Genomic DNA, 51830 nt, shown 5'->3' on the forward strand with positions numbered 1-51830 from the left:
GGATGTTTCTTTCCCAACATCATTGACAAAGAGCCCTGAAATCGATAGTTACTTACACGGCTTTTCTTACACTCCCACTTCAACTAAAACCTAAATTTTATTTTTTATCTATAGTTTCTAACTTAGACCTTTCGCAAAAAGTTATTATCTATATTTTTTCTTTTTATAAGCCAAGATAACAAACATACCTAATAAGACAAGAATACCAATAATAATCAATGCATCATTATTTTTTTCTCCCGTTTTAGGTAAACTAGTATTTGAATTTGATAAATTTTTATTACTCGAAGAACGAACTCGATTAGCTGGTTCACTCATATCTTTTTCTTTCGGCACCGCCGGTGTCACTACAACCGTCTGTGCTTTATCTCCAGGATTTTTATGCTCTACTACATGCTTTTCTTCTGGAGTATTATCTTTATTCTTATCTACTAAGTCTTCTTTTGAAGTTGCTGTTTCATACACTACATACGTTTTACCTGCTTCTAAACCAGTTACTTGACCAAATGCTAACTGCCATTCCCCTTTGCCTTCTTTTGACACAGTGAATTCTTTTGTTGCTGTTGCTTTGGCAGTTCCTACTACTTGATCCTCTTTCACCTCATACAGCTCACCGGTCACACTGTATACTTTTTCTGGGACTAATCCTTCATAAATAATTGTATCGATTACTTCTATACCAGCTACCGCTCTCCCTGCAGTCACTTCTGCCGCTTTTGTTGTACTAGCAGTTATATTGTCTGCTTTAACAGTTGTACGTAACGTTCCTGTCGGATTGACATATTCTGTTTCATCCGTTACTGTCAATTGATTATTGGCTGCTGCTACTTTATTTCCATTTGCATCTTTTACTGTTACTGTTCCATCTGTATTTACTGTAAATGTAATATCCGTTACCACTACGTAGCCTTTTGGTGCAGCTTCTTCATGAAATACATAATCTCCTGGTAACAGGCTTAATTCGTGATTTTTCCCTGCTTCTGATGTCCAACTTGCTACTTCTTTGTTACCTTGATTGATTTGGATCTTAGCACCAGCAATCTCTTCTCCACCAAGATTTACTTTACTGATTACTATATCTTTTTCTTTCAAGACATCTGGTTGATCTATGTCGATATGAATTACATTCTGAGTAGGGGTTGCTCTTCCACGAATATATTTAAAAATCCTAACATGAACTTGTGCTAATTGATCAGAATTCAGTGGGTTAGCTATTGCTTTTTGATAAAGATATTTGCCTTCTTCTGATTTTTTATTTCCAGCATAGAAACTAGCGTTGCTATATAAACCATTCGTGAATTCCCAAATTGCATCCTGTATTTGCTTATAAGTGTACCCTTCTATTATTCCATAATAGTACACTCCCTTAATATAATTAAAAATCTCTCCAGGTGTCTTATACGGTAATCTATTAAGTTTTGCTTCACTTAATACTATAAGGTCAAAAAGATTTTGTGAATTATCACGTTGTAACTCCTCATACTTCAATGCATTATTTTCTGAATTCGCTCCGCTTATTACTTTATCTAAATCTATACAAAATCCATCGATTATTTCTCCCCCATTGATTGGTTTCACTACAATTTGATTGTTGGAATCCATCCACACATTATGAGTAATATTCTCTGCCGCATAAGCTGCTATAGGACAGATTGCAGAAAAAATGATATTAGCAATCACTATAGCACACATTATAAATCTAGATAATACTCGATTTACTATCTCCATTCATTCTCCTCCTCATAAATATAAATAGTAACCATAAACATTTTTATATTTTACATACGACCACCTCCTTTAAAAACACGTATTTTTAAAATCAAAAAAACAAGCAAAATCTGTCTCGTTCATAAAGACAGATTTTGCTTGTTTTACGTACACTAAATAAACGCTATAAATAGCGTCTGCTCTGCTCTGCTCTGCTCTGCTCTGCTCTGCTCTGCTCTGCTCTGCTCTGCTCTGCTCTGCTCTGCTCTGCTCTGCTCTGCTCTCAGCATAATACCCTCCTTAACTTTGTCAAGTTAATTATAAAATATTATTTTTATTTTTTCCAGAAAAACATTTTTATTACATCGAATATCTACTGCCCACCTATGACTAAAACATAGGGTTCTAAGGATCTTACAAACCTATTTACGTACGCTACTTTGATACATATCGGCGTGCCCAGTTTGTCTCTACCGTATAGCTCATTTAAGACCACAATACTACGTCATTTTCTGTCATGATTTGCGCCCCAAGTAAGAAGGTCCTACGCCTTTTATCGCCATAACTACAGGATAATCTGGCAATTGCGCAGCTGGGTGATTCATCTACAAGCGTAACTGCTCAATAATCCTAGAAAGAGTGTTTAACAATTCGATTGTTTGCATCATCAAATTTTTGGTCATTTTGTCTTTAGGGAAAAAGAGCGATCATTTTTTTAGAGCATTCAAAATTAATGTGAGTTTATCTTGAGAAAGTCGTAATCTTTACACACAGCGCAAAAGTACATTGCCGATTCAATTTGCTGTAGTGTGACACGAACGTACTGAAAAACAGCAGTTCAACCTGCATAAAACAAACGCTGTAGATGAGCAGTTGGTTGGTAGACTAAATATGGCGCGAAAGTTCAAAAAAGGAGTACCTAACCAAGAGTGTCATATAAACCGTGTAAGGAACCATCAGTCCAAAGCAAGTGGTTGCTTAACGGTTTTTCTTAATAACTTTGAGGCTGAGAGAAAAGTGTTTAGCCCCAAGAAATAAGAAAGAATTTCCGAAGGAACTGCTTTTGTCACACCTCATTTCCAAAGTCATTAAACAAAAGAACAAACAAGACTAGAATGAATTGTTTGCTCTAAATAAATCATTTTACTTTTTATTCCAGATCAATTATTTACAATACTTTCTGCTGATTACTTAAATACATAAATCGTTGGTAAGGTGCTTGATAGCATTTTGCAAGATCTCAAGGGTGATAAATAGCTTTAACTTGATTCGTTTTTCTCTAATTATTTAATAGTTTAAGATCATTTCTCCCAGCTATTACACGGAACATTGCACCATATACTGGGTGGGCCCTTACCAAAATTGAGTACTTCAATTTCAATTTGAAAAACATCCGCAAACAATTGTAGCCAAAAAGGATTTTTTGTTATACCGCCTGTAATGCGAAAAGTTTCAATCGATTTCGATTGTTTATCATCCATATTTTCATAAACATTTTTTAGTGAAAAAACAATGCCTTTCATAATTGAGCGAACAATATCATCACGATTATGATAGGCGCGTAAACCAATTAACGATTCACTCAGCGTTGGATCAAAATAAGGATTTCTTTCTTCAAATAAATATGGTAAAAAATTAATACCTCTACTACCAACTGGACTTTGCTCAGCCAATTCAGTAAATGTTTCAAATGATTCTTCTGGTGCAACGATTCTTTTAAAACACTCCAATGAATATTCAGCAGCAAGCGTTACATCCATTTTATAATTCACATTCGATATAATAGAATTAAAATGATGGTATTTACCTAATTCAGTTAGATTTTTGTCCGTTTCATAGATCAAGACTACTCCTGAAGTTCCTACAGGAATTAATCTTTGTAAATCTTGATCAGAAATATTTGCATAAGCACCGCAAACATTGTTTGCTCCACCTAAAACAAGTTCTACTTTACTTGTTAAATAGACAAGACGATAGAATAGGACTTTCTATGTTGTTAGGTATAATGTGAGAATTATTTCAATATGACATAATTGAGATTTCTCAAAAGCAACTTAAAATTATTTAGAGAAAGGAGAAATTATGAAAAGAATAATTAAAATATTTTTGTTTTTCAGGCGTTTTATTAATAGGTTTAGGTACTTTTTTAGTGCTGGAGCAAGTGTATATGCCTATGATTTAGAAGATCAGTTACTATTTGAATCTGATGTTACTACAACAAGTGAAGATCAATCACAATTGAGATTATTGCTAAGCGATGTAGAAAAATATATAGACTTCAATGGAGATAAATTTTTAATGTTGAGAATGCTCTTGCCAACAATGTAAGTCAATAAGTGATTGCTATTGGAGAAACTTATAATGATATGCTTAATGACGAATGTCAAGGAAACATAGGGAATATTAACAGAAAAAACGTGCTATAATTAATGGTTTGTCTCATTATGGAAATTGGTGTGGTAAAGGAAATAATAGTAAGAAACCTATAGATGTATTAGATGGACAATGTAAAAAGCATGCTAAGTGTTGTGAATCTAATGGTCAATGGAATTCTGAATGTGACAAACAGTTAGTTTGGAATATTGCAAAAAGCTTTGGTGCTATAAATAAAATTGATTGGCATGCTAGAACCTATGCTGTGGCTGCAAAAGTATTGTTTGCGGAAAAAGTTGGAGGAACAACATTGTTAAAACACCAATTCCTGCATTGGCACCATTTTTACCATAGGAGAGTATCTAATGATTAGTAATTGGAAAAGTAGTGATTTACTAACGAAAGTCGGACTAGCTATTGCGGGGTATGTTTTCTATTATCTAAAAAATGGAAGTATGCTGTGATTTTTACATTTGACTGTATTGTCCTATTCACTATAACCTTAGGATTATCTGAAGCACTTTGGTATTACTTAGATAAATATTTTAATATTGATATTTCTAACAGATAAAATATTGTTGAAGAAAATAGTTGTTATGCAATTTATAAAATGATTATGTATCTAAAGGTTGATTATTGCTTATGTTGTCGCTTCTTTGATTTTTGAGGTGATACATATAGTTTTTAGAATGTTGAAAAAAATATATTTATTTATTCGTTTGTTAATGTTTTTTATCAACGTTAATTAGTATAGCACAAAAAATCATCAGATTTCAGCAAACATTGGTGGATTGTATTGCAATAGCACATATTGCTGCAAAAGTAATCAAGAGAGAGCCCTTGTTTTTAGAACCTTTCGTCATCTTCATATGCGAGGTCTGATTCAACAGAATCTTTGCGACCCCATTTGAGCGAAGAAAAACAAAAAGAAAAAAAGAAAACGCCGAAGCATTTCCTTTCAGTGATTTAATGGAGACCACGCCATTGACTTAGAGCCTAAATTTTTCAATACTATCTTGATTAAATTTCGCATAGTATGCTATTCTATGCAATAAAAGAGCAGCGGGTTTCCTTGAAAGACTTCCCCAAGCTTCTGGAACCGGCTACTCTTTTTCTGGAGTGATGTTGTTTACAACATCTAATATATTATATGTTACATAGAATCCTTGTTTTTTGCAACTAATTGCTAATCGTTTTTTACTCTTCTTAACGTTACTTATTTTAATCAATATAATTAGTAATCCAGTATTGATTTTTGATAACGTTTTATCCAAAAACCAAAATTCTCGCGACTTTAGTTGCTTAGATGAACCCGCTTGATTGAAGGATAGCTCTGACTTTTCAATCAGCATGTATTAAGCCTATGCATTATGAATCAATTACTCTTCCGTGATTAAGTTTCACAATACGATCACCTTCCTTAGCAACTGTCTCATCATGTGTCACTACAATAATGGTCGAGCCTTGGTTATGTGCTTTACGTAGTAAGCTTAAGACATTTTTTTCATTTTCTTCATCCAAATTACCAGTTGGCTCATCCGCCAAAATTAGACGCGGAGAATTAATAATTGCGCGAGCAAAACAAACCCTTTGCTGCTCACCACCAGATAATTGTTTTGGAAAATGGTACATGCGATTCTCTAATCCAACAGATTTCATGGTTTCAATAACCTCTTTTTTATCAACAATGCTATGATAGTATTGAGCGAGCATCACATTCTCAAGAGCATTTAAATAGGGAACCAAATGAAATTGTTGAAAAACAAAACCAATCTTATCCCGACGAATAGCAGTTAATTCTTTAGGCTTTAATTGGGTTATTTCTTGATTGTCAAAAATAATCGTTCCTTCACTGGCATTGCTGATACAACCAATTATGTTTAACAACGTACTTTTCCCTGATCCAGAGGACCCTACAATAGACACCCACTCCTTCTCGTAAACATCAAAATTAATTTTTGATAACGCATAAACATCTTTATATATTTTAGATACGTTCTTCATTTCCAGAATCTTTTTCACTATTATTCCCCCTTTAATATCTGCTCAATAGTTATTTTTTTTATCTTTCTTAGAGGAATTAATGTAGAAAAAAAGCTAATACACATCATTACACCTAGGACTAATAAAAAAACCCACCAATACAAGTGACTTTCTCTTAGAAAAAATGTTGCTGACACCCATTTTGTTCCCAAAATCCCACCAATAAGCCCTAGTACATAGCCAATGCATGAAATTAATAGATTCTCACGCATAAACTCTTGGTAAATCATTGTTTCAAAAGCCCCTAGTGTTTTTTTCAAACTGATTTCTTTCCAACGCTCAGAAATCATTGCATAAGATGTGGTGAATAAAATTAATGACACTAATAAAGCCACAAAAATCACAATAACTAAAAACAAACGCGCAATTTTTTTAAACACTTTATCTTGCGCCTCACTAATTCGACTTGCTAAACGCGCTTCAATAGTGCCAAATTTTTTATTGATTGTTTGACTTAACTGAATGAGCTCATCTTTGTTTCCTTCTAAGTTTGCCTCAACCACATCCACTTCTCCCACCTGACCAAATAACTGATTACCACCAGACCAGTTCATAAAAAGGCTGTTTTCTTCGTTTCCTCCAGTAGTAACAATCCCACTTACAACGAAATTATCTGACTTTAATCGGGAATCCATATCTGTTTTATCTAAAATAGTCTGTAATTTAATAATGCTACCTACCTTAATTTCACTAAACTCAGCAATTTCTTTACCAATTAACAAATCATGGCTGGCTTTAGGCCACTTTCCCTCTACCCTCCAAGAAGTATTGTTCGCTTTTACTTGATTTATATCTGTTAAACTTAGTAAATAAGGCTGTTGGTTTAACGTAACTGTTTCATAATGGTACGGTGCCAAACCAACCAATTTCTCATCACCAATGGTTTTTAACAAACTATCGACATCTTTTAAAGTCAAGGGACGTTTTGCGTCTTTTGATACAAAAATCATATTAGCACCATACGATCGAAAGGCACCAGAAAATTGATTAGGAATATCAAAATATAATGTTAGCAAGCTGAAAATAATTGCTGTTCCAATAATCAAAGATAACAAAGAAACTAAAAAACGTCCTCTTCGATTAAAAATAGCCTTAACAAGCAACTTTCTCCTCATGTTCATTGAACTTAGCTCCTTCCATGTAGCACATCTGCTGGGTTAAAAGTCCGTAAATAATGAATCGTTGGAATACTACCAATCACAGAAATAAACAAAATTAGCCCAATCGTTAAAGGAACCGAATAAATTGAAAACGGAACTCCCGAACCAAAGACAATATGCCCAATAATTTGTGTTACGCCTTGCCCTAAAATAAAACCAATCACACCTGCCACACAATTGATCAAAAAAATACTTGAAAGTAATTCCCAACAAAGCATGCCCATTGTAATACCAAGAGCTTCCTTCAGACCAACTTCAATATTTCGTGACATTAATGTAACGGATACTAGATTAGCCGCCCCAACTGCTGCACCTAGAACACTAATAATTGAAACGAAAATCAGAAGTAGCTTATTTTTCTCTAAAACTTTTCCTTCTGACTCAGCAATTCTTCTGACGGGTTTTGCAACCACATCTGGCATCACTTCTTGGATTTGATACGCAATGGAGCTAGCGTAAGCTGTGCAATACCAAATTTCCCTTTCCTTCACTGTTAATTGATTAGGATTAATTGCCGCTTTTTTGGCCAATTCATTATCTGGTGTCGTTAATGCGCTTACATCAAATTTAGAAACTTTGCCTGTATTACCAGACAATTGCTGAGCAACCCTTAAATTGACAAAAAGGCGTTGGTCATCCCCCTCACCAGAATGAAAAATCCCCTTGATTTCGAGCTTTTTTTCAGTTCCTATACCTTTCAAAACAATTATATCGCCAATTTGCCAATTTTTATTTTTAGCTATACCTTCACCAACTAGGAGTCCTGTAAGATCGTTATCTTTTAACCAGGTTCCTTCTATCGCCCACCATTTTTTTATTTTTGGAAGGCCTGTTACCATCGTATCATTATTGGTAAGCGTCAATTTTTTATTAAACCAAGTACCAACCATTTCTACCGGTTGATGAGTTTGATCTATTTGTACTGAGGTTATTAAGTAAGGAGCAATATCCAAAATATTAAATCCCCAAAACATAGATTTTACCTTTATAATATCTTTTTCATTAATAAAACTGTCCCTTTGTTTCATATGTTTCTTGGTTCCATATAAATCGCTAATAATTTCTGTAGTTTTTGGTGTTACCTCGATGTTAGCCCCATAACTTTTTAATTCCAAATTTATTTTCTCTTGAATACCAAGCATGGTTGACAGCATAGAGACCGATAGAGTGATACCAATAATGGTAGTCACACCTATCAGCAAGGAATGTCTCTTATTTCTGAAAATAGAGTGTATCATTATTTTTATTAAGAACATCTCCTTGCCTCCTTTCAATAAATATATTCTAAAATGATTATCTTTCTTGCTTGCTCTTATTAAAAGCAATAAGTAACAAAATTCTTTGCAGAATACGTTTCAATATTCGTGATTTCTCATTTTTAATAGAGCAAAAAAAGAACTGGCAACGAGAACCTTCTAGCCACACCTATGACATCCATGTAAAAAACTAGCACCCAAGAGATTATTAATACTCCTAACGTGCTAGTTGTTTCGATTATGATACGATTTTGGATACTGTAAAATATAGGTGCCATCTTTCCAAAATCAGTCATCCTATGCTTCAAGATTTTCACTTAAAATATAAAGAGGAAACCAAAACAACAACACAAATATCTATCTTAACTATGAGAAGCTTTCCGCAATTAATGATAAACTACCATGAAACTCACCAGCCTAATCAGACACAACATTAAAATTGTTTACAGGAGGGAGCTGCAATACTGTTAACATGAATCTTTTTTGAAATTGGTCATTGTCAGATTTTGTTCAGTCCCCCCTCAAAGTTTACCAATTAATGTTATTAGGCTATTTAAAAGTTGTTTCATGTTTGCTCAAATCATTCTCATGAACAATTATTTTTTGTTTATTTATGTCATACGCCAAAGGAATTGGATTACACCCTCCCTTAAAACCAATCGTGGCTTTGTTCATAACTACATCACAAAGTTTACAAACAATTGTATCCCCTCGTTGAATATATCCACTAGCTCCACAAATTTCACACGCATCTAGTCCCACACCGTAAGCTCCTTCGCTTTTTTGTATCACAATAAATCTAATTGGAATTCCGCTTTCTGTAATATACTCATAACGATGTAAATCCCCATCTGAAACTTTAGATAAAGGAATAATAATATCACTACCTTCGATTTCATAAGGTTCTGGTTCTGATAAAGTTTCTTCCTGTGTTGTCGCTCTTTTTAAAATTGTTGTACTTAGCAAAACTAAAAACATCATCATAACCAAAAAAATTAGAGCTCGTCGGTTTTTTCGATCCAAAGCGATGACTTTCCTTCTTTCTGCAGCAGTCATATTGTCTACATACAGTGGCTGCGTTCTCTTCTTTTTATTTAAACTTATGCAAAAGAAAGATATCACTATCAACAAAGCATAAACCGACCACAATTGCTGATTTATTAACAAAGAAATTACTTGAAAAATGTATGGGCTCCCGTCGAGCAGTATAGTTTTTTGATACAACCAAAGCATCCCTAGTCCAAATTGTTGAAATAAAAAGACTATCAATATTAAATTTGAAAAAAATTTTTTTTCTTTATCCAACATAGTTGATACACTTTTTTTTAAACCAATTACCCAAAGCAAAATGAATAAAACTCCTAATAAATTGCCTGAGATTTCTAGCACTGAACTCTTTTCGAAAAGTTTGTGCTCATAAACCGAAATCTTTGAGACTGTGTCATATAGCTTTAGACTAGCTTGAACAATTGTTAACACTAAAATTCCAATTAAACTATATTTTTTTATTTGGTTGGACCTATTTTGCAATAGAAAACTTAAATAGAAAAGACATATGAGCAGGATTAACACCAAAGATAACAATTTTAAAAATTCGGATTTATTAAAAAAATTCGGAATACGAACAAACAAAATAACTAGAGAAGATAGTAATAACGCAGAAATTGTTGTCTGTTTTTTCAGTTTCTTTGATTGAATTAACTGATAAAAACAAAAAAGTACAGAGCTCAGCACCAAAAATGTTTGGATATATAGAATAAAGCTCTTAAACACTTCACTTCCTCCTTATAAACTTTAGCATAATAATAAAAATGACTTACGATTTTACTTCAATTAGGTATATGGAAATGTCAGAAATCAAAACATTATCAAGTATTAAACATGCTCTGCAAAGAATGCTTTAACAATGCAATAGAGCATTCCTTATTGACCGTAATTTTATCCTGATAGATAAATAATTACCTTTCTTAATTAAGAAGTATTACCACTTGGGGCCCTCCCAATCAAAGAGCCATTCTGTTTCAATAGGAGTTGTCCAAAATTTACCATTTACACCAGTTTCTTTATCTACATGAAGTAAGTATTCATTCCCTGGAGCACTGATTACAAATTTCACTTTATACGTACCTAACCCCTCCTCAAATTTAACATTCGATCCATAGTGAGGGCCATCAGAAGCATTCATTGGCATAAAAGCTACTTCCTGAACTACATCACTACCTTCTTTTTGAATAATTGCTTTGACACCTAATCCAGGAACAAATTCATCTTTTCCGTAACCTAGCATCTCAGCACCTTCTTGCGTAGCAGTAATATCCGCCTCAATATGCGCATCAGCATCAGCTTTGGCAAGACTATTCCCTTCTGGTTCCATATCTACTGGCTGAAAATACACAGCTGCAATATGCAATGGTCCTTTTTCAACAGAATCACCAATATCAAATTCTTCAAATCCAGCTACATCTTTAGGTGATGCCACTTCAGAATCATCACTCTTTAAATCATGTTCTTCCGTAGTACTTTCATTTACTATAGTCATCTTCTCCTCACTCATATTTGTTACTTTCTCTACTGTTTTACAACCACTCAGAGTGAAAAATAATAGCAACATACATGCGGTTAAATAAAAATAATTTTTTCTATAATCTTTCATTTTTTCCCCCACCTTTAGTAGATTTAATAAACATCATTATAGTAATAACCAGCAAAATAAGTTGTGGTATAAGCGACTCATACATATCATAGATTCCCAAAAAATCAACACTAAATCCATTCATCCATGGAACAAACGTTTGCGTGACCACGTCAGCCTCTTGCAATTCCGATACCCCCTTCCCTAAAAATGAAAAACACATAATAAACATCAAAATGCTAGTTCCATAAAAAAATGGTTTTACTGGCAGTCTTACACTGAATTTTGTAACTAAAACAAACACAAAAAGCAGAATGAGAACTGCTAAACCTAACCCATACCAAATATACTGCCTATTCTCTCTTACAGTAGTTTGAAGTCCCTGAAAGAATAAAATTAACTCTGCCCCTTCTCTTGCCACGGCTAAAAATGCTGAAAATATTAACGCTCCTTGTGAACCCGTTGAAACAGAGATTTGTGCCTTTTGAGAAACATATTTATTCCAATTTTCAATTGATGATTTCGACAACATCCAATTGCTCATATAAAACAAAACAGCTACGGCTAAAAACATAGTGATACCTTCAAATAATTCTTGTGCCCTTCCACTTACTACATCTCCTAAAATTTGTGCAGTATAGGTGAAAATAATTGCTAAAATAACACTAAAAACAACGCCTAATCCTGTTCCTACATAAACTTTCTTCACTAATTCTCCATTATTAGTTTTTACTAGATAGGCAATAATTGCAGAAATGACTAGAATCGCTTCCAATCCTTCTCTTAGCGTTAGTCCAAACGAAGAAATAAAAACAACAGAGCTATTATTAACATTTTTCCTTGCTTGAGTTGAAGTTTTTTCTCCGTTGGAATTGTCTAACTTAGTGGCATCTTCCAAAAGATTAATTTTTAACTCTTTGATCGTATCGCTTAACTCTTCCTCGTTTCCTCGTTCCACACTCAAGCGTTTAGACAAATGAAACAAAGCTTCAATATTTTTTACCCTCCTTCCAGAGATATGTGTTTTAACGGTTTTTTCGAACCCCAACTTCTCATAAAACTTGAAATAAGCAGTGTTAATATCTTCTTTAGCTTGGACCATATCTCCGGAAAAGTAACTTTTCACAGCTTTATCCAAATAAATATTCATTTCCGTGGCAACTTCAGTCCAATTTTCATAAGATTCTGCAAAAACTTGCTGATTAAATGTAAGCGATGACAACAAAAGCAAACACAAAACTATCTTTTTCATGTGTCTCTTTCCTCCTCGTATATTAACTCCCACCCTGTAGGATGATTTTACACGTATGCAAACAATATAAATTAGCAATCTTGTTAATGAAAATTCTCTTGAGCATGGACACTGAAAACGCTATTCTTACTTCAAAATAGATACAGTAAATTCAAAAGTTCTAAAGATTCAACCAATCTGATGATGTAAGTCTTATTATATTGGCATTAAACACATAAATCCACATATTCGGGAAAATATGAAATGCTCCAGATTCAAAACACTATCTCCTCATTATGTCCGAAAAAGTAACCATAATATGTATTGGCATGATTTAACAACTTTAGACCCTAAACAATTGAGAATTATTCTCAATGCTAATAATACTATAACATTTAATTTTTTTCTACCTAGTATTTCTATTACAAGATGGTTAAATGCATTTACTGTTCAACTTCTTTACTAATCAGCTTTTCAGAATTATAATATTCTAGTATAGAGATTCTGTTGTTCAGCTATCTATTCCTATCTGTTGCTACATAATAATTAACTGAGGTGTGAGAGATTAATGGACAAGAAAAAAAGGAAACAGTGGCAAAAAGAAATTAGGATAAAAATAATGAATTTAATGGATGCTAATCCAGATTGGATGACGCGCAGTAGTGATGATTGTGTTGTACAGAGAATTAAAGAACTTCGTATAGCACTTGAATGTGTAGGGAAACTATACTCACGCTCTATGGATAAGTAAATTGATGGATTTTATTTAATAATTAACTGTTTTAAACATATCAATTGAACTCATTATATAAGATAGGGGTGATAATCATGGAAAACACTCTTATTATTGCTTTCTCGCTTATTCCTGTAACTATATTTATATATTTCTTAATTAAGGATTTAAACCTCTTGGGTGATAATCATAAAAATCGTAAGAAAAAGTGATGCTAAAACTTAGGTTTATAAAAATGACTGCTTTTCTTAACAAAAGACATCAATTAGGTCAGACTGATATTGTAATAATCCAAAACAGCAGCCTCTGCAGAAATGAATTTATCATTTATTTCTTAATCACTCCCCAATGAAATATTCCAAACTTTTATGTCTGATTTTATGAACACTTCATTTGGAAAAAAGAACTAAGAAATCACTCAATTGCGAACTAAGAAATCACTCAATTGTTTTGAGTATTTTTTAGCTCTTAAAGATTAATAGTTGGTGTAGTTGCCAAAAACCTTATCCATCATCGTTTCTATACTAGCGTTTGTCATCAAAAGATTACAACGGATACAACAGAATTTAAATATTTCGAAGTAAACACTATCATTCGTCAGAAAAAACTTTATTTAGATCCATTTATGGATCTATTCAACAGTAAAATCCTCTCGTATAGAATCTCTGAAAAACCAATGCGGTAGCTGTCATGGAAGATTTAGAAGAAGTGATCGAATTTTGTGAACTACTCACCACTGTACTTCAAAGCATTAGCATAAGCTAAGGTTTGACTAGGTTTCTCTGCCAAAATAACTATACTTATTTGTATATTCACCTCACTTGGCCCTGCCATCTTTCCTGAAAGTAACTTTTTCTTCCGTTTTTTGGATTTCTACAAATATTTTCGAATGGTATTCATCCAATTTGATGTAGCAGAAAGTAACCGTAAAACATCTACTTTTTTTCATTATCTTGGACATCATAAAATAGAGTATAATCATCTTCCATTAGATACCTAATATTTGTGCTCACATCTAAACGATAAGATAAACTTGTTCCAATTAGTGGACTGTTTTCCAATTTGTCATACATCAATGTATCCAAATTCATAATAAATTTTTCAATATTTTTAGGATATATGCCTAATTCTCGCTTATAAAAAACAGCTTCTTCTACATCTCTAAGCACTTGCCGTGCAACATTCACAGTATAACTCATCATCAAATACCTAAATTACTTTTAAATTCTTCACGAGAAACAGATTTTTCATTCCGTAAAGACTGATAGCCTTTCTGAAGCTCCTCAAATAATCATAATGTTGCTTGTGTTTTTCTCCATTCCTCAATATCTACCACCGCATAAACAGCCGTTCTATTACGTGTTAAGATAACTTGTGAACCAACACTAACATCACTCAAATTTTGATTATAATAGCGCATATCCGATACAGGCATAATGTTTTCCATAAAGAACACTTCTTACTTAAAATTTTACTTAATTATACCGTGATTGACTTTTTTCTTTAAGTTTACATACTGCCTTCCGTAATTAAATCATGATTACCACTTTATTTTTTCTATAAATATTGTATCTCTGACGGTAGAATCTAACAGTTCATCAATTGATTCCAGTTTTTTCAACTTCTTTATCAGAAAAACCATTCAAAAATAAATCAAGGGCATATTTTAAACGTGGATCATCTTGTTTAAATTTGTATTGCCGGCCTTTGAATTTTCCTTTTTTCTTAGCTATTCAATACCTTGAGCTTGTCGTTCTTTAATACGTTTAATACGTTTACGTTCAGATCCAGCTTAATACACTTATATAATTCAATCACTAAATTATTAATCAATCGCCTAAAATTTTCATCTTCAATCCTACTCACTCATTGAAGGTAAATTTAAAACTTCCAGGGTTGCCCCATACATTCGAATTTGATTCATATGTTCTGTTAATTCTTTGTTGTTTCGTCCTAATCGATCTAATTCAGTAACAACAACTATATTTCCTTAACGAATATAGTTAAGCATAGCTTGTAATTGAGGACGTTCGACCGACTTACCACTTAATTTGTCTGAAAAGATCTTAGCCCCCTGTAACGCTTCTAATTGTCTATCTAAGTTCTGGTCTTTGCTACTAACTCGCGCATAGCCTATTTTACTCATAATTAGCCTCTGCTATATAATCCTTTCTTAATTTTATTTACTATAGCCATCATTAGTATTCCCATACCCTAACAAGAGGGCAAAAGAGCAAGCATTGGGTATGTGTACACGCTAAAATGCAGTCGCATTTTATTTGTTAGGTTCCGCCTAATACCGACAATAACCAATCAGTCTAGCAGTCTTACCTTTTGGTAATTCGTTCGATTGTGAGTGTTTGATTGTAATCGTAGGACTTCAAAATCAATCCTCCTTCGTAAAAATATTGTGTAATCCACCGAATAAATCATCTTTTTCAGAAGATAAAAGTGAAGAATTAGTTTCTTAATTTGTTCTTCTTTGGTTGGTGCATGTTTATTAAAATCATCTGCTTTTTTATTTCAGGCTTAAAGGAAAATTGATAGCCAACGACAGGCTTTCCACGACTTTTTCCGTATTTCTTTTTGATTGTTAGTCCTTTGAAAATAACAGTTAGCTCTTGTCGAATAGGCCTTATAGCTCTTTTATCAATAGCGGTTACGCTATAACTATTGGGACTAGAAAGTTGATCTCTAAAATCATCGATTGAAATAATAAACTTCCCTATAGTTCTAAATTACTTTAGCAAACGAAACGCTGTTTTTGAATATTTACTGGTTAGTTCGTTATGTTGTTGTAAGCTAAATCTCGTCCAGTTGGTTAAATCATGAAAATATTCTCTAAACTCCGGATTTAAAACAATTTCAACCTCTTGTAAATCTGTAAGAATGGAAAACCGAGTAAACAAAATAAGAAAATCAAATCGCTTTTGAATTTCCCCCACAACCAATTTGCATTAGTTTTTGCATGTTCTACTCACATCACGTAAAAATTCTGCTTGGTGCATAGAATATTTGCTTAATCTTTGTAGGTCACTGAAAGAAATCGAAACTGTATTATCACCATTTTTTACGTAACTCATCACGTCAGTATGTTTTGTTCTACAGCATTCAATTTTCGTAAAGGAATAGTAGTTCACATAGACCTCATATTTTGAGCAAACAATACAAATCGGCCTGTTTCTTCTCACTAGTTTTTTTGCTACCATCTTTTATTCTCAAAAATTTCATGACTAAATAGCGGTTTTTATTTATAACAAAAACATAATGGGCATATTCAACTGCGAACAATGTTTATTAATCTGGAATTTGGAATGAGTATAGTATGGGAATTGCTGATTTCACAAAAAAGCACCTAAAATTTCTGAGATTGTGTTTTTGGGTGCCTAATCCTAATATTATGAAAGGAGACGTTCTTGGGATCTTCTAGGCGCTATAATTCTCGAACTGATAGAAAATCATTCTATTGGTCCTTTTTGAGTATGAAAAAACAAAACATACAGAAGCTCCATTAGAATTGAATCGCCACAACATAATCAGATGAGAACCAGAATTTTCTTAATCAATCATCTGATCACTTATTAAACATAAAAAACATCGGCTCTTTGTCAAGTCGTGCTAACGAAAATCCGATTTTTTTGATCAATTAATTAATCAAAGTAAGATAACAAAAAATCTGAATCAGAATAAGGTTCATTCTGACTCAGATTTGATTTTACGCAACTTATCAGTACTTATTGACAAAGAGCCATTATCTTTTGGATTTTTCTTTACCAACATCATTTGACAACTAGTCATTATAGCCATACAAAAAGAATAACAGATTCCCCCTGAGTTTATAGAACCTATTACTCTTTTTCTGGAGTGATGCTGCTAACAGCATCTATTAAATTTTACACAATATCTTCATTTTTGCAACTATCTTACTTTACACCTTTTTTGATGTAAAAGCATACTTAGTCTGCCGTAATTTTCCAATTCCTAAGCTCTGAGTACGCTTTTACGTAAAACTGTAACCCACTCATGGTATAACCCGATCATTCGTATAAAACAATTCATTACAAACACATCAATTAGATTGCAATGTACCCTGTAGGACTCGAACCTACGACCGGACGGTTATGAGCCATCTGCTCTAACCAACTGAGCTAAGAGCACAAAATAGCTTGGCTGAAAACACATCTCACAAAAACTAGCTCTTTATTCCCAGTTCTTCTTTTAAAACCGTTTGAATAATATTCGAAAAACTAATACTTTGTTTTTCTAAAGCGTCATTTGAAACATATGGAAGCTCCACATTATTTGGATCACCACAAATAATATAACCTCTAAAACATCTTTGGCGTTAATCATAGCCTCTTTTAAACTCTCACCATTTGTATAACAATTATCAAAGTTTATAAAATTCACATAATAAACCCCACACCATCTTCTCCTAGTAAATATATCGTCATAGTCTTCATCTCAATAAAAGAATAAGATATATAGATAATATAGACGATATATTCATAGATATTTATATATATTAATTAACTGTTGTTCCCTATTTATACGTATCATTATACGCGTTAAAAACACGTGTACCAAATTGCAAATCAAAACTAACATCGAAAAGGTTTAACACTCAAAAATTGACAATTAGGCGCGCCTCTCTAGATTTGATGCTTACATTCATGAACACTGCCTCCTAGAGTTGGACTGCCACCATCTTTTCACTTTTCTATGCTACAAGTATACAAAAAGACCGACTAGTATACCATTCTTCTTTTTATGTATAAGATATAAGTTGCAACGGAAAAACTGAGGAGTGTGCATCGATTAAACTAGAGGACAGTTTTGTTTGATTCCTCCATCTTTCGCGATACTATTATAACACATGATTTCGATAAAAAAGTATACGTTAATTCTTTTCCCTACTTTTTTAGTCAATAAAACCACACCATGCTTATTCCTCTACATTGCCTTTTACGGTTCGCAATGTTGACTTCTAAGCGATAACGCTACTAAATCACGTAAAAAGGCGTCTCTGTTCATTTCCACGTGAATACATTCCAATATACCATCTTCAGTTTTGTTTACGCGGCCACACCTCACGTGCGGGGAAGGTCACTTAAAATCGGAGATTTAATGTCACTCTGGCTGCTTTATCTGCTGTCCGTTCCCATTTGCAATATTATGTTAACTAACACTTTTTGATTTGATATCATATTCTGGAAAAAAGAACATCATGATAAACTTCTTTTCTTGGTTGAAAAATTAAACACTTTTTATCTGCTTGAGCAACCTTTTTCGTACATACGCTTTTTTCAGTGCCGTTTTCAATCATTTTTTAGGTTAAACAACGTTTCTACTTTTTCACTTTTGATTTTCTTTCTCCCATACTTCTTTTTCTACCTTCACTACGGCAAGCTTATCCTTATTATATTGAAACAACGCAATAGCCAATTTCTGCTTTCCGGTAATTTTTTTGAAATACTTATTTCTCTCAAAGTATTGATATACATTTTGAGAATGCCGACTCAACTTTATGTAGTCCCCATCATGCAATTCTACATTATTTATGTCACGCATTCTTCTGCTCCTCCCCACTGTCCTGTTGTCATGCTGATATTCACTAATTGTATCCTCTAGTCTCTAGCCGAACTTTGACCTAGTAAATAACTTAACAATAGTGTCATGGTGAAAAACAGCGCTCCTACAATTATTTTGAGTATCATTATAAACTCTCCTCTTAAACAAAGGCCGCGGGTTCTTCATTGATTGTTGAGTAACGGATTAGATTACACTGATTTTCTGGATTCCCAAAACATTATACCATGAGACAAATAATTATGCTATGTCCCCCCTTGTATATTAGAGTTAGGGTTTTAACCTTCTGGTTTTGATTGGATAACCCTATGAACCATCGTTATTTTAATTTGGTATTAACTCATTTCTTTTGAGATAATATATTTATTGGATTGAGAGGCTAAGCCGTTCTCCCCTTGGGTCATTGAACCCGCACTCGAGAGACTGGCTCCTCTCTCTGATAATTGGATTGCGTATGAGTTAGATGTTGAAAGTCCTTACTTTACTCCGTATCTCGTACAAGGTAGTGACGCTTTTCAGTTGAGTGGATTTCAATCCAAAATTCTTTTTTTGAAAGGTCAGATATACATGTACTTTTTGGGCATTGATATCGGTAAACGCACTCACGTTGCTTCTATCATGAACGAGGAAGGAAAGGTATTACTAAAAGGTTTTTCATTTCCTAACACCACTGAAGGAGCAGAGTCATTAATTGAGCGAATGGTCGACTATTCCGGAGCACCCAGTGACTTTGTTATAGGGATGGAAGCCACGGGGCACTATTGGCTGTCCATCTTTTCATACCTTCACGAATCAGATTATTTGATTCACGTTGTGAATCCCCTTCAAACAGACGGATGGCGTAAAGGTACAGAAATACGGAAACGAAAAAACGATATTATTGATTCTGTTTTGATTGCTGACTTAATGCGCTATGCTCATTTGTCGAAACGGTCTTATCTGATGAAAATGTTTTTTCTTTGAAACAACTTTCTCGTTACCGAACTTATTTAGTAGGTACAGCGAGCGACTTCAAAAGAAAAATTATAGCCGTATTGGATCAAGTCTTTCCAGAATACGCGGCGATTTTTACCAAGCAGAGCGGTTTCGGAAAAGCTTCTAAAGAGTTATTGCTGGCGTTTAGTGCCCCGATTGACTTAGAAAACATTTCCTCAGAAACTTTGGCCCAATACTTAGCTGAGTTAAGCTGGAACCGAATCAAGGCAGAAAAAGCGGACCAATTGAAGCAAGCAGCTTCTAACTCCTTTGGAGTAAAATTTGCTCAAGAAGCGTTCACCTTCCAACTACGTTCAATGATTGAACAATTAAAATTCATTGAAAGCCAAATAAAGGAAACGGAAAGAGAATTCAAGCACATAATGGACACTTTAAATTCTGTTATTCTCACAATTCCTGGAATTGGTCCTATAAACGGTGCGACTATTCTTGGTGAGATCGGAGATATTCAAAAATTTTCTAACCCGAAAAAACTCGTTGCTTACGCTGGGATAGACGCTTCCGTGACACAATCAGGGCAATATGAGGCAACGCATAATGTTATGAGTAAACAAGGGTCTCCATATTTGCGAAAAGCCTTGTTTTCGGCGGCTTTAGTAGCTTCTCAATGTGATCCTGTTTTTAGTGCGTTTTACCAGAAAAAAGTTTCCGAAGGAAAACATCATCTAACTGCCTTAGGTGCGGTTTCTCGTAAGCTTTGTTACGTGATTCATGCTATTTTGACTAAAAACGAGCCTTATATAATTGATTCTGATTAGCTATTGAACATTCAAAAAAACTAATGGTAAGAAGCTTATTTGTTGTACCCTTTTTTCGGAATTATCTGTTATAAAATATTTTTTGATTTGGCTAATTTTTACTTGACTCTATATAGTTAGTCTCTCTAGAATTAATTTTCTAGTACTTCTTTGTGTTCTTTTGTGACATCCTCTAGATCGTCTTCCGCAAATTCTCCGCTTTCTTCATAAACATCCCGAACATTCCCTGTCGTTACATGTGATACATAGAGCCTCAATGATGGTTCCCACGATGCCTATACCACATTTATATCGCTCTTTTTTTGCTAAATATAGATTAAACTTTTTTGAAAAACTAGAATAAGGGTAGTGTCAATAATTTTGTGTAAATAGATATTCTAATAGCTAGTTAACTGGTTTATTCAAACAAGCATGGATTCTAGTGTATCTTGGTCTTGCGAAAAGCCGCAATGACACCAGTCATCATATTTAGTGTTGTATTCTAAAAATTGTGTAACAAGAAAACGATCCAAAGATTCCTTGTTTGAAAATTGTTTTTTCTTGATGGTTCGTTTCAAATGTTTATTGAATCCTTCAATTAAATTTGTTGAGTAAATGCTGCATCGAATACTTGACGGAAACTCTAAAAACGTCAGTAGATTTTCTTGTTCTTTTAACCGCTATGAAAACCGCTAATAAAACGGTTGATGATGAAGAAGCAATCAAAATTTTACAAGAAGTTGAGGGAATCGGAACAGAAGCGACAAGAGCAAGCATTATTGAAGCCTTGAAACAAAAAGAACATATCCAAGTTATTAAAAATAAACTCGTGGTAACTGAAAAAGGGAAATTATTGTGCCAGGCAGTCGAAGCACAGCATTTATTGACAAGTGCTGAAATGACAGCTAAATGGGAAAGCTATCTAAAAAAGATCGGACAAAAGCAAGGATCACAAGACATGTTTCTCAATAATATCAAAAAAATCATTGTTCACTTGCTTGATACGGTGTCAGGTGATATTGAAAAAGTGAACTTTAAAGCGTATGAAGAACAAAAAAACAAGTAGAAGAAAAGAGTATTGTAGGAACGTGTCCGAAATGTGGTGGGAATATCGTCTTAAAAAAATCGTTTTATGGATGTTCTAATTATCCTGAATGCAAGTTCACATTGACTGATAATTTCCGAAAAAAGAAGTTAACTAAAACAAATGTTAAAGACTTGTTGCAAGGAAAAGAAACCTTGGTCAAAAGGATCAAAACAAAAGAAAAGAAAACCTACAATGCAATAGTAAAATTAGGCGAAAAAGGTTACCTTGATTTCATTTCGTTTGCAAAGTAAAGAAAATTTCCGCACAAAAAACGAGGAGAAAGTCTCAGAAACAACTGCCTTTCTCCTCGCTTTTTGTGCGGCTTCATCAGTCTGTTCGATGACAGGAGCAGGGGCTACAAACTTAGTTTGGTTTTTTAGTCTTTGTTTTACTTTCTAGCCACTTACCGCGTTCAACAATTCCCCATGTGCCAAACCCAATTAGCAAAATAGCAAAAATTAATTTTAGCATAAGTACCAACTCCTTTATATTAACCTTGTTAAAAGTTAAATCCAAGAAATATCGTAAAAAGTAGCCCATAGAGACTTGCTAAAATGCCAATTACTCCAAATATTCCCATAAATAAACTGCCTAATCTACTAGTCGTTTTGACCTTGAAACTCACGACAATTAATGCCACGCTAGCAATTAAAAATATAATTATTAGGACTAAAATAGATGCGCGCTCTTGAATAGCGTTTCCCAATTCCAATAGTTAGTCACCTCTTTCAAATTTAATACCGTACCAGCTGTTTGAATGACTACTATAATTATACCATGTTAAGAGTAGTTATATATTTTATAGTCACAAATCACAAGTGATTTGTGATGCTATACTATACATATAAAAAAGCAATGAACGGAGCGTAATTATGGATCAAGAAGAAATCAAGATACTAGAAGAATTGAGAACCATCTTAAACACCAAAAACGAAGCAATTGTTATCCTAAACAATTATTTTAAAGGCGGTGTTGGAAAGTCCAATTGTCTACGATGTTTGCTTACCTAGCCGATAAATTGAATCTGAAAGTTTTGATGATTGATAAGGACTTACAAGCAACATTAACAAAAGACCTAGCAAAAACATTTTCTGTTAGTGAACCAAGAATCAATTTTTATGAAGGTTTGAAAAATGGAAATCTAACTTCTTCTATTGTTCATTTGACCGAAAACCTGGACTTGATACCAGGCACATTTGATCTCATGTTGCTGCCTAAACTCACGCGATCTTGGACGTTTGAACGGGAAAGTATCTTACTTGCTACCTTGTTAGAACCTTTAAAAAGTGAGTATGATCTCATTATTATTGATACTGTCCCAACGCCAAGCGTTTATACAAATAATGCTATTGTTGCAAGTGATTACGTGATGATCCCTTTACAGGCAGAGGAGAAGAAAGCACAAACAACATTCAAAACTATATTTCTTATTTGATTGACTTACAGGAGCAATTTAACCCTGGGCTAGATATGATTGGTTTTGTTCCCTATTTAGTTGATACAGACAGCGCCACGATAAAATCCAACCTGGAAGAACTGTATAAGGAACATAAAGAGGATAACTTGGTTTTCCAAAATATCATTAAACGAAGTAATAAAGTAAGTACCTGGTCGAAGAACGGAATTACAGAGAATAGAGGCTATGATAAAAAAATATTGTCTATGTACGAGAGGGTATTTTTTGAAATGCTTGAGCGGATCATTCAATTAGAAAATGAGAAAGCTAGCTAATAGGAGGATAAAAAAATGGATGAACTATTTTTATCACAACAACAAGAAGATCATTTTTTCAACTGGTACAGGAACTAGATTTTAAGATCATAAAAGACCCTTACTGGCGTTCCCTGATGTATATTGTTTCAGGGAATGAAACACTTTTTGCAAATAGACATTCTTTGATTAATTATAAGGAACGTGAAATAAATTCGGAAGTATGGTTTACTGGTTCGTTTTCTGGAGGAGAGCAGAGATTACTACAACTAGCCTTTAACTTATTTACAAATTTGCCATACTATTTAACTGAAGGAGATCAAAAAGAATATATCTCACCATTGGAAATATTTGCAGGGCTTGATGACTATCATTATCGTTTAGCCAAAAATGCACTTGATGTACGACTACGAGTTTAAACTGAAAAATCACAAATCACATGTGATTTGTGATGATAAACTATACTTAATTAGAAAAGAAAGAAGTGACTTGCCATGGGGAATTTGGGCGCACAAAAAGATAAACGAAATGATACGCCAATCAGTACAAAAAAGCCGAATGTCGAAGATAAAACTGTTCGAGTTCGTGGTGATTTGCACCAAATTATCAAAATTGATACCGCACAAAACGGTGGGAATGTAAAAGAGGTAATGGATCGAGCCTTAGAAGAATATATTCGGAAGTATTTACCAGGGAAATTATAAAAGGGGGCGAATCATTAATGGAAATCTCCTATGAAAAAACGTTTGAAATTGAAATTATCAATGAACTGTCTGCTAGTGTGTATAACCGCGTGTTAAATTATGTTCTAAACCATGAATTAGACACTGACAATACCCAATTATTAGAGGTCAATCTGTTAAACCAGTTGAAGCTAGCAAAGCGTGTCAATCTGTTTGAATACTCGCTAGATGAATTGTAGGCTGTTCATGACTATTGGCGGTCAATGAATCGGTATTCAAAACAAATACTAGCAAAAGAGAAAGTGGCTTAATATGGCGGATATAGTCAGTTTCACAGAAAAACAGTTTGAGGATCGTTTAAAGGACAATTTAGAAGAATTGATTCATGGGAAAAAAGCGGTTGAAACACCGGTCGCTTTTTTTACTTGGGGGACAACCAGGATCAGGAAAAACCAGTTTGCGATCGGCGATTGCCGAAGAAACACAAGGCAATGTCATTGTCATTGATAATGATACGTTCAAACAACAGCACCCTAATTTTGATGAATTAGTGAAACTCTATGAAAAAGATGTGGTAAAACATATTACTCCCTATTCTAATCGTATGACAGAAGCGCTTATAAACCGTTTAAGTGATCAAGGATACAATTTAGTGATTGAAGGCACAGGACGAACAACAGATGTTCCTATTCAAACAGCAACCATGCTTCAATCAAAGGGCTATGAAACAAAAATGTACGTCATGGCAGTACCGAAAATTGAATCCTATTTAGGCACAATTGAACGATACGAAACCATGTATGCAGATGATCCAATGACAGCTAGGGCAACATCAAAACAAGCGCATGATATTGTTGTCAAAAACTTACCGACCAATTTAGAAACCCTTCATAAAACGGGCTTATTTAGCGATATAAGATTGTATGATCGCAAAGGTACAAAACTCTATTCAAGTATTGAAACACCGGCTATCAGCCCAAAACCCACCTTAGAAAGAGAATTGAATCGTAAGGTGTTAGGGAAAGAAATTCAGCCTACTTTACAGCGGATTGAGGGGAAAATGGTTCAAAATCAGCACCAGGGCACACCCGAATTTCAAGCGATCCATCAAAAATTGGAAAGTTTACAGCTACCTCCCCCGCCATCGTCTAATACACCTAAGATACCAGGTCTTTGAAACGGAGATGAATTTATGAAAAATGTAAAAACAGCTGCCATAGTCGCATTTATAGTCGCATTTTTTTATGTGTTAATCACTTTTTTACTAGATATTTTTAATTGGGAAGTGGCTCTTTTTGACATTCCTTTTGTCCATCTATTTACTGGTTATGTCATCAATTTTTTAGCCTATTTATTGGGTGCTTACCTAGTACATGCACTTTTCAAAATAATTCATCGTAAAAAAGTTGGATAGACATCACTTTCACTCAATAAGTTGTATGTCGCTATTTAAGATAGTATAATTAAGAAAAATACAGATAAAAGATAGTAGTGTCGGAACCGGTTTCAATCATTTTAGGAGGGAATATGATGAAAAAGAAGAGAACTGCTGTTCTGTTAGGATTGTCTTTGATATTTTTGGTTTTGTTAGGTGCATGTAACAAAAATGAGCTAGATACTGTAAAAAGTGACGAAATAGATAAAATTGAGGTAACCATTGCTAACGAGAAATCCACAAATGAGCAAGAACGTACGGCTACCGTTAATGATTTACAAGAACAAGAAAGAATCATAACAGATTTAAATGCTGTAATTAGCAACGAAAAACTTAACGTTATAGATACTAATAAGGTTACTCCTAATAGGCATTACACTATCGAAATGTATAAAGACAATAAGGTTATAAAAAAATATACCATTTCTAAAAATACTTTAACAGAAGGAATTGATTCCGATAAAAAATATGACGTACCCAAAAAAGATACTGATAAATTGAATAATTTAAAAAATCACTTAGACAAAATAGCCAAATAAAAGGGAGGAGCATAGCTCCTCCTTTTTATTAGAAGTATACATCTTCATTTCTGAATAAATGTTGATAAAATGAGCTACTTCCTCCAATTGAAAAATTAATACTAGTAGAACCACCCACACCAATTGAAACGCCTCCAGAGGCATTTACTGATCCATTGTGGTGTAAATCGCCATTCAATGTATAGTGTATACGGTTAGGATCTGGCAAAGCATATTGTAATGTTCCTTTAAAAGTTTTATCGCCAGCATTAAAACCTGCATAAACTATTTCCTTAATTGCTCGAAATCCTCCGCCTTCAGTAGTCCTACAATAAAAATAAACTTGTCTTTTATCTCCAAAATAATCTGATATTGTGCGATCTTGCCATGATGATCTTACAACTGCATAATCAGCTTTTTCCGCACTTCTTTTTTCTCTTACGGAACTAGGAAATAATAAATCTTCCGCTTGATTTCTTGTAATATTTGAATTATTTGCTAATTCGAGTATTAACTCTTCTTTTGTTAAATCTTGACTAATCATCACTTCTTCTTTTTCAGTGCCAACAATTCCGCTTGTCTCTTCTGCACTAGCCAATTGACCAAAACCAATGAACGAAGTTAATCCTAGGAGTATCGTTGCAAAAAACATAAGCACACTTCTTTTCTTTAACACAAGAAAACAACTCCTTTCAAATATTAAGTACGGTACTATTTTAGTATGATAGCGTTTTCTTGCCTAAAAATTCCCTTTTAAAAAGTTAAAATATGAATGAAATACTGGTGTAAATTAAAAGTGTCCCCTCTGTGAAAGCTTTCGGCGGTTGCGTTTCTTTTTCGGCACTCTTAACATCAACTTCGGCACGTTCGCTAATGATAACAAGCGGTAACGTTTGAACGTCCTCTTTTTCTTCTTTGGTTTGTTGTTTGAAAAGAATTTTCCAGCCTTCTTGTTTTGGTGTCTTTCCGATCGATTGAAACAGCAAATCAGCTACTTTCGTTTGTATCTTGGTTTCTTCATACAAATAATTAGGTAAAAACATAGCAACGGTTGTTTTAACGACTAAAGCATAAATTTTTCGTTGCAACTCACTCATTTTTTCCAATGCACTGTCAGTAGGAATTTGTTTTGTCGGAATAATGGCGTGGTATTCCTGTACCTTGCTACCGTCCACATACCGTTTTCTAGGGGCTGTTTGAACCATTTCAAGCTCTTGATTCAAATAGTGACTATACTTGTCAAAATTTGCCTTTAAATAAGCAAATTCGCTCTCCGTTATAAATGGGGTATCGGTTCTCGGATAACTTAGCAATTTGGCTTCATATAATCCTTGGACAGCTTTTAATGTCTGATCCGCCGTCGCTTTATACAGCTGATTGACTTTTGATTGCAAACTACTTAATGAAAATAAACTCGGACTGTTGGTTTTCTTCTCTTTGGTTTGAATATCAGCAATCACACCCTCTTGCGTGCCAATTTTCGCCTGTTTAGACCCTACAAAAGTAAAAAAAAGTTCCTCCTGGGTTTTAAAACGCTGTGTGGGGCTTAAAATGCCCTTAAATGACCCGTCATTTACTTTTATACTAGCTTCCACCTCGAAAAAAGGTTCTTTTTTAAAATTCTCTATGGCTTCCTGACGCTGATAAATCATATAGAGCGTTGGCGTTTGAACACGTCCTAATGAGAAAGTACCTTGTACACCTTTTTGCTGTAATTTTAGCGTATACAAAGGACTGGCGTTCATGCCGATCAGCCAATCCGCAATTTGACGCGTTTGAGCTTCCTGGTAAAAAGAATAGTAGTTCAAGCCTGGCTGCAAATGTTGAAACCCACTACGAATGACATCTTTTTTTAAGCTATTGATCCATAGTCTTTTATATGTTTTATCTTTAGAAAAGGCATTTGCTTTATGGATAATCGACCAGGCGATATTCTCGCCTTCTCTGTCGCTATCTGTTGCAACAATGATTGTAGTTGCCTTTTTGAGAAGTTCTGCAACAATTTTAAACTGCTTTCCCTTATCTTTTGCCACTTCAAAATCGTATCGATCAGGAAAAATCGGCAAAGATTCAAGCGCCCAATTTTGCCACTTTTCGTTATAATGACCTGGTTCTGCTAATTCGACTAAATGCCCAAAACCAAAGGTGATAAACGTTTCATCTGTAAATAGTGGGGCTTTGATTTCAAAATAACCGTCTTTTTTCACACTATGCTTCAAAGTATTTGCATAAGCTAACGCTTGACTAGGTTTCTCTGCCAAAATAACTATACTCATTTATGTTCACCTCGCTTCGCTCTACCCTCGTTTCTTTTTTATTTTTAAATTACTGCTTTTGGTTGAGGGTGCTTACTTGTGCACAACCACATTTCATAAGACAAGCTTCTTCCATTTACGAATCTTAGTTCTAAAATTTGTAAATGGTGCTACGCTATTAATATGAATCCACTTATACAAAGGCCATTTGGCTTTCGTCGTTGCCCACTTCCGTTGTTCAGGTTCAAACAGTTCTTTATCACTTAACGTTTCTATCCAAGTACATAATTCAATTACTTTTTTATTTAATTGTGTAATTTGTTCAGCCAAAGTTTTTGTTCCATATGTTTCATAAAACGATTGATAAAGCCCACCTAGATTGTTCCATTTATAACCTTCTGCAGGTGTTTGAACCTCAAATCCTGCCTTCTCTTTTTCTTCCCAACCTAATAATAAGGTTAACCAGCCCAATTGATAAGATAAATTTTCAGAAGGTGTTTTATCAACTTCTTCAATCCTCTTATTTTTCAACTCTTCTGGAATGGTCTCGAATTCAGTAATATATTTTTGGTAACGTTGTTTGACTTCTGTAATCAATTCTTCCTTGCTTGCGTAAGTTCGCATTTACATTCACCTCGCTTGTCCTATCCTCGTTTCTGAAAGTTGTATTTATACTAAAAATTCTACAAATTTTTTAAAATAGCGTTCATCCAATTTGATTTAGCAGGAAGTAGTCTAAGCACTTTTACAGTATCTTTTTCGATTTCATAAAATAAAATATAGTCATGAATCACCGCATACTTAGCATTTGTTTCTACTGTTACCCTTGCTGACAAATTGGCACCTATTTTGGGCGAATTTTCCAAGCTTCTAATAAATTCCACAACCTCTTGCTTGAACTTCAAAATATTCTCTGGGTAAGTTCCCAGCTCTTTCTTGTAGAAAACAGCTTCTTCAATATCCCTAACAGCTTCGCTTGATGTTATCACTCTATAGCTCATTTTAATGCTCCAACCCTAAACGCTCCGCAAGCTCATCTGGAGTATAGCTTTTTTCATTTGCTAACGACTGATAACCTTTATGAAGCTCTTCAAATAATCGTAATGTTGCTTGTATTTTTCGCCATTCCTCAATATCTACAACTGCATAAGCTGCCGTTCCGTTACGAGTTAAGATCACTTGAGAACCAACACTGACATCACTCAATTTTTGATTATAGTAGCGCATATCTGATACAGGCATAATGTTTTCCATAAAAAACGCTCCTTACTTAAAATTTTACTTAATTATACCGTAAATTGTCTTTCCCTTCAAGTTTACGTACGTTTTAAAAGGTAAAAATTAACCTTTTACGAAATGAAAGCCCATAGGAAGTCAGCTATGGGCTTTCATTTACTCATATATTTTTAGGCTATTATCCATTTTGCACTCATCTTCTTCTATTTGCTCTGAAATAGCTCCCTAGCTTCCATTTTTCTTTTTTGTAAACCAATAAACTGCCATGCTTCCTAAAAGAAAAATAGGAATCATAACATACAGAAACCACGGGTCTCCTGTTTTTTGATAGTAGAGTATCGTAAGAATCACTGTAACGATCGCACCAGGTAAAATTTTTTTCCAAAACATTGTTCTCTCTTCTTTCCTTAGTTGACGACATAGTAATAGGTTTTATTAAGAGACATTGACGAACCGTATTCTGTCACAATCTTCACCCTTTTTCCTTGATGATAAGCTTTAGTAATCGCACTCCTAAAGTTTGGATTTTGAAAACCACCTGCACCGATTACAGCTCCAAGAATAGGATTTTTAAGACCAACTAATGTCCCTAATATGTAACTTCCCTTATCAATTGCGTTAAGATTAGAATAAATCTGTCTCACTGCACTATGAGATAAGTATTGAGTAGTCGTTGGAGCAGCTGCTCTAAAAGGACTAACAGTGTCTGCTTCTGATTGCGCAAAAACATCAATTCCAACTAACTCACCCTCGTTTGCAATTGTCATAAACTGTAAATCTTCTCTAGCTTCGTCGATAGAATACCCTTGTTCAACCAACAAATTTTCCGCTCTAACCTGATTAGCCATATAATCATCAGCAGAAGCTATTTTAGTTGCCCCAGCTAAAACTAGAAATCCTGCAAACCAAATCATAAAAAATGTAAATAGCTTTTTCATAAAATTTCTCCTCTCTTTTATAAAAAACAAAAAGACAAGCGAAGAAAATAGCCAATAGAGCCTATATAGACAAACTATCTATGCTACTTTTTTATTTTATTATAACATATTTTCTATCCTTTAGCGTCAACATTTAAACCGTTTTCATTGGTTGAGCCGTAATGATCTATTCCTGTTCTTCTTTTTTTGTAGATATTGTATTTCTGACGATAGCGTCTAAACGTTCGGCGATTAATTCCTGTTTTACCTTCCACTTCTTTATCAGTAGATCCTGCCAAGAACAATTGAAACGCATGTTGCAAACGTGGATCGTTTTCCTTGAATTTGCGTTGACCGCCTTTATACTTTCCTTTGGCTTTTGTCAGCTCTATTCCTTGTCGTTGCGTTTCCCGAATGTAACGACGTTCCTCTTCCGCTTGGTACTTATACAGTTCAATAATCAAGTTGTTCAATAATCGACGTAGATTATCGTCAGTTATACCTGATAACGTTGGCAAATCCAAAACTTCAAGCGTTGCTTTTTTCCACTGAATTTCATTCATGGTGTCCGTTAATTCTTTATTGTTCTGTCCAAGACGTTTTAACCATATTCTCCTCTACTTAAACCGGCAATATGAAAGAAACTATAACTTTTTATTCAATGTGATTGAGCTTCTTTTTCATAGACGAATTTCTCAGATAGTTTAGTTTTCTTTATGAGATTTTTGTATATTTCTGACCTTCGATACAACTCACTATGAGTACCTTGATCAACTACTTTTCCTTGATCCATCACTACAATTTTATTTACCTTTTCAATAGACTTCAAGCGATGCGATATAATTAGTACTGTCTTATCTTGTATTAAACGATTTAAACTTTCCTGAATACGTTTTTCATTTTCCGCATCTAAACTGGCAGTAATTTCATCTAAAATTAAAATTGGCGCATTTTTCAAAAAAGCCCGTGCTATGGATAGGCGTTGTCGCTCTCCTCCAGAAAGTGAACTTCCGTTTTCTCCGACCAATGTATGATAACCGTCAGGTAGTTTTTCAATAAAGTCTTCGCAGTTAGCTAAACAAGCTGCTTTTTTCACTTCCTCATCTGACGCTTGACTATTTCCAATACGTATATTTTCCAAAATACTTGTATTAAACAAAGTTACCTCTTGAAAAACAATAGCGATTTTGCTAAACAAAGAAGCTGGAGATACACGTTTAATATCATACCCATCAATTAAAATACAGCCTTCATCATAATCATACAGTCTAGACACTAATTTCAAGATACTAGTTTTCCCGGAACCACTAGCACCTACTAACGCAGTCACTTCTCCTTGTTTAGCCGTAAAAGAGATATGATCTAAAATTGGGGTATTGTTATCATATGAGAAAGAGACATCTCGCAACTCAATGTCAAAAGATTTCAGAGGACTATCTGATCCCTCTTGGATACTGGTTTCCTTCATAGCTCTAATTCGCTGTATTTTAGGAGCTAAATAAAATATTTCAAGCACTGCTTCTTTCATAGAATCGAAGGAATCCTTTATTTTTATTGCGGCTAGTAAGTAACCAACGACGTAGAGTATAGTCACTTCACCCGTTAACAGTAAGTGAACACCTACTAGAATGACTACTGCTAAACTAACATATGAGAAAATAGAGGATAAGGCCATGACTGAAAAAGTACTTAATTCTACCTTTAAATGAATCCTTTCACTCTCTTCCATTTTTTTGAAAAGTCTGTCTTGAACTTTTTTAGATAGATTAAAGCTATTAATCTCTTGCTGCAATTCTATAGTTTCTTGAAATTCTTCCGAGTTTTCTCTCAAAGTATCGTAATATTTAGTATTGGCTTTCGTTTGGGATTTCTTTGATAACAAGATTAAGACAAAACTAAATAACGTTGGCAAAATAACAGCTAATCCCATTTTGACATTACCAACCAAAAGCATCACTGAAATAAAAGGGAAAAACAGAGCCATACCGCCGGCTTTAGGTATTGCATGACTCATCGCATGCTCAATACCTTCAACGTCAGACATGATAGTTTGAGATAAATCTGATAAATTATGTTTTGAAAAATAGGATAATGGTAAATTTGACAAATCGTCTGCAATTTGCACTCTTAAATGCGCACTTTCTTTATAAGTACTATTATATAAGTTTTCATACTCCCTATCTAACAACCAATACATGAAAAGCAAAGTAACAAACGATACGGCAAAATAAAGCCAACGGGGCTTTGTATTTTCTAAAACTAATTCGTCTATCAGCATCATTATAATGAATGCTGGTACCATATTAATGCAGTATACAAAAAAACTAGAAATAGAAGCTTTAGTTAAAGCTTCTGCGCCCTGATCACTTAAAGCAAATTTGTTTTTATAAAAACTTTTCATTGTCAAGCCTCCAATCATTTGCATTCTCATAATTAGTGACCAATTGTTTATACACTTGATGTTTAGCCATTAATTCATTATGATTTCCACGTTCTACTATTTTCCCTTCTGACAAGACAAGAATTTCATCTACAGATTTAATGCTGGATAATCGATGAGCTATCATAATAACTGTTTTTTCTTTCATCAGATGTTGAAAAGCCTTTTGTAGTTCATACTCATTATCTGGATCAATAGATGCACTGGCTTCATCCATAATAACAATCTTTGCATCTTTTAAAATTGCTCTGGCAATAGCTATACGTTGTTTTTCTCCTCCTGACAGATAAACTCCTTTACTACCAATTAAGGTATGCTCTCTTTCGGGAAATTTTTCTAAAATCGATTCGCAACCGGCTAATCTTAGCGCGTCAAATACTTTACTTGCTGGCGCTTGAGGATTTGCTATAGAAACGTTATCGTAAATACTCTGATTGAATAGTTTCGTATCTTGAAAGACAAAAGCAATTGTGTTAATAATTGTGTCTTTTGAATAGTGATTTAAAGGCTTACCACCAATTTTAATCTGTCCCTTATCCACATTGTAGAAACCTGAAATTAGTTTAGCTATCGTACTCTTTCCGCTTCCTGATTTTCCTACTAATGCATAAATTCTTTTTTGTTCTAAAACTAAGTTGAAATTTTCTAAAACACACTCTTCTTTGTATGAAAAGCTGACATTTTCAAATGCAATGTCACAATTTTTAATCTGTGTCTCGTTCCCATATTTTAGTTGGTCTTGCTTCATTTCTAAATAAAGGGAGTCTAGTGTTTCGACTGCATATCTTGCTTCAAACAAGTGCATACTTACATACATTATTCTCATGAAAGAAACAAAAATAATTCCACTTAAAAAAAACAACATCAACAAGTCAACAGCTAATATCTTGGGAGTGGTAAGAGAAGTTATAAAAAAGGTTATAGGAACTATCAAAATGCAAACTATGCCAAAAAATAGCCATTGAAAAAGAACAAAAGGTGTTTTCCCACTCAAAGAATACTTATATGCAAACTTAGCATAATCGTTAATTGCTTTATTCAAGGCTTTAAATGATGTTACTTTAGCACCAAATATCTTTATAACTTGAATTCCGCGGATATATTCTACCGTTTCAGAGCTTAACACATCTAACGATTCTTGATATTTTTGAATAAAATTTGTATTCTCTGTCATTTTCTTTAACAAGAATACACCAATTACTAACATGGCGATTAGAACCAATCCAATTTTAAAGTTAATGAAAAAGCCTAAGGCAACTGATAAAACAGGTGTTACTATGGCTTGAGCACTATCTGGAATCAAGTGAGCAATTGCCATATGTGTTTTAGCCGCGTTGTCATCAATTGTCTTTCGAATATATCCCGAAGAATTTAAATCAAAAAAACGAAAACTTGCTTCTGTTAAACCGCTAATTCCCTTTTTTCTCAAATTAGTCTCTAAGCGAAACCCAAGGATATGAGAAAATAAGCCAGAAAAAATATAAAATAAAGCTCCTAAAGTTAACCAAGCAACAGTTTGAACCGCATAACTCTTAGCTAAATATTCATCTCCTACAATAATTAGAGACTGAAGAAATTTGTAAATACTGTAATATCCATAGACTGTTAATACGACAGAAAAATCAGAAAATAAAGTGGCTAACCATCCGTAGTATTTCATTTTAGGGACATAACTAAATAATTTTTTGTATACTTTCATTTTTTCCTCCCCCGCATTCAATTTCTTCTCTTATTCGTTTACAACTGTTAATGCTTTCCGTAATAGCGTAAATTAGAGATGTACAAACAGATAAAAGGTAAACTACGTTCTATTTTTTGTATTTTTTTAAGACTTTTCTTCCAATCAATACACCAATCATAGATAAACTTGCTACAACTAACACTGAAATGATTCCCCATATACCTACCGCATAGTGGATCATTGCATCCATTGTTGCAGCAGATTGTCCTTTATCTATCCAATCTTGACGAAAACGATCTGTAAAGAACCATATAGGAATCCACTGTCCGGCAGCACTGCCTAATTGCATTAGAGCCCAAGACGCAACTTGAGGAATTGCTCGATCATATCCAAATACAGATAGAATAATATCAGCTAAGATCGCCATACTAATCGAACTGATAAACCAAGGTAAGTACGCCCCGCCCATTAACGTAAAAAATAACAATAAAACAATTGTGTAAATAGTAAAAATTCCTTTTCTAGGGTAGTTATAGCTAATATAAACAAATATGATTCCAGATAATAATCCAAAAATCCCGGGGGATATGCTGTGACCAAACGCCCCACCAATACTACTAACCATTATTGAAAAAAAGTAAATTACTAGGGAAATAACTGTAGCTAAACCAATAAAAATATAATCTTTTGTTTTCATATATATTCTCCTCAATTCTATTTCGTTATGTCATTAAAAATCTGTTCTATCAAAGTTGAATCTTCTACTCTAAGTTTTATATCTTTTTTTATTCCACCATTTTTTAAATAAATAATTCTATTGCATGTTTTATAAAGAAATTCCGGATCATGAGTAGCTATAACTACTGCACCCTTTTCTTTTAAGTCTTTAATAAGGTCAGCAATCCTTTCCATATTGATATAATCCAACCCACTTGTAGGTTCATCAAATAGAAATAAATTAGTTTTTGACAATGAAGCTATAGAAACCAATAATCTTTGTTTTTCTCCACCGGATAAATCAAACGGTAATTGATCTTTCATTTTATAAAGTTCCATTTTTTTAAAATTTTTTCTTGCTGATCTTTACTAACTATTTCATTCCCCAGGGCTAACTCGCTCCTCACTGATTCTGTGAAAAATTGGTAATCCATTTCTTGCATTACTAAAAACGGCGATGACAAATTTTTTTTATTTTCGATTATCTTTCCTTTGGTAGGGCGAATAATCTTCATGAGTATTCTTAGTAAGGTTGTTTTCCCCACACCGTTTTTCCCTACCAAACCAATAACATCTCCAACTTTGACATCAAAATTTATGTCTTTTAGAATATTTTCATAAGTAATTTCTTCAACTTTTAATACATCTGCACTTACCTTTTCGATATAGGGAACTTCAATCGAACTATTAAAAATGTCAAATTTCCTTAATGCGTTATTGTTTTCAGTTTTTAACAACTGAATAGTTGTAGTTTTTACAGTTCTATTTTTAACAAATAGAACTTGATCAATTAATTCTTTCAAATAGTAAAAACGATGTTCAGCTATAACAATAGTAAATCCTTTATTTTTTAAATCACAAAGTAAGTCAGCAAGTTTCTTAGTCGCTTTGAAGTCCAAATTTGAAGACGGTTCATCCAATATAATTAATTTAGAGTTTAGCGATAAACTACATCCAATAGAAATTTTCTGCCGTTCACCACTTGATAGCGAAAAAATGTTTTTATCTAATATATTTGAAAGATCTAATAATTCAGCTAATTCATTGATTCTTTTATCCATATGCTCTTTTGTAAATCCAAAGTTTTCCATCGAAAATACTAACTCACTCGTTGTATTTGTTGTAAAGAATTGTCCTCTAGGATCTTGACTTACGTAGCCAATATTTTTTGATATACTTTCTTGTGTTAAGGATTGTAGCGAGTTATTTTCAAATAAAATTTCCCCAACCAATTTTCCGTCATAAAGTCTTGGAATAAGTCCATTCATTAACTTTAATAGTGTGGATTTCCCACTCCCAGAAGAACCAGTAATCAATGTAAGACTGCCTTTTTTTATTGAAAAATTAAGGTCAACAAGCGCTTGTTCCTTAACATCCTTATATGAAAAAGAAACATTGTTAAATTCAAACAATTCTTTCACCTCAAATCAAAATACTTAAGAAAAAAATAGTAACGGAAAACAGGATGATATAGTCTAATAAGCTCATGTTTGTTTTATAGTAAGAACTTCTTTTCACAGGAGATTCTATCCCCTTTGTTATTGCATTAGCGGTCATTTCTTCAGCAATCATAGTTGCACGTATAAGAACGGGAACTAACAGAAATTCCAAATATTGCAGAGGCTGAAAAAAAGACAAGCGAATGTTTCTCATTTTTAAAGATTCTTTAATCATTCTTATTTCAGAACGATAAGTCGGAAAGAATCTGATCACTACTGTAATACTTAACATTATTTTTTTCGGTAAATGTATTTTTTCTAAAGAGGATAATAATTCATTGCTAGTATAGACACTAACCAACAACCATGAGATCATTACGACCGGCAACATTCGAAATACAATATATAAGGATGTCCCAAAAAATATAGTAAAAAACTCTATCTTGATAGCATCAATAATTTTCATTACTAAAAACAGAACTGAATAAATCAAGATGAAATAAATACATGTCTTTATTTTACGAAACATCAATACTAAAACTGTAGCAATAATGAAACACCCCACTTGAAATATATTTCCCTTTCCTAAAAAAATAATGACCGGAAAAAAAATATTTAAAGTAATCAAGGTTAACGGATTGATTTTTGACACTCTTTCACCTCCAAAAAATAAGATCGCACTGTTATCTTAAGCTGACAAAAATGCACCGTTATTCAGATAACAGTGCGATCTTATCAAAAAGCATAACTGAGAACAATTCTCAATGCAAGCTTTTTTTTAATTAACTCAGTAATTCAATCCACCCAGGAACAGAAAATTGATACAATCTTCTGGTTAATAGCATAGTCTTTTCTTTTGAATAGCTATGCTTCAATATATCATAGAATGTAGCGTAGAATGAGTAAATGTAGAAGTGGATTTCTTCTTCATTAAAGACTAAATTTTGATTGATCATTCCGATAGTCTTTAACTTATCTAGACAACAGACTGTCTTTTTTGTCACAAATGATGTAATTTTTTCAACAATATCTTGATATTTGGTTCCAGCTGATTGGAATAAAACCAAATCGAATATACGTTTATTCTCAAAAATATAATTAATAAATGGATCTAATTCATTGAAGTTCTCTCTCCAACTTTTCTCTATATCTATATTTTCTAAGTTTAAGAGGTATTTGGTAAACTCTTCATTATACATGTTAATAAGCGCATTAATATGCGGCTGAATAATTTCTTCAAATAACGCTTCCTTAGAAGTAAAATGTTTATAAAAAGCACCCGTAGTTACGCCTGCGGTCAAGCACAGTTGCCTTATCTTAGTTTGCTGAAATCCTTCTTTTTCAAAATGGCTTAGTCCACTTTCTATTAATTTTTGGTGAGTTGTAATATAATCTCTGGTTTCTATGGGTACTTCCTCCTAATAAGATGAATTAACTATATTATCTTACACAGGACTTGAAGTTTCAATCGTTAACGTCTATTACTGAACTCATTCCTTAGAGCTAAACTAATGAGAAAGAGCAAAATAACTGATACAAAAAGCAATCCTACAAGAATTAATAGACTCATCTAAATCATTCACCTTTTCTAAAATAATCCGAGAAAGATTTAAAAAAATTATATCCAGCTATTAGGATAAGTCCTATCATAATCACTCCAATAGCCATTTTCTTATCCTCCCTAAAAATAAAGCCTTTTACTTAAAACCTTTTTTGTAATCGTCAATAAATTTTTTCCCTTTATCAGTTAATTGAAATCCTATATCTAAATAGTCCTCATATCTAAGTTTAGTCAGCATCTCACTTACAGATGCTGGACTAACACTTAGAACTTTTGCTAAATCATTATTTTTTAATTTCTTTTTTCTTTTTGATAATTCCTGAATTGCTAGTAAATAAATTAGTATAGTAGTCGTTTTAATTTGTACCATACCTACCCTCCAAATTATTTCGAAAGGCCTTCAGCAATTTTATCCAGGTTCCATTTCATCATCGCATAGTAACTATCACCATCTTGTCCTTTTTCTGCAATTGAATCAGTAAAAATCGTTGAATAGATAGGAATATTGGTATCTTTTGATACTGTTTTCATTGGTCTATCGTCCACACTGCTTTCTACGAATAAGGAGGGAACTTTTGTTGTGCGTAATTTTTCAACTAAGTGTTTTATTTGATCTGGTGTTCCTTCTTCTTCAGTGTTGATTTCCCAAATGTAAGCAGAAGGCACATTATACGCTTTCGAGAAATATTTAAAGCATCCTTCACTTGTAACAATCATTTTTTTATCATTCGGAATTGAAGCAAATTTAGATTTAGCTTCTTTGTCTAGAGAATCCAATTTTTCAATATACTTATCTAGATTTTCTTTATAGAATTTTTTATTATCAGGATCTTTTTCCGCTAACTGTTTTTCAATATTTTTAGCGTAAATAATACCGTTTTCTAAATTTAACCAAGCATGGGGATCTTCCTTCCCTTTCTCACTCTGACCCTCTAAGTAAATAACATCTATGCCATCACTTGCTGCAAAATAGTCTTTGTTTTCCTCTTTGTTCGCATTTTTTACTAATTTTGTAAACCAAGCATTTCCTCCAGTTTCCAAGTTAACACCGTTATAAAAAATCAAATCTGCTTTTGAAGTTTTTTGAACATCTTCAGGCAAAGGTTCATATTCGTGGGGATCTTTCCCAATAGGTACGATACTGTGTAAATCAATTTTATCTTTTGCTATATTTTCAGTAATATCTGCTAAAATCGAATTAGTAACTACTACCTTTAATTTTTCGTTCGAAGCCACTGTATCTTTGTCTTTACTATTTGTTGAACATGCCCCGAATATAAAAAGAGCAATCAAAATCCCCAGACTTCCCAGTACTGCTTTCCATTTTCTCATCATAACTTTCTCTCCTTCTTTCTTAAAAATTTTTGTTTTGGTGAGATTAGAAAACTAATTACAAATAAGAATGCCGCTGTTAAAACAATACTTGATCCTGCTGCTATGTTAAAACTATAACCAATGAACAAACCTAGCAATGATGAGCACGCTCCGACTGTCGCCGAAATAAATATCATAGTTTTTAAGCTGTTTGCATATAAATATGCTGTAGCAGCTGGTGTAATTAACATTGCAACAATTAATATAGTTCCCACACTTTGCATAGCTGTTACTGCTACTAAAGTTAATAGAATCATTAATAGATAATGATAAAAACTGACATTCATCCCCATTGCTTTTGCCATTAATGGATCAAAAGAAGTGATTAATAATTCTTTAAAAAATAGAACAACTGTAACCAACACTAAAACAGAAACGCCAATTGTAATCCACTTATCAATATCTTGTACAGCTAAAATATTTCCAAATAAGATATGAAATAAATCCGTTGAGCTATTTGCAACTCCTATAAGGATAACTCCTAATGCTAAAAAAGAACTGAAAGTAATACCAATTGCTGTATCTCCTTTTATTACACTATTGCTTTTTATAAAAGTAATAATGATAGAAGCTAATAGACCAAATACAATCGCACCAATAAAAAAGTTAATGCCTAAAATATAAGAAATTGCTACTCCTGGCAAAACAGCATGAGAAATAGCATCACCCATAAGAGACATTCCTCTTAAAATAATAAAACAACCTACTGTTCCAGAAACAATCCCTATAACTACAGATGTAATTAGAGCATTCTGTAAAAAGTGAAAGTCATACAGACCATTAATAAAATTTTGAAGCATATTATTCCCCCTCTCCAATAAATATAGTATCTCCATAGGCTTTTTTTAAATTCTCTTCATTAAATACAGATTCTACACTTCCGTGAGCAATTAGATTTCGATTCAAAAGAATAATATTATCAAAATACTTCTTTACCTTGCTTAAATCATGATGCACAATTAGCACTGTTTTTCCCTGATGTTTCAATTCTTTTAACGTATCCATAATTATTCGTTCACTAACTAAGTCTATCCCTACAAATGGTTCATCTAAAAATATGAAATCCGCATTTTGAGCAAGACATCTTGCTAAAAGTACACGTTGAAATTGCCCCCCAGACAATTCTCCTATTTGATGATTAGAGTATTCTTCCATATTGACCTTTTCCAAAGCCTTAAAAACTCTTTCCCATTCTGAATTTTTAATTCGTTGGAAAACTTTCAATTCAGCATAGGTTCCCATGGATACACATTCTTTTACTTTTATTGGAAAGGTAAAATCAATATCTGCTTTTTGCTCTACATACGCAATCTTTGCTAAATTTTTACTGATATCTTCATTATTAACGTACACCTTCCCCTGATGAGGGACAATATTTAGCATTGCTTTAAGCAACGTAGACTTCCCAGCTCCATTTGGACCAATAATTCCCGTTAAAGTGCCTTCTTGTATTTCTATAGAAATCTCTTTTAATGCCAAAAAATTATTATAACTAACACTAAGCTTTTTCACTTCTAACATAACTTTCTCCTTCTAAATGATAATGATTATCACGATCATATGGTATACAAAAATTATATTTTAGTCAACCCTAATTTTAAAGTTTGTTCACTTTTATTATTTATTTCAAAAAAGATAGTTCCATGTACTTCCTACTAGAAAACTACTTGGCTTAGCAGCTAAAAACTTAACTTTTTCAAAAAATAACTCTCTGGAAAAAGGAAAGGTATCTTCATATAATTAACGGACAGCTAGATTGTCAATAATGACACTCACAAGATAAAGATCCGAATGTTACCTGTTAAATCTTTTAAAATAGGGTTAGAACTACAAAAAACTTCTTTTTCTGTACAGAGTGTCGGACTATCTTTAATATGTTACATAAGGTGGAGTTCTCCCTATGTGACTTTCGCTCTCTCCTTTTACTTGAATAAAGAATTGATTTCCCTTGAGATGTCTCTTACACATCACTCGTTCATAATGTCTCTAAAGAGAGTAAAATCATTGGCTTTGTAAAAACTATCTACGTTGTTGGCAATCCGTCTTATTCCTTTTTTGCCTTAATATTTCATACATTGACTGACTCTGAGGTAATCTCTGCCTATTCTTGACATATCCTTTACGCTGGCACAATCGATACCTCTCTGTTTTACTGCGTTCATCACTGTATAAATTCTGAACGAGTAAACTGTATTCCGCTTATTTCATCATCAATAAAATGAACGGTGTTTTCCAAATGATTTTTATAGAGTTCATTAGCTTTTAACAGGATTCCTTTTTGTTTATCGTCTAGTGTTTCCAAGACTTTTATCATAAATCATAAACACCTTTTGGAGGGTAGTTTGCACTGAGGCTATAAGCCTCTACTACTAGTCAGTACCTCAAGGTGCTGGTTTTATCACTTTCACTTCCTTTTAAGAGGAAATTATCCTACTTTTTAACCCTTAAATTAAAAGGGTCACTGTATTTTGGAACACTCAGTTTATTAAAACCACATCACCCTTTGATTATATTCCTTTATTGTCGCTTCTTAAGACCACACGTGCTTACACAATGTCCCTGTGCCTCAAAATGGCGGTTTCTAAACCTATCTTTCAAATTTGCATGTTTGTCGAATATCATCATGGTGCTTTCCCCTTTTAGATCTCTCATGAGACTCGAAACACTTATTTTGGGCGGAATACTTAGCAATATATATATATGATCTGGCATTACATTGTCTTCAATTATTTCACTCCTTTGTAGCTCTACATAGGCGCTTGATTATTTCTTGCAAATCAGCTCTATATTGATTATAAATGATCTTTCTTCTATACTTTGGAGTGAATGTAATAGGATATTTACGTCCCTGCTTTGTATAAGCAGAGCTACTACTTATGAACCATTTGAATCTCTTCTTTCCGTTATTATATGGCCTAACTAACTACATTTTAACGCGATTAAGGAGTTTTTTAGTAGGACTTTTTATTATTCTACTCTCATATCAGGTGTTTTTGGTTCGCATACTCCACCACTAGAGCCAAAGACATAAAAAAGAATCCGCTCAAGCAATACGTTTGGGCGGATTCCCAAGTAAATAGCCCTAGAAGGGCTCGCTACCTGCTGCTCCCTTTAAGAGAGCTTTTTTAGAGACCGCCAACCGCTACCTTTCTATTCTTATCTAGTTGTTACTTCCTAAATGGATCTTTATACTCTCTTTTGTTTATACTATCCCTTACTCGATCTTCTGCTTCTTGTTCTCGTATATACTTAGCTATCGTTTTTTGGTTCAGTCCTACAGTGCTCACATAATAGCCTTTTGACCAAAAGGATCGATTTCCATAATTGTATTTTAAATTCGCATGACATTCATGAATGATTACTGCACTTCTTCCTTTTAAGAAACCCATAAAACCTGATACACTCAACTTTGGTGGAATTCTTACCAACATATGGATATGGTCGGGCATTGCATGCGCTTCAATGATTTCGACTTCTTTCATCTCACACCATTTTCTTAGTATTTCCCTATATCTCGCCTCAATTGACCATATATTACTTTTCTTCTATATTTTAGTGTGGACACAAGATGATACTTACAATTCCAACGAGTATGTGCTAAACTTTTATCGTCGTTCGCCATTCAAAAACTCCTTTCGACTTGATAACGGTTGGTAGCCTTTATCTATTATATCGAAAGGAGTTTTTATCGCTAAAGCTCTGACCTCCACGCGCAGTACGAGTGTTTTTTTTGTTGAAATCTCTTTAGAGATTTCAACTGACTAAAGTCATTAATAAAAAAACATCTAAAGCAGAAAATCAATTCTACCTTAGATGTTCGTATATCACTCTATCCGTCCTATTTGACAAAGAGCCTTTATTCTGTTGAAATTCTTCACCAACACTCATTAACGAAGAGCCATTCAATTTGATTTTCAACAATAAACTATTAACCTAGAGCCAAATGGACGTTCTCGCTATGTTCACTATCTCCCTTTACAAAGTTTAGATTCAAAGAAGCCTTTATTGTCCCTATGAGCGGTTTGCTATAGGCAAAATTGGAACTTACTCAATAAAATTTATAAGCTAGAATTTATTTTCCCTCTTACTCCAACCCTTATAACCAATCATTGTAATTATTAAGGAAAAAATTAATAGAAGACCACCAAGCCATCCCTTATTAGAAACTTCTCCTGTTTTTGGAAGTAATTGGTACCTATTGTTGGATTGCTGATTATCCCTCGATAATTTCCTAACTTTTTCAGAAAAATCATCTTCGAAATCATCATGTAGTGTCTCGCCCTTACTTACTTTCTTTTTGTCGGATTTTGTGATTATGGGCATAGATTGATATTTATTATTGAATTGCTGAACGTCCTGCGATAATTTTCTAACTTTTTTAGGATCGCCTTCAAAATCGTTTATCTTTTTCTCTATCGGTGTTTTGGGATCATCAATCAAGCTATTCAACCTATTTACTAAGGTTATTAATATATTTTTCGTTATTAAATTATATTTGTCATAAAGATTGAACTCTGAAATAATAGACTTGACCTCATTATTGTTTTCTCCCATTTTCTTCCCAACTGATAATAAAGTATCTATCAAAATCGTTCTATCAGGTTCTACACTTTCTTCTGTCTGTAACATGAATTTCAATTCTGCAGCAGAAACAAATTTATTTGGAATATCCCCATAAGACTCTTTTGCTATAAAGTTAATTGACGTAACCTCAATCGGCTGTTCAAATAGTATACTTTTTTCGTTACTATCATTTCCCCATTCAGAAAATTCAAACGTAATGAATTCTCCTGATATATCTGTTACTTCTAATACACCTGATTTAACACGCCCATTTTTTCCAGATAGACGAGGAACATATACAAATCCCTTAATACTTGTGGGAACTTTTAAGTCAATTTTTACAGGTTTATCAATTGCTATATCGTCATATTTACTGTGCCAATTTGTATTGGTATCGCCATCAAAAGCCAATTCTATTCCCTTCCCAGGTTGTTCATTCGCTCCCATACTGTCAATATCACTTTTATCTATATAGAGTTTTTTAAGAACCAGTTCTTCTTTTTTCTTTCTTATGTCCTCTATTAGTTTATTTACTTCATCTAAGGTTAACACGCGTGGGTCAGCCGTTAAAATTCTACCCAATGCTTCTTTATATCTATCTGAAGTTTCCTTCGTGAATAAAGAATCATCAAATGGCAGGAATTCTTCAACAGCAAATTCCAGTTTAGTAGCCGGTGTCACCTTAACTTCTTCCACAACCAAATTATCCATCACAAAATCAAGATATCCGCCAAAATTAGCTGCATTCCCCTTAACCCCATGTGTATTGGCTGCTGCTGCTGTAGAAAATACACCAATCCATGTATTTCCATTTTCACTACCCGTTACATAATAACTTGCTTTTCCCGGTTTTTCACTATTGGTCCAAGTATTTTTCAAAGGATACATTGTTAATTCAGAAGGATCATTTTGATATTGACCATTCCCTATAACAAATGCATACGTATCATCTGAACCAGTTTCATAATCAAAACTTACTCGATAAACTTTTCCCGGTTCAAATCGGAAATTATGTGGAACAGTTTGATAAAGAAGTTTATTACGAGCTACCAATCCATTTGTCTTAAGTGACCAATTGCCCTCAATAACATCAGATATTTTTTTCCCATTCCATCCTCGTTGGGTATAAGGAGGATTTTTTTCTGAAAGATGGGTTCGATTATCACTTACACCTTCAACTCCACCTATTACAAAAGGATAGATTCCTTGTGGAACATTTTCAAAATCCTGTTTAAATATTCCCTTCTCACTGTCGTGTGAGCCATTAAACATTATAGAATTATTTTCAAAAATTCGAATATCATCAAAATAAGTTGCTTCTTCTCCTGCATCTCTTGAGAGAATCAACATTACATTCTCTACATTTTCTCCAGTTGTAAAATAAATATACATATTTTGGAAAAAACTAAGGTCATTAATCGTTGCATTATTTTTTAAAGTATTATGAGCATAAGCTTTAACAAAGTTTAAAGCAATAGAACGACCCGTTGCATTACTAAACGTCTTTTCTCCTGTATCAACAGAAATTTCTGCACTTGAATCGCTACGATTGTCTACTCCAACGTATACAGCATAATTAGTATTTGGCTTCAGGCCACTTAATTTTTGGGTCAAACTCACTTTTTTATTATTATTCATAATCCTCAACATCGGATTATCTCCTTGCGAACGAACAATCTCAGCTTTATCCCTTTCGCCTTTTATATTCCAATCTCTCAATGTGCCACTGTTAAATCCTTGGTCAACTATATGCATACCTTCTGACCAAACTACTTTTTCATTACTATGCGGTGTACGATAAATTACATACGGAGTCTCTATACTTACATCAATCGTAATCTTACCACCCACAACCTCTACAATAGTTTCATCTGTTTTCCCAAGATCTGTCAATTTATACAGATAGACTTTATTTACCAACCAGTCCCTTGGTAACTCCCATGTAGTACTACCTGTTGTGGTATTATAATAATAAAGTTTTTGGTCATTCTTAGATAATTTACTGCCATCACTCGCCCAATCCCACGGAATAAGATATGCAGAGCCATCATAGATTTTGCGACCATCTAGCGTCATTATACGTTCTCTATAACCAACATCGCGCACATCATTAGACTTTCTAGAAATAACTAACCTTCTATCTTCTTCATCTTTTAGTTTTATTTCCAATTCAGGAATCCATTCGTAACTTTCACCATTATCCTTCATAAACACAGGCGTTCCATTTTCCCAATTTGTCACTTGAAAATGTTGAATAAATTTTGTTGGAAGATTACTCTTAAACAACGTTTTTATATACCCAGCATAATCACTACGCCCTTGCCATCCTTCAAAATCTTTCATATCATATCCACCCAAAAGTGGATTATTTGCTGCCCCACCATAAGAAGGATAATCTCCAATCCATGAGTCTTTTTCGTGATTACGAATAAAACGTACAATACTAGAGTTGATTCCCTTTAATGAATAGCCGCCATAAGTTAAATCGGCTGCCCAATGCTGAAATGTAGAATCATACTCTCCAGCATATCCCCATTCAAAAGCTGCTCTCCATCCATTATCGTTTAATTCCCTTGCCAATTGATGAGTAGCCCACGCACTATTATCTCCTGATTGACCATTTCCCCATACGTCTACATATACAAAATCAAGACCTTCTCCAAGAACTTCTTTTAAATCTTGGAATCGCTTGAATCTACCATGTCCCAAATCATACGAAGCGTCAATATTAATCCCTTGGTCCAACCAATTCCAACCGTAGCTATATGCTCCATCAGAATTCTTTTTTAAACGTTCTGGATTAAAATACTTGGATTCTGGATATGTTTCGGAGGCATTAACGTGAATTCCTAACCGTGCCCCATATTTTTCAGATAATTCTATAAGTTTTTTAAAGTCTTCTGCACCACCTATTCTTTTTCCAATATCAGCATAATTTAAATGCCCAGAATCATGCCCTTCACTCCCATATCCTTTTAACAAAATTGACTGTCCAAGCCCATCAGTATGCAAACTAATCTTTTTAATGCCATCGAGAGTAGTTAAAAAGGGATTCTGAGCTTGTGAGCCAAAGTTCATAGCAATACGATACGCAACCAAATCAGGAACGTCCTCCGAGCCCTTGGCAGAATGCATGATTTGTCTATAAGCAATAGCACCATCTTGCCAGTCTACTATTTCATCCTCATTTAAATCTCTTGTAATTATCACTTTAGCATTAGGTAGCTCCAATGTACGCTCATCATAAACTTGACCCTTATAATTCCTTTGATAAATAAATGGAGCACTCGATATTCCAAGATAATTCTCACCGTTAATTGTTACCTTATCAATTGTTAGTCGAGTATAATCATTTGCTCCACCACCATAACTCCACTGAGAATTAGACCAAACACCCGCTGCTAATTTATTATTAGATACAAATCCATACATGAATCCTATCGGCGGAATGTCCTCCATTGGATTTGTAACATTAATATGAACATCCCCTCTTTTATGAGTATTAGTAGACATTCTGGCACCATCAAAAGCAGCTTTGTCATCTTTACTAGACACAGAAACTAAATAATTACCTGGAAACTCAATTGTTTCAATTAATTTTCTTGTATCATCTATTATTTCCCCCATAACAATTTTATTATAATTGATGACTTTAACAACCTCAAAATGCAACTCATTATTTACAACTTGAAGTTGAACTTCTATTTCTGCATTAATTAAATGTTCCAAATTTTTCAATTTCATCTTATATACTGCTGTAGAATCATTGATTTTTTCAAAAGAAGTTATAGGAGCAACATCAATTCCATTGATTTTGACAATATTAAGAGGGTAGACTTGCCCTGGAAGAATATCCTTCCCAACATGATACTCTTTTACTCTAGGGAATTGAACATCAATCACTGCTTCTATCTGATCCGTTTTTATCGTGTCATAAGTGATTTTAGAATCATCTACAGTAATTCCCAATTCCTTGTCCTTAGATATATTCGAAATGGCAACATTTGATTGATTATCCGTTTTTATATCCACTTTCGTTATTTCGTTCCCAAATGTGCCCAACTTTAAAGCAATTATTTTATTTTCTTTTAAAGTGTCCATCACATTTTTAGGTATATTATAAGTATCAAAAAGATTTTCGCCGTTAACACTCGCGTTTAGCTGGCCATCTTTTTTTAGACTAATCATTAATTCATTTTTTGAGCCTTTCGTTGGTGCTGACACAGAACGTTTAGTTGTCATCCAAGCAGAATCAACTGCAGATTTGTATTGCCAGAACCATCCTTCTCTATCATACCCAACCATTATATAATTTGGTTGTCCATATTTCAATAAAACCCCAAACCGACCTTCTCCTGGTTCAGATAACTCTACAAAAGACAAATTTACTGTAGCATTCCCTGTATCATCAACCTGTAACCCCTCTTTTTCAAATAAAGCCATCTTTTCCCCATTATCATTTTCAAAAGTAGATGATAATGTATTATAACGAATTCCTTCCACTTCATTAACTACTACTGTGCCAGGAATTTCTGAAAAAGAAACCCATTCTTTCTTTTCCGTGCTTTCATCATCTGAAATAGCGCTATCCTCATTGGTATTTTCTATTACTGTTTGGTTCGTTGCGGGCTGTCCTGATATTTCATCCATTGACGAAGGCGCATCTTTAGATTCATTAGTTAATATATGGTCCCCATTGGAACTTTCTATTACTACAGCATCTGCCACTGGGCTACCTTCTGTTATACCAGATGATTCATCTGCTGTTGATGTTTTAGTCTTTTCGTCATCTGAAATAGTGCTGTCCTCATTGGTATTTTCTATTACTGTTTGGTTCGTTGCGGGCTGTCCTGATATTTCATCCATTGACGAAGGCGCATCTTTAGATTCATTAGTTAATATATGGTCCCCATTGGAACTTTCTATTACTACAGCATCTGCCACTGGGCTACCTTCTGTTATACCAGATGATTCACCTGCTGTTGATGTTTTAGTCTTTTCGTCATCTGAAATAGTGCTGTCCTCATTGGAATTTTCTATTACTGTTTGGTTCGTTGCTAGTTGTTCTGATGCTCTAGCAACTTGATTATTTACTGAGAAAACTGTCGCTGTACAACCTATAAACAAAAGAGGAGCTATAGCCCCTAATTTACCCTTTTTATGTTTTTTTAAACGTTTCCTTATCATTCTATCCCTCTCCCATTTTTGATATATCACATAGATAAACTTATCTTTAGTTAGCTTTGTTCATTCACTTCACTCATAAGACGAAACACTTATCGGGGGCTATAATTATGAGGTAGATGAATCAGAATTGATCCTTAACTTCCAGCTTCGTTTTTCACAACTTATCAGTCCTATTTGACAAAGAGCCACAAAAAGCTAAAAAGATAAGATCAACGTCACACAATACAATTGACGATAACCTTATCTTTTATGAGAAAGTAAATTACAAAAATCAAAAGATAAGAATTCTAGGTGCCTTTTCTAGTCATCTTCATTTTCCAAATCTTCAATAATTACCTTTCCTACATCACAAATACCGTTCTTTCCATCAACTACGAAATCACTTTCCGCATTAATTAACTCCCCATTAATGAAACTAATAACCATTGGCAGATTCATTCCTGCATACAGCGGAATATCCTTGCCAGAAATTATCTCTTTTGAAATAATATTACATGGTGTTCCGCCCATTAAATCTGCAAAAACGACATATTCGCTTAGCCCCTCGATAGTATCAAAAAATTTTTTTCGAAAATCTTCTGGCCCTTCTGAAGGTAATAAAGAGACTGTAAAAATATTATCCTGTTGTCCCATAATCATCTCAGCGCTATTTTTTAATTCTTCACAAAATTTTCCATGACTTATTAATACTAAATTATGTTTCATTATACTATTACTCCCGTTTATTTAGATATAATTCCTAAGGCAGATAAAGCAACACAAACTACCAATACAATTAGAATTCCCTTTGTAGAAGTCATATTCTTTTTCCCTAACATCCAATAAATTGCTCCTACAATTCCAGCCGGTAATAATCTTGGTAAAATCATATCCAAATTATTTTGCATATCTACAGTAACATCCCCAAAATTAGGTACCCAAGCAAATTTTACATTGACCATAGTAGCAGCTAAAGCTCCTACCATAAATACCCCCATCAATGTTGCAGCATCAGTTAGCGCTGTTAGTCGATGTTGCATTGTTGTAACCAACGATATGCCTTCTTTGTATGCAAATTCCAACTGTTTCCAACGAAAAACATTCACCGCCATTTGCGCAACAATCCAGATAAAGATTCCAGTTGGGTTGCCATTGATTGCCATATTCGCAGCTAAAGCACCAAATATAGTAGGGATTAATGCTCCAAAAATAGAATCTCCAATAGAAGCGAATGGTCCCATTAATCCAGCTTTTAACCCCGAAACTGTATCAATTGCTTTAATCCCTTCCCTTTCCTCAATAGCCAAGTCAATTCCTGTAATTATTGTGTTAAAGAAATTAGATGTATTAAAGAACTGTGTATGGGTCTTCATCGCTTGCTTTAATTCTGGTGTATTGTCCCCATAAATTTTCCGTAACTGTGGAAGAATTGTGTACAAATATCCCGATCCCTGCATCCGTTCATAATTCCAACCTAATTGATAATTGAATAGATTTCTTCTGTTAATTTGTTTAAAATCTTTTTTAGTTAACTTATAGTTAGATTTCGTCATCGTCAATTTCTCCTTCCTCTAAAGTTCCGCTTTCAGATTTAGTAATATTTTGGCTCTGAGTACTCGTGTTATTTGAACTATTCTTATAGCTAATTGCAGCAAAAGCAAAACCAATCAAAGCAACCCCTAACATTGGTAAGCCATTAAACACACCTTGAAAATCTTTTACAACAGTAGCTACACTAGTTCCTAACAACTGAATATTGCTAAACACTGTGGTTAGCAGTGCCGTTATAGTAAATCCTAAAATTAAATAAGGAAAATGTTTTTTAACTGGCAAATATCTTAATAAAATTGCAAAACCTACAGCTGGTAAAACAGCCCCTGCTACAGATAATCCATCTCCTAACCATTTTAAATCTCCATTTAAAATAGTTACTACCTTCTCTACAACTCCTCCGCCGAATGCTAGAGCTAAGAACACCGGCACTAATCTAGATAAACTCCAAGGTAGCGCCCCTAATAAGAAATTTCGACCGATTGCTTTATAATCCATATCTTCTACATTTTTATCAATGCGATGCGCAAAAAACGTATTAGCAAAACGTGCCAAAATATCTAATTGAATCATTAAACTAGCTACCGGAACCGCTATCGCAGCTACAGCTTGCTTCGGATCCATTCCAAGAGCTACAGAAAATGCTGTTGCTAAAATCGCTCCAGAGTTAGCATCAATTTTAGAAGCTCCACCAAAAGTCCCTACACCTAATACCATTAACTGCAAACTACCACCAATGTATAAACCTGTTACAACATCTCCCATTACCAAACCAGAAAAAAGGCCTGCAAAAACAGGAGCACTCATTGAAGAGTAAATTTGCAATTCATCTAAAATTTGATATCCTGCGTATAAAGATAATAATAAGACCTGCCACCATATAATATCCATTTTTTCTCCTCCTATATCTTTTTTATTTAATTAACAAAGACATAAATTCGTCTGCTTTATCACTTGGGACCATTTGGGCAATTAAATGAACGCCTCTGTCATTCAATTGTTTAAAAACTTCAACATCCTGATCCACAACATTAATCGAC

General features: G+C 33.8%; 39 protein-coding genes, 1 tRNA gene and 14 pseudogenes. 13 read left to right on the top strand and 41 right to left on the bottom strand.

Going from position 1 to position 51830, the window contains the following annotated elements:
* Positions 1–144: 144 nt before the first annotated feature.
* On the bottom strand, positions 145–1728 hold the full coding sequence (locus ECA01S_RS12610; protein ID WP_010744397.1) for a SpaA isopeptide-forming pilin-related protein: 1584 nt from the start codon (positions 1726–1728) through the stop codon (positions 145–147).
* A 1280-nt stretch (positions 1729–3008) separates the two neighbouring features.
* Positions 3009–3551 carry an FGGY-family carbohydrate kinase gene (locus ECA01S_RS12615; protein ID WP_010744395.1) on the bottom strand — a complete coding sequence of 181 codons (543 nt, stop codon included), beginning with the start codon at positions 3549–3551 and terminating at the stop codon, positions 3009–3011.
* Positions 3552–3789: 238 nt separating this feature from the next.
* On the opposite strand from ECA01S_RS12615, the gene ECA01S_RS12620 reads away from it, so the two are divergent.
* On the top strand, positions 3790–4035 hold the full coding sequence (locus ECA01S_RS12620; RefSeq protein ID WP_010744394.1) for a hypothetical protein: 246 nt from the start codon (positions 3790–3792) through the stop codon (positions 4033–4035).
* A gap of 106 nt (positions 4036–4141) precedes the next feature.
* On the top strand, positions 4142–4453 hold the full coding sequence (locus ECA01S_RS14400) for a phospholipase A2 family protein (RefSeq protein WP_033646955.1): 312 nt from the start codon (positions 4142–4144) through the stop codon (positions 4451–4453).
* Between the two features lie 730 nt (positions 4454–5183).
* Here ECA01S_RS14400 and ECA01S_RS14470 read toward each other — a convergent pair.
* The 7 genes from ECA01S_RS14470 to ECA01S_RS12660 all read right to left on the bottom strand — a co-directional run bounded on the left by ECA01S_RS14470 (position 5184) and on the right by ECA01S_RS12660 (position 12423).
* Entirely contained in the window at positions 5184–5432 is a 249-nt protein-coding gene (locus ECA01S_RS14470) for a hypothetical protein (RefSeq protein WP_010744393.1), read from the bottom strand.
* Positions 5433–5448: 16 nt separating this feature from the next.
* Positions 5449–6102, bottom strand: coding sequence for an ABC transporter ATP-binding protein (locus tag ECA01S_RS12635; protein ID WP_010744392.1), 654 nt, complete (start codon positions 6100–6102; stop codon positions 5449–5451).
* 2 nt (positions 6103–6104) lie between these two features.
* The gene (locus ECA01S_RS12640) at positions 6105–7244 is read right to left on the bottom strand and encodes an ABC transporter permease (RefSeq protein WP_010744391.1); all 1140 of its coding nucleotides are present in this window, start codon (positions 7242–7244) and stop codon (positions 6105–6107) included.
* 5 nt (positions 7245–7249) lie between these two features.
* Complete coding sequence (locus tag ECA01S_RS12645; protein WP_010744390.1) at positions 7250–8539, bottom strand: ABC transporter permease; 1290 nt, start codon at positions 8537–8539, stop codon at positions 7250–7252.
* 549 nt (positions 8540–9088) lie between these two features.
* Complete coding sequence (locus ECA01S_RS12650; RefSeq protein WP_010744389.1) at positions 9089–10312, bottom strand: Fe-S-containing protein; 1224 nt, start codon at positions 10310–10312, stop codon at positions 9089–9091.
* A 208-nt stretch (positions 10313–10520) separates the two neighbouring features.
* Positions 10521–11192 carry an iron transporter gene (locus ECA01S_RS12655; protein ID WP_010744388.1) on the bottom strand — a complete coding sequence of 224 codons (672 nt, stop codon included), beginning with the start codon at positions 11190–11192 and terminating at the stop codon, positions 10521–10523.
* Positions 11179–12423 carry an FTR1 family iron permease gene (locus ECA01S_RS12660; RefSeq protein ID WP_010744387.1) on the bottom strand — a complete coding sequence of 415 codons (1245 nt, stop codon included), beginning with the start codon at positions 12421–12423 and terminating at the stop codon, positions 11179–11181. Before ECA01S_RS12660 ends, ECA01S_RS12655 begins: the two co-directional genes overlap by 14 nt.
* Before the next feature lie 547 nt (positions 12424–12970).
* Here ECA01S_RS12660 and ECA01S_RS12665 point away from each other — a divergent pair.
* A complete protein-coding gene (locus ECA01S_RS12665; RefSeq protein WP_033646960.1) occupies positions 12971–13153 on the top strand; it encodes a hypothetical protein in 183 nt (60 codons plus the stop codon).
* 463 nt (positions 13154–13616) lie between these two features.
* Positions 13617–13852, top strand: a pseudogene (locus tag ECA01S_RS13965) (IS3 family transposase); the annotation flags it as partial.
* A 218-nt stretch (positions 13853–14070) separates the two neighbouring features.
* On the opposite strand, the gene ECA01S_RS12670 reads toward ECA01S_RS13965, so the two are convergent.
* The 7 genes and pseudogenes from ECA01S_RS12670 to ECA01S_RS12690 form a co-directional block, all read right to left on the bottom strand.
* A complete protein-coding gene (locus ECA01S_RS12670; protein WP_231371781.1) occupies positions 14071–14322 on the bottom strand; it encodes a type II toxin-antitoxin system RelE/ParE family toxin in 252 nt (83 codons plus the stop codon).
* A 104-nt stretch (positions 14323–14426) separates the two neighbouring features.
* Positions 14427–14582, bottom strand: coding sequence for a hypothetical protein (locus ECA01S_RS14585; RefSeq protein ID WP_231371780.1), 156 nt, complete (start codon positions 14580–14582; stop codon positions 14427–14429).
* A 151-nt stretch (positions 14583–14733) separates the two neighbouring features.
* Positions 14734–15281, bottom strand: a pseudogene (locus tag ECA01S_RS12680) (recombinase family protein).
* 313 nt (positions 15282–15594) lie between these two features.
* The gene (locus tag ECA01S_RS14855; protein ID WP_080279505.1) at positions 15595–15864 is read right to left on the bottom strand and encodes a RepB family plasmid replication initiator protein; all 270 of its coding nucleotides are present in this window, start codon (positions 15862–15864) and stop codon (positions 15595–15597) included.
* A 9-nt stretch (positions 15865–15873) separates the two neighbouring features.
* Complete coding sequence (locus tag ECA01S_RS14860; RefSeq protein WP_161634586.1) at positions 15874–16080, bottom strand: replication initiation protein; 207 nt, start codon at positions 16078–16080, stop codon at positions 15874–15876.
* Positions 16081–17219: 1139 nt separating this feature from the next.
* A tRNA-Ile gene (locus ECA01S_RS12685) sits at positions 17220–17293 on the bottom strand.
* A gap of 1197 nt (positions 17294–18490) precedes the next feature.
* Positions 18491–18706 carry a hypothetical protein gene (locus ECA01S_RS12690; protein ID WP_010744382.1) on the bottom strand — a complete coding sequence of 72 codons (216 nt, stop codon included), beginning with the start codon at positions 18704–18706 and terminating at the stop codon, positions 18491–18493.
* 585 nt (positions 18707–19291) lie between these two features.
* Between ECA01S_RS12690 and ECA01S_RS12695 the strand changes: the two are divergent.
* A pseudogene (locus tag ECA01S_RS12695) lies at positions 19292–20478 on the top strand (IS110 family RNA-guided transposase).
* A 401-nt stretch (positions 20479–20879) separates the two neighbouring features.
* On the opposite strand, the pseudogene ECA01S_RS13985 reads toward ECA01S_RS12695, so the two are convergent.
* Positions 20880–21116, bottom strand: a pseudogene (locus ECA01S_RS13985) (transposase); the annotation flags it as partial.
* A gap of 11 nt (positions 21117–21127) precedes the next feature.
* Between ECA01S_RS13985 and ECA01S_RS13990 the strand changes: the two are divergent.
* From ECA01S_RS13990 to ECA01S_RS12740, 8 genes and pseudogenes are all read left to right on the top strand, one after another.
* A pseudogene (locus ECA01S_RS13990) lies at positions 21128–21795 on the top strand (DNA topoisomerase); the annotation flags it as partial.
* A 577-nt stretch (positions 21796–22372) separates the two neighbouring features.
* Positions 22373–23275, top strand: a pseudogene (locus tag ECA01S_RS12710) (ParA family protein).
* Between the two features lie 89 nt (positions 23276–23364).
* Positions 23365–23673: a DUF6075 family protein gene (locus ECA01S_RS12715; protein ID WP_231371786.1), complete on the top strand. Its 309-nt coding sequence runs from the start codon at positions 23365–23367 to the stop codon at positions 23671–23673.
* Between the two features lie 75 nt (positions 23674–23748).
* A complete protein-coding gene (locus ECA01S_RS12720; RefSeq protein ID WP_010744372.1) occupies positions 23749–23958 on the top strand; it encodes a hypothetical protein in 210 nt (69 codons plus the stop codon).
* A 17-nt stretch (positions 23959–23975) separates the two neighbouring features.
* Positions 23976–24248, top strand: a pseudogene (locus ECA01S_RS12725) (antitoxin).
* Between the two features lies 1 nt (position 24249).
* A pseudogene (locus ECA01S_RS12730) lies at positions 24250–25114 on the top strand (zeta toxin family protein).
* Positions 25115–25129: 15 nt separating this feature from the next.
* Positions 25130–25351, top strand: a complete 222-nt coding sequence (locus tag ECA01S_RS12735; protein WP_010744369.1) for a hypothetical protein — start codon at positions 25130–25132, stop codon at positions 25349–25351.
* A 116-nt stretch (positions 25352–25467) separates the two neighbouring features.
* Entirely contained in the window at positions 25468–25911 is a 444-nt protein-coding gene (locus ECA01S_RS12740; RefSeq protein WP_010744368.1) for a hypothetical protein, read from the top strand.
* A gap of 28 nt (positions 25912–25939) precedes the next feature.
* Here ECA01S_RS12740 and ECA01S_RS12745 read toward each other — a convergent pair whose 3' ends face one another.
* From ECA01S_RS12745 to ECA01S_RS14595, 24 genes and pseudogenes are all read right to left on the bottom strand, one after another.
* Positions 25940–26566: a hypothetical protein gene (locus tag ECA01S_RS12745; protein WP_010744367.1), complete on the bottom strand. Its 627-nt coding sequence runs from the start codon at positions 26564–26566 to the stop codon at positions 25940–25942.
* Positions 26567–26681: 115 nt separating this feature from the next.
* Positions 26682–28166, bottom strand: a pseudogene (locus ECA01S_RS12750) (DNA topoisomerase); the annotation flags it as partial.
* 93 nt (positions 28167–28259) lie between these two features.
* A complete protein-coding gene (locus ECA01S_RS12755; protein WP_010744365.1) occupies positions 28260–28769 on the bottom strand; it encodes a ClbS/DfsB family four-helix bundle protein in 510 nt (169 codons plus the stop codon).
* Positions 28770–28828: 59 nt separating this feature from the next.
* Positions 28829–29146, bottom strand: coding sequence for a type II toxin-antitoxin system RelE/ParE family toxin (locus tag ECA01S_RS12760; protein WP_010744364.1), 318 nt, complete (start codon positions 29144–29146; stop codon positions 28829–28831).
* A 1-nt stretch (position 29147) separates the two neighbouring features.
* Positions 29148–29399 carry a type II toxin-antitoxin system prevent-host-death family antitoxin gene (locus ECA01S_RS12765; RefSeq protein WP_010744363.1) on the bottom strand — a complete coding sequence of 84 codons (252 nt, stop codon included), beginning with the start codon at positions 29397–29399 and terminating at the stop codon, positions 29148–29150.
* A gap of 389 nt (positions 29400–29788) precedes the next feature.
* Positions 29789–30319, bottom strand: coding sequence for a hypothetical protein (locus ECA01S_RS12770; protein ID WP_010744361.1), 531 nt, complete (start codon positions 30317–30319; stop codon positions 29789–29791).
* A 113-nt stretch (positions 30320–30432) separates the two neighbouring features.
* Positions 30433–30903, bottom strand: a pseudogene (locus ECA01S_RS12775) (recombinase family protein); the annotation flags it as partial.
* 53 nt (positions 30904–30956) lie between these two features.
* The gene (locus tag ECA01S_RS12780; RefSeq protein WP_143139623.1) at positions 30957–32699 is read right to left on the bottom strand and encodes an ABC transporter ATP-binding protein; all 1743 of its coding nucleotides are present in this window, start codon (positions 32697–32699) and stop codon (positions 30957–30959) included.
* Positions 32683–34437 (bottom strand): ABC transporter ATP-binding protein, encoded by a 1755-nt coding sequence (locus ECA01S_RS12785; RefSeq protein ID WP_002302406.1) that lies wholly within the window; start codon positions 34435–34437, stop codon positions 32683–32685. Before ECA01S_RS12785 ends, ECA01S_RS12780 begins: the two co-directional genes overlap by 17 nt.
* Before the next feature lie 109 nt (positions 34438–34546).
* Positions 34547–35116 (bottom strand): MptD family putative ECF transporter S component, encoded by a 570-nt coding sequence (locus tag ECA01S_RS12790; protein ID WP_002302405.1) that lies wholly within the window; start codon positions 35114–35116, stop codon positions 34547–34549.
* 17 nt (positions 35117–35133) lie between these two features.
* Positions 35134–36548: pseudogene (locus ECA01S_RS12795) on the bottom strand (ABC transporter ATP-binding protein).
* Between the two features lie 10 nt (positions 36549–36558).
* Positions 36559–37227: an energy-coupling factor transporter transmembrane component T gene (locus ECA01S_RS12800; RefSeq protein ID WP_002297304.1), complete on the bottom strand. Its 669-nt coding sequence runs from the start codon at positions 37225–37227 to the stop codon at positions 36559–36561.
* A gap of 130 nt (positions 37228–37357) precedes the next feature.
* Positions 37358–37942 (bottom strand): TetR/AcrR family transcriptional regulator, encoded by a 585-nt coding sequence (locus ECA01S_RS12805; RefSeq protein WP_071858995.1) that lies wholly within the window; start codon positions 37940–37942, stop codon positions 37358–37360.
* A gap of 330 nt (positions 37943–38272) precedes the next feature.
* A complete protein-coding gene (locus tag ECA01S_RS12810; protein WP_002302393.1) occupies positions 38273–38506 on the bottom strand; it encodes a metal-dependent transcriptional regulator in 234 nt (77 codons plus the stop codon).
* A gap of 14 nt (positions 38507–38520) precedes the next feature.
* Positions 38521–39471, bottom strand: coding sequence for a metal ABC transporter substrate-binding protein (locus tag ECA01S_RS12815; RefSeq protein WP_002297295.1), 951 nt, complete (start codon positions 39469–39471; stop codon positions 38521–38523).
* The gene (locus ECA01S_RS12820) at positions 39468–40310 is read right to left on the bottom strand and encodes a metal ABC transporter permease (RefSeq protein ID WP_002297294.1); all 843 of its coding nucleotides are present in this window, start codon (positions 40308–40310) and stop codon (positions 39468–39470) included. The genes ECA01S_RS12815 and ECA01S_RS12820 overlap by 4 nt, the downstream gene beginning before the upstream one ends.
* 1 nt (position 40311) lies before the next feature.
* Entirely contained in the window at positions 40312–41031 is a 720-nt protein-coding gene (locus tag ECA01S_RS12825; protein ID WP_016250145.1) for a metal ABC transporter ATP-binding protein, read from the bottom strand.
* A gap of 909 nt (positions 41032–41940) precedes the next feature.
* Positions 41941–42388, bottom strand: a pseudogene (gene tnpA / locus ECA01S_RS14590) (IS200/IS605 family transposase).
* Between the two features lie 289 nt (positions 42389–42677).
* Positions 42678–43132: pseudogene (gene tnpA, locus ECA01S_RS12830) on the bottom strand (IS200/IS605 family transposase).
* Between the two features lie 443 nt (positions 43133–43575).
* Entirely contained in the window at positions 43576–49260 is a 5685-nt protein-coding gene (locus tag ECA01S_RS12835; protein WP_016250144.1) for an endo-alpha-N-acetylgalactosaminidase family protein, read from the bottom strand.
* A 300-nt stretch (positions 49261–49560) separates the two neighbouring features.
* Positions 49561–49965: a PTS sugar transporter subunit IIA gene (locus tag ECA01S_RS12840; RefSeq protein WP_010746313.1), complete on the bottom strand. Its 405-nt coding sequence runs from the start codon at positions 49963–49965 to the stop codon at positions 49561–49563.
* Between the two features lie 17 nt (positions 49966–49982).
* Complete coding sequence (locus tag ECA01S_RS12845; protein ID WP_010746314.1) at positions 49983–50792, bottom strand: PTS system mannose/fructose/sorbose family transporter subunit IID; 810 nt, start codon at positions 50790–50792, stop codon at positions 49983–49985.
* A complete protein-coding gene (locus ECA01S_RS12850) occupies positions 50779–51681 on the bottom strand; it encodes a PTS mannose/fructose/sorbose/N-acetylgalactosamine transporter subunit IIC (protein ID WP_010746315.1) in 903 nt (300 codons plus the stop codon). Before ECA01S_RS12850 ends, ECA01S_RS12845 begins: the two co-directional genes overlap by 14 nt.
* Positions 51682–51703: 22 nt before the next feature.
* Positions 51704–51830 (bottom strand): annotated as a pseudogene (locus tag ECA01S_RS14595) (PTS mannose transporter subunit IIAB); the annotation flags it as partial.

Source organism: Enterococcus canis NBRC 100695 (genome assembly GCF_001544375.1).
Classification (GTDB): Bacteria; Bacillota; Bacilli; order Lactobacillales; family Enterococcaceae; genus Enterococcus_H; species Enterococcus_H canis.

What these genes read in the sequence shown, in the direction of transcription:
- ECA01S_RS12610 (WP_010744397.1), bottom strand. Translation starts at nt 1,728, where the DNA reads ATGGAGATAGTAAATCGAGTATTATCTAGATTTATAATGTGTGCTATA.
- ECA01S_RS12620 (WP_010744394.1), top strand. Translation starts at nt 3,790, where the DNA reads ATGAAAAGAATAATTAAAATATTTTTGTTTTTCAGGCGTTTTATTAAT.
- ECA01S_RS14470 (WP_010744393.1), bottom strand. Translation starts at nt 5,432, where the DNA reads ATGCTGATTGAAAAGTCAGAGCTATCCTTCAATCAAGCGGGTTCATCT.
- ECA01S_RS12640 (WP_010744391.1), bottom strand. Translation starts at nt 7,244, where the DNA reads ATGAACATGAGGAGAAAGTTGCTTGTTAAGGCTATTTTTAATCGAAGA.
- ECA01S_RS12645 (WP_010744390.1), bottom strand. Translation starts at nt 8,539, where the DNA reads ATGTTCTTAATAAAAATAATGATACACTCTATTTTCAGAAATAAGAGA.
- ECA01S_RS12655 (WP_010744388.1), bottom strand. Translation starts at nt 11,192, where the DNA reads ATGAAAGATTATAGAAAAAATTATTTTTATTTAACCGCATGTATGTTG.
- ECA01S_RS12660 (WP_010744387.1), bottom strand. Translation starts at nt 12,423, where the DNA reads ATGAAAAAGATAGTTTTGTGTTTGCTTTTGTTGTCATCGCTTACATTT.
- ECA01S_RS12665 (WP_033646960.1), top strand. Translation starts at nt 12,971, where the DNA reads ATGGACAAGAAAAAAAGGAAACAGTGGCAAAAAGAAATTAGGATAAAA.
- ECA01S_RS14585 (WP_231371780.1), bottom strand. Translation starts at nt 14,582, where the DNA reads ATGGAAAACATTATGCCTGTATCGGATATGCGCTATTATAATCAAAAT.
- ECA01S_RS12690 (WP_010744382.1), bottom strand. Translation starts at nt 18,706, where the DNA reads ATGCGTGACATAAATAATGTAGAATTGCATGATGGGGACTACATAAAG.
- ECA01S_RS12720 (WP_010744372.1), top strand. Translation starts at nt 23,749, where the DNA reads ATGGGGAATTTGGGCGCACAAAAAGATAAACGAAATGATACGCCAATC.
- ECA01S_RS12735 (WP_010744369.1), top strand. Translation starts at nt 25,130, where the DNA reads ATGAAAAATGTAAAAACAGCTGCCATAGTCGCATTTATAGTCGCATTT.
- ECA01S_RS12740 (WP_010744368.1), top strand. Translation starts at nt 25,468, where the DNA reads ATGAAAAAGAAGAGAACTGCTGTTCTGTTAGGATTGTCTTTGATATTT.
- ECA01S_RS12755 (WP_010744365.1), bottom strand. Translation starts at nt 28,769, where the DNA reads ATGCGAACTTACGCAAGCAAGGAAGAATTGATTACAGAAGTCAAACAA.
- ECA01S_RS12760 (WP_010744364.1), bottom strand. Translation starts at nt 29,146, where the DNA reads ATGAGCTATAGAGTGATAACATCAAGCGAAGCTGTTAGGGATATTGAA.
- ECA01S_RS12765 (WP_010744363.1), bottom strand. Translation starts at nt 29,399, where the DNA reads ATGGAAAACATTATGCCTGTATCAGATATGCGCTACTATAATCAAAAA.
- ECA01S_RS12770 (WP_010744361.1), bottom strand. Translation starts at nt 30,319, where the DNA reads ATGAAAAAGCTATTTACATTTTTTATGATTTGGTTTGCAGGATTTCTA.
- ECA01S_RS12780 (WP_143139623.1), bottom strand. Translation starts at nt 32,699, where the DNA reads ATGAAAAGTTTTTATAAAAACAAATTTGCTTTAAGTGATCAGGGCGCA.
- ECA01S_RS12785 (WP_002302406.1), bottom strand. Translation starts at nt 34,437, where the DNA reads ATGAAAGTATACAAAAAATTATTTAGTTATGTCCCTAAAATGAAATAC.
- ECA01S_RS12790 (WP_002302405.1), bottom strand. Translation starts at nt 35,116, where the DNA reads ATGAAAACAAAAGATTATATTTTTATTGGTTTAGCTACAGTTATTTCC.
- ECA01S_RS12810 (WP_002302393.1), bottom strand. Translation starts at nt 38,506, where the DNA reads ATGGTACAAATTAAAACGACTACTATACTAATTTATTTACTAGCAATT.
- ECA01S_RS12815 (WP_002297295.1), bottom strand. Translation starts at nt 39,471, where the DNA reads ATGATGAGAAAATGGAAAGCAGTACTGGGAAGTCTGGGGATTTTGATT.
- ECA01S_RS12820 (WP_002297294.1), bottom strand. Translation starts at nt 40,310, where the DNA reads ATGCTTCAAAATTTTATTAATGGTCTGTATGACTTTCACTTTTTACAG.
- ECA01S_RS12825 (WP_016250145.1), bottom strand. Translation starts at nt 41,031, where the DNA reads ATGTTAGAAGTGAAAAAGCTTAGTGTTAGTTATAATAATTTTTTGGCA.
- ECA01S_RS12835 (WP_016250144.1), bottom strand. Translation starts at nt 49,260, where the DNA reads ATGATAAGGAAACGTTTAAAAAAACATAAAAAGGGTAAATTAGGGGCT.
- ECA01S_RS12840 (WP_010746313.1), bottom strand. Translation starts at nt 49,965, where the DNA reads ATGAAACATAATTTAGTATTAATAAGTCATGGAAAATTTTGTGAAGAA.
- ECA01S_RS12845 (WP_010746314.1), bottom strand. Translation starts at nt 50,792, where the DNA reads ATGACGAAATCTAACTATAAGTTAACTAAAAAAGATTTTAAACAAATT.
- ECA01S_RS12850 (WP_010746315.1), bottom strand. Translation starts at nt 51,681, where the DNA reads ATGGATATTATATGGTGGCAGGTCTTATTATTATCTTTATACGCAGGA.